Here is a 55839-nt window from a genome sequence, read left to right on the forward strand (position 1 = left end):
GGAATACTCCAAAAAAGAAGAAGAATTTAGCTATCCTGTTTAACTCTATAGATCAAACCGCCAAATTTATAAAAGGTTTAACTTGAGAAGGAGCGGCAGCGGCGGGAATTTTTTAATTCTCTTTGTAGATTGTGGTAAAAAGATATGAACCATAATGAAGAGTATGAGCTGCGGGAGCAACTGGCCGGGCTGTTGTGGGGTGGTTTTGCACCAAATATTATTCTTTTAAGAGAATTCGACCACAGAAAAGCTGGAGTTATTCTTGACGGGCTGCATTTTTCTGCCTGGATCCTGCTGGGGCATATTCGCGCCAGGCACAAAACCTTTCTTCAATTTATGAAACATCCCGAAAAGGAGATAGATCTGTGGCCCAAGGCTCAGTGGCCGGAAAATCATCAGCCAGGCAAAGAGGAATGGAATAAGGCTATTGATGAATATGAAGCCGAATTAAACGAGATGATCGCACTTGTAAAGGATCCGGAAATCCCCCTTTTTGAGAGGCAGTCGAATGGACGGAATTTTTCCTGGGCTGCAATGACAGTACTACATCATACAGGATACCATATTGGTCAGCTTAAAACCATTGGTCGGCAGCTGGGGGTGTGGTAGAAGGCCTTTGTAAATGTTATGAAAAAAGAATTTCCTGGGAAGCGATGATCTCCTTTTTCAGTTTTTCGGCATCTTCGGATGAAAAGCTGCGCCTAAAATTGAATTTTTCCTCCATATTTTCCCTGCCATATCCAAGGTAGTCGAGTAAAGGGCCTGTGATTGTTTCAGCTTTTTCCTTCTGCCCGGCGGTTAAACCTTCGGTCCATTGCCCGTGAGACCCTTTTTTTAAATGCTTCGGATTTTTTTTCTGAAGATGAGAAAAGGAAACCGCTTCTTCTAATTTTGTTCTTTCTTCAAAATTCAGCTCCAGCTGAAGGTAATCCAAAAGCAGGTCAAATTCACGCTGAAAATCGTTCAGAAAACCTTCAAAATAGCAGATGTGAATGTTGCTTTTTTTCTGAAGCCGAAGGTGATCCCAAACATGCCACACCCACTGCTGGAGCAGTTCTTTAAAATTCTTTTCCAGGAATGCCTGCGGCTCGGTTTCTTCCTGCGGAAAATATTTCAGCATATAATCTGAACAAAAATATCTGGATGCAGAAAGCAGCACGTCACGCGGATCTCTGATGATATAGACTTTCCTGTCAAATAAGGAGAAAATGCCTTCAGTTCTTTTACAAACCGGGGAATGCGTCCACACATGATTTGTCTTTTGAAGGTATGTTTCCCAGTTCTCCACTGGCATTTTAAAAATGCTGCTTATGCGGTAGGTGGTTTGAAGATCGGTAATGTCGATGACATCGATATCGGCCTGATTGGGAAAATTCAGCTCCCAGGTTTTAGCCAAAGAGTGTACAGGATGTTGCTGAATGAAACTTTTGGTATTATGGCCGATGGTTTCCAGGAGTTGCTGCAGAATTCGATAAAGCCAGAAATTGCCCGATTTTGGATAACCTATCTGTAGTATCTTCATAGAATAAAATTAAAGCCTCAAAAGGAAAAGGAATTGCTGCATTTTTTTCAGGGTTAAATGATCTCCTTCTGCTTTACGAAGCTTCCTTCCCGAGAAATTACGAAAAAATCCCATTTTTGAATACCTGCTGCTGGGGTTTAGGAAATCTTTAATTTTTTCGCCCTAAACAAGACGTCGGAGTTTGAATCAAGGAATTTATGTTTCAAACGCTACATGTTCATTGTATTGAATATTTACAATCTTCAGCCTTAACCAGGTCCAGTCTTCTTTTTCAAGTTTCCAGGTGGCAGTCATTTCTGAGGGGACTTTAATGCCTTCAAAAGTTTGGTAATCCAGCACTTTCAGAATCCATGGATAACGTAAAGCACCTTCAGTATTATCCTTGAAACGCAAGGCAGAGAATTTTATAAAGTCTCCGGCTTCATTGAAATAGAAGGTCCCTGTGCCTGTTGTCCCTTTATAATTCATTGTTGCCCTTGCAGAAATTTTATCTATAGCTTCCCAACTTATAAATTCGCTAAGGGCAAGGGAAGGGAACCATACCATTTCACCCAGGTAACGCTGCATGCTGCCTTCATCCAGCTTTTCCCCTTTAGCATTAACCAGCTTAAAGAGAGAGTTCAATTTAATCTTCATTTCACCCTTTCCATTCATGAATTTATCTCTTCCGCGGAAGCTTAGAAACCTGTTCATTCTCATATTCACCGTCCAGATAAAGGCCGGCAGGTCCATGCGGGAATATTGGATGGCCTTTGCATTCAGCCATTTTTTCTGCCTGGGTTTCATTCTCATTGCTGCCTCTTGTGTGATCTTCCCCACCTGCAGAAAAGGTTTGCCTACCATTCCGGAATGCAGAAGCCATTTTTGAACGGGGAGAGGCAACCCCTGTAGTGCTTCTGCAGAAACTTTTTTATCTGAAAGAGATGGAATATGGATTGATAATGCTGATATCTCCTGCTGAATAAGTCGGTCGAAATTATAGGATCCCAAAGAGAGAAAAGAAATTCCAAATATGAAGAGATTGGGAATTAATCCAAACTTTGCATCCTCCCAAAAACAGATGATAAGAATGACAGAAACTGATCCTGCCAAAAAGCCAATGAGCCATAAATAGCGGCTTTTTTGATAATAAAACACCACGAATGTGAGGATGAGAATCCCGGCCAGCAACCAAACTATGCCTGTAGTTCTGCTTATGGACAGGCTCAATTCTTTAAATTCCATTAAAGAAAATGCTTCAAGAAAACCTGCAAAGTGGATCAATCCATGGAGAAACAGGAGAGTGCCAATGAAATATTTCATAAGTGCTCTTTTAGAGAAGTACTATAAATTTAAGCTTAAGTGTCGAAATGACCGCGCTTAAAAGAGCTTATAAATTGATTTTTTTAATAGGGGGAAGTACCATGTATTTTTAGTAATTTAAAGAGCAAAATCTCAGGTATGGAACAGCGATGGCCACAACTTTCGTATCCGCAAGGCAAAGCGACTTATGAAACTCTGCACATGTGGACACAGATACTCGGGAAGATAAAACTGGAGAGATTGCCGTGGATGAATCACTCCTGGCATGTGGCATTAAAACTAACTCCTACCGGGCTTACAACCTCTACCTTACCTTATAAAAATCAATTTTTCCAGATCAACCTGGACTTGACCGTACATAAACTGGAAATACTGACCAGCCATGGAAAAAGCAGGGAATTTGGATTATCGGGCCTATCTGTCGCCGGATTTTATCACAAGCTTTTTGATTTGCTTAGGGAGCTGGACATTGAACTAAAGATTTATACTAAACCGGTGGAATTGGAAAATCCCATCAGGTTTGAAAATGACCATGTCCATCATACATATGATCCCGAGCAGGCGCTTTATTTACAGGAGGCGTTGCTGCTCATACAGGAAGTTTTCTACGATTTCAGGTGCAGATTCAAAGGTAAAAGCAGTGATATACATTTTTTTTGGGGCAGTTTTGATCTTGCCGTTTCTTTTTTCTCAGGACGTAAAGCACCAAAACATCCGGGAGGAATTCCTAATCTGCCCAACTGGGTTGCCGAGGAAGCCTATTCTCATGAAGTGATGAGCTTTGGCTTCTGGCCTGGCAACGAAGCTTTTCCCGAGGCCGCTTTTTACTCCTATCATTATCCTGAACCTGATGGGTATAAAGAAGCAGTACTGCAACCGGAGGCTGCCTATTACCATCCCGAACTTCACGAATTTCTGCTTCCTTACAAGGCACTTCTGGAAGAAAAGGACCCGGGACAAAAGTTGAGGGAATTTCTGGACTCCGCTTTTAACGCAGGAACCACGCTTGGAAACTGGGAGCAAACCGGATCACTTTAAATAAAAAAAACCTTTAAAGCCAAAAAATACTCTTCCGCCTGGGTCTCACCCATGAAAAAAAATCCATTAAATTTATGCACGGCATCGGCATACAAATGATCTGCTGAAAAGCCTCAAGAAAATTCCATTTTTAAAACTGCAGCAATGTTTGAATTTCTACATCAAAAGGTAAATGAGACTATCAACATCACCGATGAGGAATTTGAGTATGCAAAAACCCTTTTCATTCCAAAGAAGCTGCGTAAGAAACGTTTTCTATTGGAGGAGGGGGAACCCTGTATCTATACAACTTTCGTAGAAAAAGGCCTTTTGCGAAGTTTTACCATAGATGAAAAAGGCAATGAACATATCCTGCAATTTGGGATGGAAGGTTGGTGGGTAGCCGATCTTTACAGTTTTCTTACCGGCGAACCTTCAGAATATAATATAGAAGCCCTGGAGGATTGCGAGCTTTTGCTTATCACCAAATCTTCCTGGGACCTGCTCCTTGATGAAGTCCCTGCTTTTGAACGCTATTTCAGAATTCTTATTCAGAATAATCTCATTGCCACCCAAAGGCGGCTCATGGGTACCATAAGTACAACAGCCGAAGAGCGCTATACCAAATTACTTCATGATTTCCCCCGCATTAGTCAAAGGGTGCCACAGCATATGATCGCTTCATATATTGGGGTCACCCGTGAAACTCTCAGCCGACTTCGTAGTCAGATGACCTCCGGGTAGCCCGGTTAACTTTGACATAATTGATTCAAAACTCCCTGATAATTGCTGCCTGATAATTGCTAATTGTTGAAATCTCCTTGTGCTCTTCCCTTTAAACTTAGTGAGCTCTGCGTGAAATTTTCATAATGAATTTGATGCTGAGCAATTCGTACTTCTACCTTCTACCTTCTGTCATCTTCAAATTAAAAAAAAACCCTGGCTCTTGGTGCTTGTTTCAAGAAGCGCAGCGATCTAAAAAACGTGACATAGATCACATCCATTTCTTATCATAAGTCATTGGCGAGGACGCGGTATGCCTGTAAATTTGCAGAGTAACATTAAGTAATAACTAAATAAAACTTTATACTATGGCAACTACAAAATGGAATATCGATCCTACTCACAGCGAGGTAACTTTTAAAGTAAAGCATTTGATGATCTCCACTGTAACCGGAAAATTCAAGGTTTTCGAAGGGCAGGCAGAAACTGAAGCGGAAGATTTTAAAGATGTAAAAAATGTGGAATTTAAGGCAGACGTAAAGTCGATTGATACCAATAACGAGCAAAGAGATGAGCATCTAAGATCCGGGGATTTTTTCGCGGCAGAGGAGCATGCAGATCTTGTTTTTAAAGCAGCAAAGTTTGACGTAAACAGCGACAAGCTGGAAGGAGAACTCACTATAAAGAATACTACCAAACCTGTAACTCTTGATGTAGAATTTGGCGGAGTGGTAGTAGATCCTTACGGACAAACAAAATCGGGAATGACAGTAAGTGGAAAAATAAGCCGTAAAGAATTCGGGTTGACCTGGGATGCAGTTACAGAAGCAGGTAGTGTGGTTGTTAGTGACCAGGTAAGGCTTAGTGCAGAGGTGCAATTTGTAAAACAAGCATAATCTTTTTGCCGGGGAAAAGAAGACTTTCTTTTTCCCGGCAATTGAATGAAAAAGGTGATGAAGAAAACAATAGCAATCTTAGGAGATAAGAAGGGATCTTTTTCTGAAATGATAAAAGTTCTGACAAAGCAGGACCTTCGGTTGCTCTTTGTTTCTGAAGATGAGGAAACAAAAATCGGGATTAGCAGGCAACTGAAATTTCAGGATGCTACAGCCGAAATAGAATTTTTGAGCTGTGAAAGGGACGGATGCTGGGAAGCCGATATGATCGTGCTGGTGAATCCCGATACCTCTTTGGTTGCACATGTAAAAAAGATTAAAGAAGTGGCCACTCAAAAGATCGTTCTGGTCCCTTCTGAAGGAAAAAAAATTAAGGATGAACCGGATCTTCGGGAATTACTTCCCTGGTCAAAAGTGGTGGAGATCAATTTCGATAGTATCGAAAAAAAGATCTCCTTCTGCAGTAAAGATGCCCAGGCAAAGGCAGAAGTAGAACGACTTTTTGAAGGATCGGGTCATGTACTAAAATAAAATATTAATGGAAATAAAGATTTGGTCAGACGTAAGATGTCCTTTCTGCTATATAGGGAAGAAAAAATTTGAAAAAGCACTTGAAAAGTTTCCGCAAAAGGATAAAGTAAATATAACCTGGAAGAGCTTTCAGCTTGACCCAAACCTAAAGACAGATGCGGCCGGGAGTACTCTTGATTACTTTGTAAAGGCAAAAGGGGTGAGTGCTGACCAGGCCAGGCAAATGTTTAGCGGTGCCACCAAAATGGCCAGAGAAACAGGCCTGGAATTCAATCTTGAAGAAAGCGTTCCTGCAAATTCATTCATGGCGCACCGGCTTATTCAGCTGGCAAATTCGAAAGGCCTGGGAAATGAGATCGAAGAAGCACTTTTTAAGGCACATTTTACAGAAGCAAAAAATATTGACGATGTGGAAGTCCTTATAGAAACAGCGGGTTCAATAGGTATGGATGCAGAAGAAGTGAGAACAACGTTAGAGTCTGATGCTTTTGCCTATGAAGTAAAGCAGGATGAACTGGAGGCCCGAAATATTGGAGTAAGAGGAGTTCCCTTCTTCGTCTTCAATGATAAATATGCCGTTTCCGGAGCACAATCTTCAGAAGCCTTTTTAGAGGTCCTGGAAAAAGCTTGGCAGGAATTTCAGCCAAAGCCGGACCTGGAAATTTCTGAAGGCGAATCCTGTACGACTGACGGACAATGTAATTAAAAAAAAACGAGATGAAAATAGCCATTATAGGCGCCACAGGGTTCGTGGGTTCCGAAGTCTTGAAGGAGGCTTTAGACCGCGGCCATGAGGTGACCGCCATCGCGAGAAACACAGAAAAAATCACTGCCAAAAATGAGCTTTTAAAGACCATAGCGGTAGATGTAAATGAAACTGCGGGGTTAGCCCGGGCTCTTAAAGGAAATGAAGTGGTGATTAGCACTTTTAATCCCGGCTGGACCAATCCTAATATCTATGAGGATTATCTGAAAGGAGCACAAGCGATACAGGAGGCTGTAAAGACTGCCGGTGTAAAAAGATTGATCGTTGTTGGTGGCGCAGGAAGTTTATTTCTGAATGAACGCACCCGCGTAATTGATGATCCGCGGTTTCCGGAAGAAATCAAGCCGGGAGCTACTGCAGCCTGTGAATACCTGGAGATCCTTAAAACTGAACAAGACCTGGATTGGACATTTTTTAGTCCGGCGATTGAAATGGCACCCGGGAAACTTCAGGAAAAAAAGAACACCTATAGAAAAGGCTTTGATAAACCCGTTTTTGACGAGCATGGAAAAAGTGACCTTTCTGTACAGGATACCGCTGTGGTCCTGGTAGATGAAGCCGAAAACGCCGCGCACATAAGGCAGCGCTTTACTGCGGCCTACTAATAAACATATAAATCAAACCTTAATAATTAAATCTAAAAATGAAGTTTATGAAACAAGTATTTTCCCTTTTAATGATCGCTTTTTTAAGCACCACGACTTTTGCCCAAACCACATGGAAAGTGGATCCTGCCCATACCCAGGTCTCTTTTGGAATTACCCATATGGGAATTTCTGAAGTGGAAGGAAGGTTCAACAAATTTGATGGGAGCATTGTAGCTTCAAAAGATGACTTTAGCGATGCACAGTATCAATTGACTATTGAAGTGCCTTCTATTGATACCGGAGTTGAAATGCGCGACAACCACCTTAGAAATGCCGATTTCTTTGATGCTGAAAACCATCCAAAAATGACATTTAAGAGCACCTCTTCCAAAAAGGTTAGTGAGAACAAATATAAAGTGACCGGAGATCTTACTTTCCATGGAATTACAAAACCTGTTACTCTTGACGTATGGTACCGCGGAACTGTAGAAAATCCTCAAAACGGTGATGTGATCTCAGGATTCGCCATTTCCGGGGAGGTAAAAAGATCTGACTATAACCTGGGCCCGGATTTTCCTGAAGCCGTATTGAGCGACAGCGTTGTGGTAGACGTGGACGGAGAGTTCAAAAAACAATAATCCCCCTTTTTTCAGGAAGCCGATGATCTTTTGATAGTTGATTATTAGATCGCCCTACCGGCTTCCTCTTTTTACAAACAGTTCTTTAACAATGACTTCAGTAAAAATAGGATAACATAAGAAAAATGAAAACATTCACAAATACAAACTTTACGACATCCCAGGTAGACCTGGTACTCATCATTTTAAGAATTGGAGTAGGAGTATTGATGCTTACTCACGGACTGCCTAAATTACAAATGTTGTTTGCGGGCGGAGAAATCCAGTTTCCCGGCGTATTGGGATTAAGCCCCGCAGTTTCACTGGCTCTGGCTGTTCTAACTGAGGTGGTAGGTTCCATCCTTATCATCATTGGTTTGGGAACCCGCTGGGTGGCTATACCCCTAATCGCAACCATGCTGGTGGCGGTATTCGTATTCCATATTAATGATCCCTTTGCCAATAAAGAATTAGGGCTGCTTTACCTGGTCCTTTATTTTCCTTTATTGATCCTTGGAAGCGGAAAATATTCTGTAGACCAGGTAATTAATTCCGTGCAAAGTCCTGTGACTGTGGAAGAATAATTGATGTGAGATGAAATTTAAAAATTCCGGTTTTTCGGGCAGGATTTTTATTTTAATTTACTGCAAATGAGGTAGTAACAGGGAGTTTAAATCGAAGGTCATGGAAATAGTGAGAAGAAGAAAGCTGAAAAAGGATACTACCCTGGGACCCGGAAATATTCTGATTCCCGACATAAGCGGATTTACAAATTTCGTCAATAACATTGATCTTATTTCGGGAAAGGAAATTAACCAAAGGCTCATAATATCGCTGTTGAAAGAGGACATCCTGGATTTGGAGCTTTCAGAAATTGAAGGAGATGCTGCCCTGCTGTATAAGTTCGGGAAAAAGCTGAAACCCAATGCGATTTTAAGACAGTATGAGGCCATGCTTTCCAGTTTTTATAAGGAGCAGGAGAAGATCAACAGGGAATTTGGGCTGGATTTACAGCTTTCCCTGAAGCTAATAGCTCATTACGGGGAATTTGGGCAGTACGAGCTTGGAAACTTTAAAAAATTGTTTGGCGCTCCCGTGATTGAGGCTCACCGGCTACTTAAGAATACGGTAAAGAGTCCCATGTACGTACTTATTACAGATGATTTGCTGGAAGGAAAACCTACTACCTCTGCAATTATGGATCCCAGGTTCTTACGAGGTAGTAAGAGATGTCAGTCCTATAATGATATCAGGAATATAGGCTACACGGTTTTTGATTACGAATCCAAATGTTCCCTGGCTGAAATTCTTGAGAGTAGCCTGGAAGAGGAAAGGTAAGCGTTATATCAAAGTTTTTCTCAGCTTTTCAAAAATGACCTTTTTCTCCTTTATTCTATTTTCTCTATTTTTGGAGTAGTTGAAAATAGTTTATGATCTCCAAATCCTGCAAATATGCCATACGCGCAGCCGTCTTTATTGCTTCTAAAGCAAGTGAGGACGTGAAGCTGGGTGTAAAAGAGATCGCGCGGGAAATTGAAGCTCCTACCGCTTTTACAGCTAAGCTTCTGCAAACCCTTAATAAGCATAAGATCGTCACCTCTCTAAAAGGGCCTTATGGAGGCTTCTTCTGTGAGAAATATCAATTGAATTTACCAGTGCTGGATGTGGTAAATGCTATTGACGGCCTCGCCATTTTTAAGGAATGTGTAATGGGTTTGCATCAATGTTCAGACGTGCATCCCTGTCCCATGCATCATAGGTATGCCAGTACCAGGGATGAATTCCTTAAGACTTTTAGCGATACTACCCTGTTAGGCCTGGCAAACGACATTTCTGCCGGGGCTACTTTTCTTACCAATCCGGACTAAACTCCTTTAGAATAATTCCTTTTATAAAGTTTGAAGTAATATAAAAGACAAGTTTGTCCTCTATGGATTTTTTTGCTTATCTTTGTTTAATAATTTAAAATTTCAGGCTATGAAAAAAGACGTGAGAAATGAAAGATGGAGGAGAATGTTCTTTATGGCTGCTCTTGCATTTGTTTTATGGATGCTCCCGCAGCAGGCTTCGGCACACTGCGACTCCTATGACGGTCCTGTTATTAAAGATGCAATGGCAGCACTGGAGGCAAAGGATGTGACCCCGGTTCTAAAATGGATCGAACCTCAACATGAAGAGGAAATTACCAGCTTATTCAAGAAAACTGTAAAATTTAAAAATGCTGACCCGGAGATCTATGAACTCCTGGAAAAGCACTTTTTTGAAACGCTTGTGCGTCTCCATAGAGAAGGGGAGGGAGCACCCTACACCGGACTCAAGCCTGCGGGTTCCACCTCAAAGATCATTCAGATGACCGATGCCGCTTTACACGAAGAAGAACCGGAACCTCTCATTTCCGCTCTCAAATCCCATCTGGAGAAGGTGGTAAGAGAAAAATATGAGAAAGTGGAGCGGCTCAAAAATGATAAAGATGCGTCCCCCGCGGCAGGCCGCAAATTTGTTACAGCCTATGTGGATTATACCCATACCATAGAAGCATTGCACGAGCTAATGACCCATAGCGACGATCCACATCCAGCCCATAAGTAAGAACTATTAAATTTTAATTTTTATAATCATGAATATGCATTTTTTAAGCCTAACAATCGCTTTTTTACTGGCATTGACCGGAATCAATCATAATCCCGGTATTGCCGCCATGAATAATACCAACGAAAACTTTCAGCCCGTGAAGACGATCGTTATCAATTCAAATGATCAGATGCGTTTTGATACGAATGAGATTCGCGTGAAAGCAGGGGAAAAGATCAAGCTGACTCTGAACCATACCGGAAAGCTTCCCAAAAATGCCATGGGGCACAACTTTGTGCTGCTTGAAGCCGGTACCGATGTTGCTAAATTCTCCCAGGCAGCTATGAATGCAAAAGCTACCGAATACATTCCTTCAAAAGGAGTTATAGCTCATACCAAACTCATTGGAGGGGGAGAATCCACAACTATCGAATTTACTGCCCCCAAAAAAGGGACCTACGAATTCATCTGTAGTTTTCCCGGCCATTACGCTATGATGAAGGGTAAATTTATTGTGGAATAACCTGTTTTTTTCTGAAAGTGCACGGGCCGGAAGATATTCTTTTGGCCCGTGTTTTTTTGAGCCTGTCATTTCCGGTTTCCGCTGAAGGAATTCTTATTTTTGCAGGGCTATGAAAAAATCCCTGAGTTACCTGTGGCCTCTTACCAAAAGCTACGAATCCCACTATAATGGCAAACTGGAAGTCACCTGGATCAACGGGCGAAAAGTGCTGGATAGTCAACATGCGAATTACTCCTATGGCCCCCTGCAGGAAGTGCTTGATCTCGGCCTTGCTGAAATTCGGGCAGATCGCGCTGCCCCTATCCTTCTCCTAGGCCTTGGCGGCGGAAGCGCAATTCCCCTGCTGCGGAAGAAATACAATTACTACGGAAAGATCACCGCGGTAGAACTTGATGCTTCCATTATAGAGATTGCAAAAACCGAATTCTCAATAGAGGAGCATCAACCTCTCGAAATAATTTGTGCAGATGCTGAAGATTTTGTGAACACGACCTCCGGTAAATTCGGATTAATTATCATCGACTTATTCCTGGACCTGCGGGTGCCCGAAAAATTCTTTTCCCAACTTTTTTGGCAAAACATTTCCCGCCTTTTGAGGCCGGAAGGCAAGGTTTTATTCAACGCCGGTATAAATTCTGCTCATGAGGTTCAAATCGACAATCTTCTGGAAAATGCCGGTTTTGATCTAAATTTCAGAAAGAAAGAAGAGGTGTATGGTAGTAACACCTTGTTATTTGCAGAACGTAATTAATCGGGAAATCCAAACTGCGACCTAATTTTTCTTTTCTAATTCACACTCATGCCTTAAATGCACATAGAATGATGTAATCTTTCACTTTTCTACTGCATTCTTATCTTTTCCAGCATCTTTTTCCTGTTTTCACTGTCAGGATTCATTAGAGTGGATCTGTCGTAATTGCTAATTGCTTTTTCTTTTAGTCCGTCCACCATATAGGCTTCTCCGGAAGAAGTCAGAGAATATTGTAAAAGCGCAGTAATACAAGTAGAACACCAATCAGGAAAATAGTAGTAAAAATGATCTTGTTGTACTTCGCCAGCCAGTTAGGTAAAAAGATATCAAAATTTTCCTTTTTTGAATCCGAATATTTTCTGGCAATTAAAGTAATTGGACAAAACATTTTGAAAAGAATCAGGATCAAACCTTCTCCCACAACTAATCCTATAGAGATCCAGGTAAAAGGAGTGATCTTACCGGATATTCCCGAATAGACGACGTAGAAAATAATAAAAACAAAAAATGACCACACCGCAGTGTGCAGCAATTTTATAAAGAGAAGTGCATTTTCTCTGCCCATCGCCCTGGTTTTTTTTCCGGAGGAAGGAATTATACCTAAAGTTAATCAAAAGCTGTTCAGGCTAAATAAGAAAAGATCGGGAATTCGAAGTTCAGAAATAGCAGCAAATACTACATGCTACCCATTAATATCAGGAAGAATATCATGGCAATAGCTATAGAAATAAGAGTGGGTTTCACCCAACTCTTCTTTTTAAAGGGAAAGTCACTGCCAATATACTTGTTCCAGAAGAACTCATTCAAAATGGCGGCTCCAATGACATTGGCGACAATTGTAAGGCTGGGAGAAAGGGAGAAAGCCTGCATGGCCACGGCAGTGGCGATCACAAAAAGAAATGCAAACAAACCTACTAAAAGCGTGGGTTTATTCTTTCCCAGGCTTCGCAGGTTTACCATGAGCAATGCGGCAGCAAAGATCGTTGAGAAAAGAATGGCGAACATGAGGATAAGCGTTTTGGAATAGAGTCCCGCTAATTCTTTTTCAAAGTTATCTTCCTGTTCGATCATAGGTAAAATCTGGTTTTGCGGTGGCAAATTTACGGGTTTTTGCCTGATAAATTTGCAGCAGGAACAAGCGATTTCCGGGGAAATTATCTGGTTGACTGACACTCATCATAAATCTGTTCGCCTGTATATTTTTATTTTGCCTTTTCAACCAATATGATGAACTTCCCGGCTGTATGAAAAAAACTAAGAACAGGTGGCTTATAGCCGCATCTGCGGTAGGGATCCACCTATCCATTGGTTCTGTCTATGCCTGGAGTGTATATACGACTCCCCTGACGCAACAGTTGGGGTGGGACCTAAAGGAGACCCAATTCACTTTTAGTCTGGCGATCTTCTTTTTAGGCATATCCGCAGCTTTTTTAGGTCATTTCCTGGAAAAGAAGGGACCCCAAAGATCGGGTATTTTGACGGCCATCCTTTTTGGAGTGGGTATTGCCGGTTCGGGTATTGCTATTGAATTGGAGTCGGTTTACCTCCTCTATCTTTTCTACGGTCTTTTGGGGGGAATAGGTCTTGGGCTCGGTTATATTACCCCTGTCTCGACCCTCATTAAATGGTTTCCCGATAAACCCGGGTTGGCGACAGGAATGGCGGTAATGGGTTTTGGTTTTGCAGCGCTCATCAGCAGTCCTCTAATAGTTTATCTAATAGGGTTTGTAGGGATTGCAAATACTTTTTACCTCATGGGAAGCATATATTTTATAGTTATACTTCTGTCTTCGCTGTATCTTGCTTCACCCCCGGCCGAATGGGCTCCGGTTAATGCCGGAAAGGTGACAAAGAAAGTGGAGCAGGCATCTGTGCAGCTCACGGCTGGAGAGGCGGTAAAGACCCGACGCTTCTGGCTGCTATGGCTTATGTTCTTTATCAATATCTCCTGCGGAATCGCTATAATTTCAGCCGCATCCCCCATGGCACAGGAATTTGCAGGATTGACCGTTGTGGCTGCAGCTACAATGGTGGGAGTGATGGGCTTGTTTAACGGCCTTGGCCGCCTAGGTTGGGCTTCCCTTTCAGATGCTATTGGCAGACCTAATGTCTTTAGTGCTTTTTTCATCATTCAGATGTTGGCATTCCTGGGGCTTCCGCAAGTGGAGGATCCTTTATTGTTCCAGCTATTCATCTTTGTGATCATCTCCTGTTACGGCGGCGGATTTGCCACCATGCCTGCTTTTCTGAAAGACCTTTTTGGCACCAAACAATTAGGAATTATCCTTGGCTATATGCTCACAGCCTGGGCGACGGCTGGCATGGCCGGTCCTTTATTGGCGGCTTGGGCGCGCTCCGTGTCCAACAGCTATAATTCGACCCTGTATATATTTTCGGGGTTTTTATTCGTCGCTCTCCTGCTTTCGTTGCTTATCCGGAAGGATATTCAGGGCCTTGAATCAACAACCCGGGAAGAAGAAAAGAAAATTAGATCTGTTGATGCTGCTGTGCACTCTTCGGAAGTATAAACATCTTCAGTTTTTTGATCAACCGTCAAAAGATCTGCCGGAGGTGACCATCTACTGATGCTTAACGTGCAGCTTTTCAAACATTTTGAAAATTATCCTGTTGGGAGGTAAGGAGATAACTAATATCTTTATTCTCTAAACCAATTCATGAAAAGATTTTTCACCTTTTTAATTATTTTGTCGCTCCTGGCAGTGGGAATAGTCATTTACATTTACTACCCCCGTCTCAATCTCATTACAGGTTTTGCAGCAAAGAACATGTGTTCCTGCGTTTTTGAAGCAGGAAGGGACCCCGAAACTGTAACCGCACAGGACAATAATTTTGATCCCGTTAATCTTGCTGAAACCGAGGTGGATCATGAAAATCTTTCGGCTTCTTCCACAGTCTTTGGTTTAAAGAAGCGTACGGCAGTTTATAATCAGGGGTTTGGATGTACCCTGTTACCGGAAGATTCCAAAAATAAAGATCTATTCAAATCCCGGCCAAAAAGGACATTTTTAGAAAGTAGTACTCCTTACCCCTTCGGAAATGAAAAACCCATAGACACCACTTTTGCTGAAGTTGATTATTCACAACTGGGTACAGCTCTTGAAAACGCCTTTTTTGAAGCCAATAAAACCAGGGCAGTTGTGGTGCTGTATAAAGACCACCTGATAGCTGAAAAATATGCTCCCGGTTTTACCGAAGAGACCAAATTGCTGGGCTGGTCTATGACAAAAAGTATAACCAGTGCAGTTTTGGGGGTGCTGGAAAAGAAGGGACAGGTAAATTTAAAAGAAGATGATCTTTTTCCGGAATGGGAAAAGGACGCAAGGGTAGAGATCACTTTGGATGATCTGCTTCAAATGAATAGCGGCCTGGCCTGGGAGGAGGATTATACCAAAATATCAGATGTCACAAAAATGCTGTTTTTAGCCGAAGATATGACCCGGGTTCAATTGCATAAGAAACTGGTAGGGGAGCCGGGAAGCGTTTGGAATTATTCTTCGGGGACAACTAATTTAATCTCGGGATTTATTCGGGATCAATTTGGTAGTCATGAAGCTTATCTCGATTTCTGGTATACCCAATTGATAGATAAGATAGGAATGCATTCCATGACCCTGGAGCCGGATCTTGCAGGGAATTATGTTGGCTCTTCCTATTCCTGGGCTACGGCACGCGATTGGGCCAAATTCGGGCTGCTTTACCTGCATAAAGGAAACTGGAATGGAGAACAGGTATTAAACGAATCCTGGGTAAATTATACCGTGCAACCTGTGGTAGGATCAGACGGACAGTACGGTGCGCATTTTTGGCTTAATGCCGGCGGAATTTATCCCGATGTTCCCCGCGATCTTTTTTCTGCCAATGGTTTCCAGGGACAACATGTTTTCATTATTCCTTCTGAAGATCTTGTAGTAGTAAGATTCGGCTTGGTGGAACATCCCGATTTCGACATCAATCTTTTTCTGAAACAAGTTATTGAGGCAGTAAATTCTAAAATTAATGGAGTTGTCCCTCAGCAAAAGCAAACTGTTTCAGAAGTTAAAATCTGATCAGTAAAACCTGAACCTCTTACTTAAATTGTAACCATTTTCTTTCCATTCTTAAAGTTCTGCTAAATCTGTAGCCATTTTAAAATTTGCTCTGCCCAAAGCCGTTTTTAAACAGAATAACCATTCAAAATTTTTAACAATGAAAAAGATCAAATTTTTAAGTTTAGCCTTTGTTGCTTTATTGAGCCTTAATTCCTGTTCAAGTGACGATGATGGAGATACCGGAACAGACGTAGATCTAAATCTCATTGCAGATAGTTCAGATCATCATGTCAATTCGGCCGCCCTTCCGCAGCCGGTTCTAACTTATATCAGTACCAACTATCCAGATAACACCATTCACGAAGCGGAAGTTGAAGACAATGGCCAATTTGAGGTGGAACTCAACAACGGAATCGAACTTGTTTTCGACGCACAGGGAAACTTTCTCGGAATTGACGACGATGGCGAGGACGATTTTGGGGATGAAGATATTGCCGCTGCAAATTTGCCGGAGAAGATCAGAAATTTTATTAGTACCCATTTTGCCGGAGCAAGCATTGAAGAAGCAGAATTGGAAAATAACGGGAATTATGAAATCGAACTTTCAACAGATGTAAAGCTCGTTTTTAATGCCAATGGAGATTTCCTTGGCCGGGTAGATGATGATGACAATGATGACAAAGATGATGAAGACATTGCCGTAGCCGATCTGCCCCAGTCAATTCGGGATTATATTGCTGAAAATTATCCCGACAATTCCATTATAGAAGCCGAAAAAGAAGATGATGGCACTTTTGAGGTTACTTTAAACAACGGGATGGAACTAAAGTTTGATGCAGAGGGAAATTTTGTGAGCGTCGATGATCATAATGGAGATGATGACGACGATGACGATGATAACGGGGAGGATTAAATTTTAGTTGTTTAAAATAAAAAGGGCTTCAAGTTTTTTGAAGCCTTTTTTATTCCCTTAAGACTGCTTTTATTCGCAGCTTATTTTTGTGTCTAAATCTAAAAATTGTGCGGCAGCAGTGAATTCTTTTTGCATGATGTGCCCGGTCCATTGATCGAGAAGCGCATCCATTTCCAGGCCGGTGGCATCTGAAGAAGCAGAGAGGCCCTCTTCCCAAATTAGCCGGAAGGATCTTACTCCATATTTTTCCATTACATATTTTACAAAGCTTCCCGCCTGCAGGTGAGCAGCAGCGCTTGAGAAATCAAGATCCTGTTCCAAAAGGGAAAAATCCTGAAGCTTATTTTCTGAAGTGAGTTTTGCCGCCCAGGCGTGCAGGTCTTCACCTCTACAATCGCCGGCTGCATAGACAGCCACACCTTCGCTAAGCCAGTAACCTGCAGGAGGACCCCAACTGCGCCAGGAATAAAGATGTCCCAATTCATGCCGCAAAGGGGGATTTACCGCGTCGTTCATGGTAAAAAAAGCTCCGTTTTCCTCAACCACGGTTCTTCCGCCGGCAGCAATGCCGGTAAATTCTTGCATCTCTTCTCTGCTTTCAAGGAAAAGGAGTGAAGGTGCAGCCTCTTGTTTTACTACCTGCAGGCGTTCCATAACCTGTTGTCGCGCCGTTTCTGCCTGAATCTTTAATTCTGCCAAATTTTCGGCTGCATAGGAATCTTCAGGAGCATACAAAATCAGATTTTGAGTTTTTTCGGAAATCCAATCAATTTCCGAAGAAGAAAGAGCAGAAGAGATGAGGCCGTCTCCTGATTTTCCGCAGCTTTGAAGAAGCAAAAGCAAAATAAGGAGCTTCAAAAATGCCTTTTTTGGCACTTTAGTTTTTATGATCATAGCTGAGCACCCTTTTTAATTTCCATTCCCCTTCAACAAGCAGCCACAGGTGAGTGAAAAGTGCAGTACTGGTTTGATACAGCTCTTTATCCGGTTCCTTAATGAAGAATTCATGCTGCCCTTTTTGAATGGCACCGTAAAGTTCCCCATTCCGGTACAGCGGAAAAACCTGAAGGCTCCCCGGGACCAGCTTTCGGATAGGCTTTTTATCCGGCGAAGAACAAATATTGTTGCGAACGTTGTTCAGGAAATCCTCTTTATTGGTGGTCAAACCACCCTTATCATGATAGAATTCCAGATCTTCACTTATAAGGTGTTCAAATGCTTCAATCCTGCAATGGTTAAAGCCTTCCGCGAAAAGCAGACTGTCGTTCTTTTTTAAGGTGAGGTAAAGTTCAGAATCTATGGTTTCCTGAGAAAAACCCGGGAAGGAGATCAGTGCCATTAGAAATATTAGAAAAAGTGCTTTAAGATTCATTTTTTGAAGGTTTAAAAGAAAGAATATTTTGAAGTTCTTCAGGTCTTTGTGTTCCAAGGCAGAACTTTTTGCCATCCTTAAGTTCAATAGCTAAACCTTTGCTCCCCTTTACATTATAGACAGTGCCATAGGAGGTGTAGAGCCTAATGCCCCAGCCGCCTACAAAGCCATAATCAACTACTCTGGCAGAGGAGATCTCACTCCACATAAATTCCTTTTTTACAAAAGGGAAGAATTTAAAACTAATTCCCCGGGCGTCGACTCTGGTGTCCAGCCTCATAAATAAAAAGAGCAGGCTCACCGTAATAAGGATGATAGGGCCCAGATTGCTCTGCACATAAAAAAGAAACATGCCAATCCCCAGAAGAAAGATCCATATCCACCACTGGGTAAATTTTTGAGACTCTACAAAAGTATATTCGCTCATCTTTTAAAGCTAAGAAAACTTTTCTTCTTACTTCAAATGAAAAGTTTTAGCTTGAAAAACTTTGGCCCTGTTAATATCGTTTTCTATTAGCGTAGTTGACCAGGGACAACATTACCGGCACTTCTACTAAAACGCCCACCACACAGACCAAAGCCGCCGGACTTTGTAACCCGAAAAGCCCAATCGCTACAGCTACTGAAAGTTCGAAAAAATTACTTGCTCCAATCATTGCTGCAGGCGCACAAACCTGGTGCTGCAGTTTTAACCTCTTACCGGAAAACCAGGTGATAAAAAAGATAAAGTAAGTCTGAATGATCAGTGGGACAGCAATGAGCAGAATAATAAAAGGATTGTTCAATATGTTTTCTCCCTGGAATGCGAACAGCAGAATTAAAGTAAGCAGGAGAGCAATAATACTTACCGGCTTGAACTTTGGAAGGAATTTGCCTGTGAACCACTCCCTGCCTTTTGAACCGATGAGTAATTTACTTGTCACTATTCCCGCGACCAGAGGGATCACTACATAAATTAGGATACTTAAAATAAGAGTTTCATAAGGCACCACAACATCTGTTATGCCAACAAGGAATCCAACAATAGGAACAAAGGCAAAGAGAATAATAAGGTCGTTGACAGAAACCTGCATGAGCGTATAGTTCGGATCTCCGTCGGTAAGATAAGACCATACGAACACCATGGCGGTACAGGGTGCGGCTCCCAAAATTATGGCTCCTGCGATATATTCCCCGGCCATTGAAGGATCGATAAAGGCTGCAAATATTTTGGTGAAAAAGATCCAGGCAAAAAAGGCCATAGTAAAAGGCTTCACCAGCCAATTCATCACCACGGTGAGCACAATTCCCTTAGGTTTACGACCTATTTTCTTTATGCTGGTAAAATCGATTTGGAGCATCATTGGGTAGATCATCATCCAGATAAGGATGGCAATGGGAATATTTACCCTGTAGATCTCCCAGCCGCTCACCACCTGCATCACATCGCCGGCAACATTTCCAATAAGGATTCCCGCACCTATACACAGGGCAACCCAGAGACTTAAATATTTTTCGAAAAAGGCGATTTGTTTTTCCTGGGGCATGAGATTGGGTTTTGCTGAAAATTATTTTCCTGTTCTTAAATTCTCTGCATAAGTATTGGGAAGTTTGCTGTTTTCCACAGCCTTTGCTGCTTTTTCCACCGGGTAATCAAATCTTATGAACTGTGGTTTAATACTTTCTTTTTTTGAAACTGAAGCACTTTCATTTATTTCCAGCAATACGTAGCAGCCACGGGGATCTCCATCTTTAGGCTTGCCTATGGATCCAAGATTGATCGCGTGCCGGTAGTATGGGTTTTGATCGTCACCGGAATTCAATATGCGGTGATAGGGCTTGTGGGTATGACCAAAGCACATGATATCTGCTTCAGCGTCTTCCATGATACGCAGCAGGCTTTTCTCTGCCCGGTCTTCAAAGAGGTATTCATTGATCTTTCGGGGGCTTCCGTGTACCAGCAGCAAGTTGAGCTTTTCCTCCTTCAGCTGATATTCCACCCGTATATGCGCCGGAAGATTCTTTAAATAATTCCTGTTCCTGTCTGAAATTAATTCGTTGGTAAGAGAAATGGAAACAGCACCATTGGCTTTTTCCTCTTCAGTTTTATAGGCACAACCACATTCGTTGCTGTTCCTGCCAATTCCGAAGTCATAATTTCCGGCAATAGTGGGTATTCTCCTGTTCCGGATCTCTTCAACCACTTCATTTGGCCATACATTATAACCAACGAGGTCTCCAAGACAGTAAACCGCATCTATATCTCTTTTGCCCAGATCCTGAAAAAAAGCCTCAAGGGCAGGAAGGTTGGCATGGATGTCACTAAAAAATGCAATTTTCATCGTAATTTATTTTACTCCTAACAACATTCTGAAGTGGTGGAAATATCACTGTCTAAAAATGAATTCAGCAATTTCTTCATCTCCATCCAGTTCTCTTTATGAATGCAATAACAAACGCTGGTGCCTTCTACATTTCCTTTTATAAGTCCTGCATTTTTTAGCTCCTTAAGATGTTGGGAAATTGTAGGTTGAGCAAGTCCGATCTTGTCTACCAGATCTCCACAGATACAGGAATCGCTTTGAAAAAGGTGCTGCAGGATAGAGATCCTTGCAGGATGCCCCAAGGCCTTTGCCATGTTGGCAATCCTGTTCTGTTCCTCAGTAAAAATTTCTGATTTTGTAATTCCCATAGATAGATTTATTAAATGCAATATTACAATAAAGAAGCAAAAAGCTCTGCTATATTGCTAATTTTTTCTAAGAGTAATTTGGATAAAAGTTAAGATGCTGTAACTTCAGCAGCTTAACTTAACCTTCAGAGTATGGAAATGTTTCTTGAAGTGGACACCTGGGTTGCACTTCTTACGCTTACGTTTATGGAAATCGTTTTGGGGATAGACAATATTATCTTCATTTCTATTGTAGCAGGTAAACTCCCAAAAGAACAACAAAACAAAGCCAGGATTGGAGGGCTCACTCTGGCTCTGCTCATGAGGATAGCGCTTCTTTTTAGTATAACCTGGCTTATTGGTCTTACAGAACCTGTTTTTTCAATGTTCGATTATGACTTTAGTTGGCGCGACATTATTCTGGCTGCAGGAGGGATTTTCTTACTTATAAAATCCATTTTAGAGATACATTCAAAAGTAGAAGGTGATGAACATGAACATGAATTAAAACAAATCACCTCCTTTGGCTATGCGATTTTCCAGATCGTGATGCTGGACATCATCTTTTCCTTTGACTCGATTTTAACCGCCGTGGGACTTACGGATGAGTTGTTGCTAATGATTATTGCCGTTATTGTTTCAATAGTGGTCATGATGATCTTTGCAAAGGCCATTGGAGAATTTGTAAACAAGTATCCCACTATTCAAATCCTGGCCTTATCATTTTTAATATTAATCGGTTTTATGTTGATAATGGAGGCGCTTCAATACCATGTTCCCAAGGGTTACATCTATTTCGCAGTCTTCTTCTCTCTAAGTATTGAGATGCTGAACATCAGGTTTAGAAAGAAGCAGGAGAAGGTAAAGACCTAACAACTCATCGATAAATTTTGGCATTTAATCGAAAGTAGCTTTAAATAGTTTATAAACCTTTGTTAATTGCTCTTTACGGAAAACCGTAATTCATACATTTAAAAAAGAATTACAATTTGCATGAAATTTAAATTAAATAAAACTGTTCTGCTGGCAGTCCTGGTTTTTTTATTGGCTGCCGTAGCTTACCTGAATTATTTAGTTTCAATGGTTTAATTCGATTTTAAGATCTGGTTCAAACATAGAATCCGGAGTTGCCTCCGGATTTTCTATTTTAAGTTCTTAATCGAGGATCTCGTAATGTATAGGTTTAAAGCTGCCGTTATTACTGTCTTCGGCAGAACAGGCGGTAAGTGCAACAATAAGATCCATTTCAGCTTCAAACAGCACATAATCTCCCGCCTTACTTAGAGGAGGATCTACGCTCAACTTCCCTTTTTCGTCAAACTGTACGTTCATAAAAATATTAAAGGCCGTTGGCACATCATCGGGTTCAATTCCAAAAGAAGCCAGGTTGGTATAGAGATTTTCAAAGCAACTGGGATGGTAATCGGGGTTGTTGTACATGATCTTAAATGTCTCCGGGCTGCAAGGGGCAAGGAGAAAATCATTACGCCCGTTGGTGTCTTCCAGGATCTTCATCATTTTATTGCTTCGGTTACTCCACAACCAATCCCCTTTTGTTATAAGGATACTTTCTTCAAAATCCAGGGTCTTTCCCGAAGAGATCTTCTCCCGGGGATCTTCTGCATTGAAAAGTACCATATCGCTCACCTGCTCCCCCTGTGGATCTATCACTTTTAATTTTTGACCTTTTTGGAGCTTAAACGCAGCTCCGGTTTGTTTTTCAATGATCTGTACCATGTTCTTTTTTAATGTTTTTACTTAACTCTGAAGACAGAGCATCCCGGCTATCTTCAAGATGCCTGGAAACGGAATGTATATCCTCTTTTTCAAATCCCTGGTGTAGTTTAGCTATAGCCTGAACTTTAATTGGTTCACACCAGAAGCCGGTGATCAAAGGCAGGTGATCTTCTACCATTTTCCTGGGCAGGTCCTCATAATATATTGGGCACTTTTGCCCTTTTTCAAATCTTTTTATAAGATTTTGCAGGCTTTCTTCCAGCTCAGATCGGGATTGCAGTTTTAGCTTAACATTTACGTGAACTGCAGAATAATCCCATGTGCTTATATCGATGTCCTTATACCAGGAAGAAGATATATAGGCTTGTGGTCCATGAAAAATGACAAGAGCTTCACATCCATCCCTGATGAAATCATATTGTTCATTAGCTTCCGCGATATGCCCGTATAAAGTGAATTTTTCAGGAGTGCCTTTTGTTAAAACGGGAATATGGGTCGCAAGCATGTGATCTCCATTAAGCACGAAGGTGGCAAAGGGATGGGTTTGAATAAAATCGAAAATATATTGAGGATCCTCTTTAAGGTATTTCTTCTGGCGGAACATGTTTATTTTTGATGGTTAAGAAAAGGACATTTCCATTCTTCTCCAACTTTTCTTCCACTATATTGCCTGGCTTCGCTGCGTTCTCCAAAATCTTCCAGCATGGGATTGATACTTCCCTGCAGGGCAATGTCCCTCTCCCTTATCTTATCTCTTACCGTGTGATAAGTATTCATCTCTCTTAATTTTTCAAATTGCCAGTGAAGATTAAATGCGATAACAGGATAAGGTGCCTGCCTCGCTTTGCGGGAACTGTTGGGATGCAGGCCTACAATATAAAAAGCTTTCCCGCCAAGACTAAAGCTGAAATTTTTATTGTCCGGATCCGGACTTACCGCTTCGTCCCAGGCTACGTCATCTACTTCATGCAGGTGTTGCAATTGCTCCCAAAGAGTCCTTTCGAATTCTTCTTCGGAATAATTCTGCTTTCCTTTAAAAGCTGCCAAAAAGGTTAAAAATTCATTCGATTCAAAATCATAGGCAGCTATATATTTCTTAAGGTCCGATAATATAGCTTTTGCGGTTTCCCTGCTTCCGAAGTTATCATACTCATGGAAATCCACTTTATCCATGCTAAAAACCGTTTGGGCCATAAGGCATGGATGATCTTTATCAATAATAAATTCTTCAAATTTTGATTTGGAGGAAGGAGATGAAGAAGCTACTTCCTTTTGATGTTCCTGCGACATATAAAGGTATTTTCGTAAAAATAAAACCAGACACTATTATTTTCAGCAGGTTTAAGATTCCCTTAATTGTGTTTTTAAGTAAGATTAACAGCTTATGGGAAATGAACTAATCTTTCTCCCTATAGCGGTAAATCAAAAAGATCATAAAGCTGTTCAGCATAAAGGCAAGTCCGTTTGTGGCAATGATAGGAATGTCTTTTTGGATCACTCCATAGATCACCCAAAGACAGAGACCGGTGATGAGCACAAAAAACATTCCCGGGGAGACATCATCCACTTCCTTGGTTTTCCATGCTTTCCATATCTGCGGGACCACAGCTGCAGTTGTAAAGACTCCGGCGATAAGTCCCAATATCTGAGTTCCGTCCAACATTAGCGCTTCACATCTTTTAGCAGCCATTCTTCAAGCACCTCATTTTCGTTGTTGCTGTGAAGAACAGAGATGTCGCCGGTAGCTTCAAAGATTACTACTCTCACCTGTGAAAGATTCAAAACATTTGCTTCCCGCAGCTTTGACCGCAGATCTCCTTCGGTGACCCTTGCTTTGTGCAGGTTTTCCTTTAGGATGTTTTTTCCATCCATGAGCATCAAGGGGGAATTGTCTACTACCTTACTTACACCTTCATCCCTACGCAACAAAGCCACGCTGATTTGTAACAGATAAATAAGTGCCAGGCCATATATACCTGTGGCAAGACTAACGTTTTCTGAAAGTACAGTGGACGCGATTATGGACCCAATGGCCACAGTCATTGCAAAGTCGAAGCTGGACATTTTTGAAAAACTCCGTTTACCGGCGAGCCTGGTGAACAAAATGATGGCGGCGTAAATTCCTATTGCATTTATAGCAACTGCAATTAAAGCTTCCCCGCTTATGGTGAACCACTCTTCCATAATAAATTTTAGTTGGTTAAGAGAACAAGTTAAGGATATCAAATAGATCAGGCACCTACCACTTCGCCACCATTCACATGGATCACCTGCCCGGTTATATAACTTGCGTCTTTACATGCCAGGAAAACATACGCGGGTCCCACTTCGCTGGGCTGTCCCGGCCGGCCCATGGGAACTTTTTTCCCAAATTCACTCACATGCTCATCGTCAAAAGATGCAGGAATCAGCGGAGTCCAAATGGGACCGGGCGCCACAGCATTCACCCGAATATTCTTTTCTGCAAGCATTTTTGAAAGGGAACGGGTATATGCAGTTATCGCCCCTTTTGTGCTAGAGTAATCAAGTAAGTGTTCGCTGCCTCTGTATGCTGTAACCGATGTGGTGTTAATGATGCTATCGCCTTCAGAAAGGTGTTTTAGCGCTTCTTTTACTGTGAAGAAATAGGGATAAATATTAGTTTCAAAGGTTTTCCTCACCTGTGCAGAGGTAATATCTTCCGGATTTTCCTTTGGAAATTGCATGGCAGCATTGTTCACCAGGATATTAAGGCTTCCGAATTTTTTTACCGTTTTTTGCACGGTCTCCTTACAGAATTTTTCATCTTTTAGATCCCCTTTTAAAGTAAGGCATTCTGAACCGGCCTTTTCCACCATCTTTTTTGTTTCCCCGGCATCTTCATCTTCAGAAAGGTAGACGATTGCCACTTTTGCACCTTCTTTGGCAAAATGAACAGCAACACTTTGCCCAATTCCGCTATCTCCGCCGGTTATAAGAGCTACTTTACCTTTCAGTTTACCGCTGCCTTTGTAATCTTTTCTAATTATCTCGGGCTCGGGGTGCATTTTTTGCTGCTTTCCGGGTTGTCTTTTCTGCTCCTGCTTCGGAAGGTCTTTGGGCTTGTTCATAAATTCAACTTTTTGAATTTTAAAGTTATAGAACCCCATGGATGGCTGCAGAAGGTTTAAGAAAGATTTAGCGCAGCCTTTAACAAACAATAACGTCTTCTAAAAATGGATACCTTTGGGGCTGAAAAATGACATTTTTGGAACCTCTTTCTTTTGATATTATAATTATTGGTGGCGGGGCTGCCGGATTCTTCACTGCAATCAATGCTGCGGAAATGGCTCCCGAAGCCAGGATCTGTATCCTGGAACGTGGAAAGGATGTCCTGAACAAGGTTCGCATTTCGGGCGGCGGAAGGTGCAATGTGACCCATGCCGAATTCCTTCCGAAGGAACTCACCAAAAATTATCCCCGGGGTGAAAAAGAACTCCGCGGACCGTTTCATAACTTCATGACCGGCGATACCATTGAGTGGTTTGAAAAGAGAGGAGTTCCGCTGAAGATCGAAGAGGACGGAAGAATGTTTCCGGTATCCAATTCTTCAGAAACCATAATAGATCTCTTTCTTGAGGAGTCAAAAAGGCTGAAAATTGAAGTTCTTTTAAAACGAGCCGTACAGGGCCTGCAGCAGAAAAATGAGCTTTGGGAAATAGCTACTTCCCAGGAAACTTTCACTGCCAAAAAATTGCTGGTAGCCACAGGGAGTAATCCAAAAGTTTGGAGTTTGCTTCAGGAGCTGGGGCATACAATTGTACCGGGAGTTCCATCCCTGTTCACATTTAATATTACAGATAGCCGCATCAAGGAATTACCCGGAGTAGCCACAAATGCCCTGGTCAAACTGAAGCGGACCAAACTTGAAACCTTCGGACCTTTACTTATTACTCATTGGGGCATGAGCGGTCCTTCAATCCTAAAGCTTTCTGCCTGGGGTGCAAGAGAATTGAGCGACAAAAAGAATTTTGAGATCGAAGTGAACTGGCTTCCCGAAACCTCTTCAGAAGAGGTGGAAGAAGAACTGATGCGCCTAAAAAAGGAAAATGCAAAACAATCTCCTCACAAGTACGCCCAATTCAATCTTCCAAAAAGGTTATGGCAAAGTTTGGTTTCAGCTTCAGGAATTGAGGTCGAAAGCCGCTGGGCAGATCTTAACAAGCAGCAGCTGGAGGAACTGGAGCAGCAGTTGACGCATGGAATTTTTCAGGTGCATGGGAAAAGCACTTTTAAGGAAGAATTTGTGACCGCCGGGGGCGTGGAACTAAAGGAGGTGAATTTTAAAACCTTTGAAAGTAAAATATGTCCTAACCTTTTCCTTGCAGGAGAGGTGCTGAATATTGACGCCATTACAGGAGGCTTCAACTTCCAGAACGCCTGGACCGGTGGATTCCTTGCAGCCAAAGCAATGACTAACTCTGCTGTTTAAGGAGGATCTTATTGAACCAGGATGTTGGCAGGATCTTTCTCGCGAATAATACGGCGCTCGCACCTTTACCGGTGGGATAGCGTAGTTTGTATTTTCCGTCTGTCGCGGCTTTAAAGACCGTTTCGGCCACTACTTCGGGACCCGGAGCTTTTTCATTCCGCTTTTTCATTCCGCTGAGGATATTTTTCTCCATTTTTTCATAACCTTTGACGGAATCATTTTCAAAGACCTTGAGCGACCTTCCATGAAAATCAGTTTTTATGGCTGCGGGTTCGATCATTTTTACCTTGATGTTGAACTGGCGGAGCTCAAATTCCAGGGCCTCAGTAAACCCTTCAAGCGCCCATTTGCTGGAGCAGTAGAGGCTGTATAATGGAATGGTAAATCGACCCACTACAGAGGAGGTATTGATGATCATACCTTCTCCTTTATTTCTGAAATAAGGAATAAATTCCCTGGTAAGATCCATCACCCCAAAAAGATTCACCCGGAATTGTTGCAGCACCTCCTCTTCCGAAGATTTCTCAAAAGCCCCCACGGCACCATAGCCGGCATTGTTAAAGAGGACATCAATAGAAGAAAAGTCTTTTTCCACTTTAGAGATGATAGATTGCAGATCCTCTTTTTTGGTGACATCCAGCTTGTAGAGCTTGAGGTTATTCAACTCTTTTAGTTCTTTTTCCTCTTCGGGAGAACGCATGGTGGCAGCTACGTTCCATCCATTTTCTGCAAAAAGTTTGGCTGTAGCCCTGCCAATTCCGCTGGAGGCGCCGGTGATGAGAATGGTCTTTGACATAAATCTGGATTTATTTCCTCTCTAAAAATAGCATTTTTGAATGGCTTTGGCTTTAACAGGAAAATCTATATTTGCGTTATGACCGAAAAAGATTTTCTTCCGAAGCCATACCCCGCAGCAGTAGCGCAGGGGGAAGTGACCTGGCAAAGCCCCAGCAACATTGCCCTGGTGAAGTACTGGGGGAAGCTGGATCATCAAATTCCGGCGAATCCTTCCATTAGTTTTACGCTGGATTCCTGCCGTACGACCACTACATTAAAGTACAGCAAGAAGGAAAAGCATTCCGACAATTTTGAATTTGAACTTTATTTTGAAGGGGAGAAAAAAGATTCTTTTCGTCCCAAGATCCAGAAGTTCCTGGAAAGGGTGGAGCCATATTTGCCATTTTTGAAGGATTATAAATTTATCATTGATACTTCCAACTCTTTTCCACACAGCAGCGGGATCGCTTCTTCGGCCAGCGGGATGAGTGCTTTGGCACTTTGTCTTATGAGTATCGAGAAGCAACTGGATCCTGAAATGGATGATAAATATTTCACGCGAAAAAGCTCATTTTTGGCAAGGCTGGGATCGGGAAGCGCCTGCCGCAGTATTGAAGGCGAACTCGTGGTTTGGGGATTTCAAAGGAACATCTACGGCAGCAGCGATCTATATGGAGTGCAATTCAGGGATGAGGTGCATGAGAATTTCCGGAATTACCGCGATACGATCTTGTTGGTAGACAAGGGAGAGAAGCAGGTGAGCAGTACTGTTGGGCATGAGCTCATGAACGGGCATCCTTTTGCGGAACGACGTTTTCAACAGGCACACGAAAATTTAGACCGGCTGAAAAAGATCTTCCGCAGCGGTGATCTTTCAGAATTTATAAAGGTGGTGGAGAGCGAGGCGCTAACGCTTCACGCGATGATGATGACCAGCCAGCCCTACTTCCTGTTGATGAAACCTAATACCCTTGAGATCATAAACAGGATCTTTAAATTTAGGGAAGAGAGCGGACTGCATTTGTGCTTTACCCTGGATGCAGGTGCCAATGTGCACTTATTGTATCCTGAAAAGGAAGAAAAGGAGACCAGCGAATTCATAGAAGCCTCGCTGAAACAGTATTGTCAGAATGGCCAGTTTATTCATGACGGCGTGGGTAGCGGTGCCAGCAAATTGGCTTAATAATTGAGATGTTACTTTCTGAAAATCAGTAGCATTGCACATTTTTGGAAGTAGTGTTATATTTGCAGCTTCCGGGTGTTTAACAGGATTTTATCATAAACTGATCATAATCATGTTGCCGGAAGAGCTTAAAAAGGAGAATGTTAAATTTGTTTTGCTAACTTTGATTTCATTTTAATAGGAAATTCGAAAGATTGGATATCCGGCCCCGAAAAAGAATTGGTATGAAAGGACCTTTATTTTACTCAAAGATCCTCCTTTTTGGAGAGTATGGAATTATAAAAGATTCCAAAGGTTTATCTATTCCCTATAATTTTTACAATGGGGCGTTGAAGGTGGATGAGGATCCTTCTGAAGCTGCTCAAAAATCCAATAGAAGCTTAAAGCGTTTTGCCGATTACCTGGAGAACCTTCAAAAAGAAAAGCCCGAACTGGTGCAATTCGATCTGGAAGATCTTAAAGCAGATATTGAAAAAGGTATGTATTTCGATTCCAGTATTCCGCAGGGATACGGAGTAGGAAGTAGTGGCGCTTTGGTGGCTGCTATCTATGATGAATATGCGATCGACAAGATCACGGTTCTGGAAAATCTTACCCGTGAAAAATTATTAAAGCTAAAGAAGATCTTTGGAGAAATGGAATCTTTCTTCCACGGGAAATCTTCGGGACTTGATCCTCTTAACTCTTATTTGAGCATTCCAATCCTGATAAATTCTCAGGATAATATTGAACCTGCCGGCATTCCATCTCAAACCCAGAACGGGAAAGGTGCTGTGTTCCTTCTAGACAGTGGTTCTGTGGGGGAAACTGCTCCCATGGTGAATATCTTTATGGAGAACATGAAGCAGGAGCCTTTCAGAAAAATGCTGAAAGATCAGTTCGTAAAACATACCGATGCCTGTGTGGATGATTTCCTGAAGGGTGATGTAAAATCCCTTTTTGGGAACATCAAGAAATTATCACATGTTGTGCTGGATAATTTCAAACCAATGATCCCGGCACAATTCCATAAACTATGGAAGAACGGGATCGAAACCAATGATTACTACCTGAAGCTTTGCGGCTCCGGTGGTGGTGGTTATATTCTTGGATTTACAGAAGATATTGAAAAGGCAAGAAAAGCATTGAAGGATTATCGCCTGGAAGTGGTTTACAACTTCTAAGGAGAAATGGCCACTCTCTCTAAAAAGCGGCTTCTGTTAAAGATTCTCAGCTTTATTTCGGTAGTTAGAGGCTACAATATTCTGGTGCTCGTCATCGCGCAGTACCTTACTTCCATCTTTATTCTTGCACCCGATCTGCCAATGAGGAAGGTGCTTTTCGATCTTAATTTATTCTTTATGATCCTTGCTACAGCTTCTATTGTGGCTGCAGGGTACATCATCAATAATTTCTACGACAGTGAAAAGGATCTTATAAACCGGCCTCAAAAAACGATGTTAGACAGGTTTGTGAGTCAGCGAACAAAATTATCGGTGTATTTTCTGCTCAATATGTTCGGGATCTTTTTTGCCAGCTATATCTCCTTTAGGGCGGTTGTTTTTTTCTCACTTTATATTTTCGGGATCTGGTTTTACTCCCACCGGCTTAAGAAGATACTTTTTGTCAATAACCTAATAGCTTCGGTGATTACCATCACCCCATTTTTTGCAGTATTCCTGTACTACAAAAATTTTGATACGGTTATCCTGGTACATGCATCCTTTCTTTACCTTATTATTCTCATGCGGGAAATGGTGAAGGACCTGGAGAATATGAAAGGAGATATTGCACAGGGATACAGGACCATTCCTATTGTTTACGGAGAGAACTTCAGCAAATCTCTCTTAACCATACTTACCTTTGCATCAATGGTTCCTATTCATTTCCTGATTTTTGATTTTGAAATAGGGAAGATGTATTACTTTTTCTATGGTGCCGTATTTGTGTTGCTGATTTTCCTGTTGGTTCTCTATTTTAGTAAGGCCAAATGGCAGTATCTTCTTCTGCACAATTTGCTTAAGTTCATTATCGTCGCGGGAGTTTTCAGTATTCTTTTGATTGACGTTGATGCCTTGTTGAGCAGAGTGTTCTAAATGTATATTGTACAAAGTATGTAATTATTGAAACAGGTTGCGCCGCTATCCCGAAAATAGCATCAACCGGTGCTGATTTGTTTCCCGCGGATCACGCCGATTGCAGAAATAGCCAATTAAAGGGCCGGGTTGTAGGAACTTTATCTTCATCTTCAAACTCTCAAATCCCCAAATTCTCACATCTTCAATTCTTTTCTGAAATTTGGTGCCTTGTGATCGTTGATTTGTTCGAAGGATGTTGCCTCTTCTTTATAGGATTATTTATTGTTAAACAATCTAGTATCTTTGTACCAAATTAAATAGTTATGAGTAGAAATGACAGGTCATCCGGAAGCAGGGGAGACCGCTCTTCCGGTAAATCTTCAGGAAGACAGGGTGGGGGAGAACGATCAAAATCACACGCACGTGGAAATACTCCGGTGAATCGAAATGAAAAGGATCCCAAAACCATGTCCCGGGGCAATGCTCCGGTAAAAAAGAAAACCGGAGAAAAATCTGAGGGCATAAGATTGAACAAATTTGTAGCCAACTCCGGCGTATGTTCAAGGCGGGATGCCGACATATACATTGCGGCCGGAAATGTCACCGTAAACGGCAAGGTAATTACTGAAATGGGCTATAAGGTACTGCTTAAAGATGAAGTTAAATTTGATGGCCGTCGCATCCTTCCCGAGAAACCGGAATACGTACTTTTGAACAAGCCCAAAGGCTTTTTCGTAACCGGGAGTCTTGAAAAAAAGAACCGTACAGTTATGGATTTGATCGCAAACGCTTCCAAGTCAAAGCTGGATCCGGTTGGAAAATTAGATACTCAGGCTACAGGATTAATCTTGTTTACTAACGATGGTGTCCTGGCCAAAAGTCTTGCTAATCCCAAGAATGGGATACGGCAGATCTATCACCTTGAACTGGATAAGGATCTTGCTTATGAGGATCTTCAGAAGATTAAGGAAGGTGTCAATCTGGAAGATGGCACTGCCAGAGTTACAGAGGTAAGTTACGTGGAAAATAAACCGAAACGGGAAGTCGGCTTAGAACTTAGAAGTACGAAACCTCATATCGTACAGCGAATTTTTAAGAGTTTAGGCTATGAGATCCAGAAATTGGACCGTGTTGTATATGGCGGTTTGACCAAAAAAGATTTGGGTCGCGGGCACTGGAGAGTCTTAAATAAGCAGGAGATCATAAATCTTTCGAATCTTTAAACTTTCATTTTCAAGATCAATATTCAGGAAAGTTGTGAATTAGAGAAATCTAAAAAAATCCTGCAACTTTCCTGCTTTTTAATACATTTGCTTTAGCTAAGCTAAAATGATGAAAAAAACACCACGGGTCCTATCCGATTGGTTTTTAGAATATTCCCGCCCCGGCAATTGTAGCCTTAACAAACTTTTATTACCTTATTTTTTCAGCATTGGCTTATAATTTCTACTTTTTAACCTTTAACCCTATTACGTAAAAATTGAATACGAAGTACAGCGATTTAATCGACCAGACTTATTATTTCCCTCAGGAAGAATTTACGGTAGAAGGTAGTGAACTGCATTTCCATGGAATTGATCTAATGGAACTGGTGAAAGAGTATGGAGCTCCTTTAAAGTTTACTTATCTCCCAAAGATCTCAGAAAACATTAATAAAGCTAAAAAATGGTTTGCCGATGCGTTAGAAAAGCATAATTATCCCGGCACCTATAACTATTGCTATTGCACAAAAAGTTCCCATTTTGAACATGTGCTTAATGAAGCTTTGAAGAATGACATTCACATTGAAACTTCTGCTTCCGTAGATATTAATATAGTCGAGAATCTTAAGAAAAAAGGTAAGATTACCAATGACACCTATGTGATCTGTAATGGTTTTAAAAGGAATGGGTACATTACCAATATTGCCAATTTGATCAACGGAGGACAGAAAAACTGTATTCCAATCATAGATAATTATGAGGAGATTGACCTGCTTACTGAAGCAATAGATGATAAATTTAAAATTGGGATAAGGATTGCCTCGGAAGAAGAGCCGAAATTCGAATTTTATACCTCCCGGCTGGGAATTGGTTATAAGAATATAGTTCCTTTCTTCAATAAGCAGATCAAGGATAATGAGCAGGTGGAGCTCAAGATGCTTCACTTCTTCATCAATACAGGGATTCGTGATACTGCCTATTACTGGAACGAATTGCTAAAGTGTTTAAGGGTCTATATCAACCTGAAACGAATTTGTCCGTCTCTTGACAGCCTTAATATTGGCGGCGGGTTTCCTGTAAAAAACTCCCTTCACTTCGAATATGACTATAAGTACATGGTAGAAGAGATTGTCAACCAGATCAAGATCGCTTGTGACGAAGCCGAAGTAGAGCCACCTCATATCTTTACTGAATTTGGTTCTTTTACTGTAGGTGAAAGCGGCGGTGCGATCTACGAGATCCTTTACCAAAAGCAGCAAAATGACAGGGAGAAGTGGAATATGATCAACTCTTCCTTTATTACCACACTGCCCGATACCTGGGCCATCAGTAAGAAATTTGTGATGCTTGCGGTGAACAGGTGGAACGATGAATATGAAAGAGTTTTGCTAGGTGGGCTTACGTGTGACAGTGATGACTATTATAATTCGGAACAGAACACCAACGCCATCTATCTACCTAAATACAAAAGAGACAAACCTCTTTATATTGGGTTTTTTAATACAGGAGCTTATCAGGATACCATTGGAGGATTCGGCGGACTGCAGCACTGCCTCATTCCGCAGCCTAAACAGATTCTCATTAACAGAGACAAGGAAGGAAATCTGGAGACCAGGTTATTTAGCGAGCAGCAGGAACCTCAGGATTTTCTAAAAATTCTCGGGTATGAGAAATAGTCTGGAATTTTTATATTTTTAATTATATATAATTGAAGCAATTAGAACACAACAATCGCTAATAAAATGAGTAAAAAGAATTACGCCGGCATTCCGGACAAGTATGCACGTTTAGATGACGCAAAAGTAGTTTTGATCCCGGTTCCTTACGATGGAACAAGTACCTGGGGGAAGGGAGCCGATAAGGGTCCAGATGCTTTTTTGGAAGCTTCAGAAAACATGGAGCTTTTCGATATCGAAACCCGTACAGAAGTCTATAAAAAGGGAGTTTATTTGGCTCCGCCGGTGACCGAAAATTCCTCTCCGGAGAAAATGGTGGAAGCGGTGCATAAAACCGTAAAAAATTACATCAAGCAGGAAAAATTCGTTACCATTTTTGGAGGCGAGCATTCTATTTCTATTGGGACCATTCGTGCTTTCAATGAAAGTTTTGAGGATCTAACCGTGGTACAGATCGATGCACATGCCGATTTGCGACCTGAGTACGATGGCACCACATGCAACCATGCCTGCGCAGTACATGAGGCCAGCAAGAAGACCAACCTGATCCAGGTTGGGATCCGTTCTATGGACGTTTCTGAACTTGATCACATGGATGAGAACCAGGTATACTGGGCCCATGACCTTTATGAAGACTGGATGGATGATGCCATTGGACAAATGACGCCAAACGTTTTCATTACGATAGATCTTGATGCTTTTGATCCTTCGATTCTTCCATCTACTGGTACTCCAGAGCCGGGAGGAATGTTCTGGTATGAGACTTTGGAATTCTTAAAGTTGATGTTCAAGAAGAAAAACGTAGTGGGATTTGATATCGTGGAGCTTAATCCAAATGAGAATGAGAGGTCTTCAGACTTCCTGGCGGCTAAGCTTTATTACAAGATGTTGAGCTACAAATTCAAATATTTAAATAATAACGAAGACGAAGACGATGAGTAAAGGCCCGGTTACGGAATTTATAGAAAAACATTTTAAACACTTTAATTCGGCGGCTCTTGTAGATGCCGCCAAAGGATATCAGGAGCAACTTGATAAGGGGAACAAAATGCTTGTTACCCTCGCGGGGGCGATGAGTACTGCCGAGATTGGAAAAAGTTTTGCTGAAATGATCCGTCAGGATAAGGTGCAGTTCATTTCCTGTACAGGTGCGAACCTGGAAGAAGATGTGATGAACCTTGTTGCGCATTCTCATTATGAGCGTGTTCCTCATTATAGGGATCTCACCGCACAGGACGAATGGGACCTGTTGGAAAGAGGCCTTAACCGTGTTACTGATACCTGTATTCCTGAAGAAGAAGCTTTCCGAAGGATTCAGAAACATATTGTGAAGATCTGGAAAGATGCTGAAGCAGCCGGAGAAAGATATTTTCCTCACGAATATATGTATAAGCTGTTGCTGAGCGGAGTGATGGAAGAATACTACGAGATCGACCTGAAAGATTCCTGGATGTATGCCGCAGCCGAAAAAAATCTGCCAATGGTGGTTCCGGGCTGGGAAGACAGTACGATGGGGAATATTTTTGCTTCATACGTAATGAAAGGCGAATTGAAGGCCAGTACAATGAAATCCGGAATTGAATACATGGGCTTCATCGCAGACTGGTACATGAAGAACACCGATAAAGGTGTTGGATTCTTCCAGATTGGAGGAGGAATTGCAGGAGATTTTCCAATTTGCGTGGTGCCAATGCTTTACCAGGATATGGAAATGCATGACATCCCATTCTGGAGCTATTTCTGCCAGATATCAGATTCTACGACCAGCTACGGAAGTTATTCCGGTGCTGTACCTAATGAGAAAATTACCTGGGGGAAACTGGATAAGGATACTCCGAAATTCGTAATAGAAAGTGATGCTACCATTGTGGCACCGCTGGTGTTTGCCTACCTCTTAGGTTGGTAATCTAAAGCTCAGGTATTATTATATTTTAACTCCGGAAGCAGCGATGACTCCGGAGTTTTTTTATTCCCAATGCCGATCTTTATGAATTTTAAGCCCCGGATGCTTTTTGCGGCTTTTGCGAGAAAATTTCCCATCCCATTACTCCTAAGACCACCGCATATTCCAGTGCCACCAGCCATAAATTCTCCCGAACACCGGCTTGAGAATAGGCAAAGTAACTGAGCACTACCATAAGGCTCCACACCTGAACAAATTTGTGCCTGGTGAACACCGAAAGTAACAGTGCTGTTGACAGGTACCACGGGTGAACGGTGGTAGCCAGAAAAAAGTAGATCACAGATGCAAACATCATGCTGGTCAAGAGACCTTTTATTTCTGAATTTCTTCTGAAGGCTGATAAGAGCAGTATTGAAACAAAAACTACAGCCGCCAGGGCAGGACCTGCATAGGAGATGATGTTATAACCTTCTAATTGATAGCCTATCCACCTGATGAGGTAGTAAAAACCCGCATTGAATTCAAATTTTTGAAACCACAGGTTAACGCTGCTGAAGAAGTTTTGGGCAAAGGCGTCTGAAAGAAACGGGAGAAAGAATAGTAACAGCAATACACCCGTAATTGTATAATATAGAACTGCTTTTTTCCATCCCAGCCTTTTTAAAAGCAATGGAAGGAACATCAAAGGAATAAGCTTTACCGCAATGGAACAGGAAAATAAGAGAGCGCTAAAAAGCCATTTTTGACGCTGCAGTAAATACAATGCTGCGACAAGAAAGAACAACATTACCCCTTCAAAATGCAGATTTCCGGTGAGTTCAATGATGATCAGCGGATTCAGCAGATAGAGGAAAATATTACTCTCCGGCAGGTTTAGCCGCCTGAGTAATTTTTTTCCGAAGTAGAAGATTCCAATATCTGCAGCGATTATGAAGATCCGCAGCCAGACTATTGTGGCTATTATGCTTTTACCGCCGAGAAAAGCAGCCAGGGCAAAGAAAATCTGATTGAGCGGGGTATAACTGGTGGGATTTCCCGCGCTTAAAGCACCCATGCCCTCATACAATTGCTGAGCGCCAGGAATGGGAAGAGTCCCGGCTGCAAAATATCCATCCGGGGTCATTAGATATGGATTTATCCCATGCAACAGCAATCTCCCATCCCAGATAAATCTGTAGAAATCCTGCGACAGGTTAGGGATGGCAAATAGAAACAGTAGTCGGAAAATAACGGCAGCAGCTAACAGAATTTTCAGGTTGTAACGCTGCATTTGGAAGAACTTCCAGCTTAGAAAGAAGAGTCCGCCGTAGAGGGTGAAAAGTTTAAAAAAGTCAGTTCTTTCCAGGTCGTACGCGAAAGTATAATAAAAAGCGCAGCAGCTAAGGAAGAAAAGAAGTGGGATCTTGTGAAGGAGCAGGAACTTTTTCATAATTACTTTCTTCACTAGACCTCACAGGTCTTCGAAACCTGTGAGGTCTAATTTAAAATCTTTCTGGCTCTTTGTTACCCTCAGTCTACAAAGGTTTCTTTTATTACCTCCTTGCATTTCTGTATTTCCCGCTTTCCAAGAGAATCAAGAACTTTAATTATCCTTTTTCGATCAATGGTTCTAATCTGATCAATGGCTATCATTCCCTTTTGACCATTCATTTTTACCGGAATCCTGGTAGGATATTTTTTTGGAGTGGTTGTCATTGGTGCTATGACAATTGTTCTCAAAAATTTATTCATTTCGTTAGGTGAAATTATAACGCAAGGCCGCGTCTTTTTAATTTCACTTCCAACTGTCGGATCAAGATTCACCAGTATAACAGAATATTGTTCTAAATCCATTCATCAAAATTTTCATCTTCAAAGACATCGTCAAGAAGAAGTTCATCATCAGCATTTTTGGCCATTTCCTCAAACTTCTTTTCCCAGTCTTTTCTTGGCGAATTGATAGGTCGAATAACAATCTGTCCTTCTTCTAAAACCAAATCTACTTTTTCTTTGATCTGGTATTTGTCTAAAATAGTCTTGCTTAGCCTTAGGCCTTTCGAATTCCCGATCTTGATAATTGGAGTTTCCATAGTTTAAATTTGTATATACAAAGTTATTACTTTTTATTGATAGTGGGATTTTGTTTTTGACAGTTCACAAACTAAGATCGCTATTTTTTTCGTGAAGAAGAACTTCTGCAGTCCTGCGACCTCACAGGTTTTCAAAGCCTTTGAGATCTGTTTTTCTACCTGCTAATATTTCGATATTTAAAGAAGCCAGAACAACATACGAAAATCCGAAGAACATCATGAGGTGAAAGGGCAGAAGGCTATAGGTGCCAATTTTAAATGCAGAAAAAATTCCGAAGGCAAAAAGCAACATCAACAGGATTTCCACGATCAGCTGAAAATTTACTTTCACCGGACTATTTAATTTTAGGTGGGGCCGGCTTTTAAGATTGAACTTGGGGGTACGAATAAATTCACTCTTTTTTCCGAAGTGTCCTTCCAGGATCGCAATGCTAATATGCAGGGAAAGCCCCATGGCAATTGAAAAGAAGGTGAAGAATAGCCCCACGAACCTGAAGAGTGACAGCCGGTCATTTTGATGTAGTTCTTTATAAGCTGCATAGTAGGTGACAAAAAATATCACCGGACTCAGTATAAAAATTGTCATTCCAGTAAAGATTCCGCTGTAAGCGGGATCGCCCAGTAGAAAAAGTACGGGAATGCTGATGATGCCCATCTGGAGCACCACGAAAAAGAAGCTGCTATTGAGGAGATGGAAGAAGCTGTGGACCCGGGTGCCAAAAGTGAGTTTTTTATCCATTAATAACTTCCGGTAATTCTTCCGAAAATTCTCTGCTGCCCCCTTGTTCCACCTGAACTGTTGTGAACGGGCAGCGGCTATGGTGATGGGCAGTTCTGCAGGGGTTTCAACTTCTCTAAGATATTTGAATTCCCAGCCTTTAAGTTGTGCGCGGTAGCTGAGGTCAAGATCTTCTGTAAGGGTGTCGCCCTCCCAATTTCCAGCGTCTAAAATGCACTTTTTGCGCCAGATTCCCGCGGTGCCGTTGAAGTTGATGAAGTGTTTTCCGAAGTTTCGGCCGGTCTGTTCCAGGATAAAGTGATAGTCCAGCAGAAAAGCCTGCAGCTTTGTGAGCAGGGAATAATTCGCATTAAGATGTCCCCAGCGGGTTTGAACTACGCCGAGTTTTTCATTCCTGAAGTATGGAACTGTTTTCTTTAGCCAATCTGAGTTAGGTACAAAATCGGAATCAAAGATGGCAATGAATTCGCCTTTTGCAGTTTCGAGTCCGGCCTTTAAAGCTCCGGCTTTAAAACCTTCGCGGTGCATTCGGGTGATATGCTGAATGGGAAAACCTGTCGCCTGTAATTCCGAAACAATCCGGGCTGTAAGTGCCGCAGAATCATCTGTAGAATCATCGAGTACCTGTACTTCCAGTTTTTCGGGAGGATAATCCATTTCAGCAATATTCCGAAGCAATCGTTCCACAACAGGTTTGTCATTGTAGAGCGGTAGCTGAATGGTCACAAAGGGGATTTGGGAAGGATCTGAAAAATCCCATTTTTGAGAGGTGTCTTTTTGACTCCGGCTTTTTAGGAAGTTGATGAGCAGGTGCAGCAGGGATAGGCTGTAGAGAAAAACTACAAACATCAAAAATCCAAAAGTGAAGAGGATTGCCGTTTCCATTATTTAAAGCTGTATTTGAAGATCCAACCCAGGATCTTAACCCCGGCCATAAAAGCGCCTTTTATCGTGCCTGAGACCTTAGAGACTCCAATGCGGTTACGATAGTGCACCGGCACTTCTTCATAGCTGTAATCCTTTTTTAAAGCCTTTAGCTGCATCTCCACCGTCCAGCCGTAGGTTTTGTCATCCATATGAAGTGCCAGCAGCTTTTCATATTTTATCGCCCTAAAAGGCCCAAGATCTGTAAACCGGGCATTAAAGAACAACTTCATGAGGCTGGTGGCCAACCAGTTCCCAAAGATCTGCGGAAAGGTCATTGCTCCTTTTTCCCGCCAGCGCTTGACCCTGGCCCCAATTACCAAATCCACATTCCGCTTTAGAATTGGCTCCACGATCTTTTCCAGTTCCTGCGGATAATCGCTGTAGTCTCCATCTAAAAATACGATTATTTGAGGCTTTTCCGGAAGCTTTGCAATGTATTCCATTCCTTTTAGACAGGCGAAACCATAACCTTTGCGCGTTTCCCGCAGTACCGTAGCTCCTGCCTGGGCCGCATTTTCTTCAGTGGCATCGGTTGAATTGTTGCTCACCACGATCACCTCATCTACAAGTTCAGGAATATCCCGGACTACCAAACCAATGGATTCGGCTTCATTGTATGCCGGGATGATCACTTTAATTAGAGGAAAATGCATTATTCCTTTTTTCTGAAAGGTGAGGAATGTGAATCACGGGTAGCTACTTTTTGCTGACGGATAAGATCCAAAAGATCCACGTCATTACCCAATAGAACTGCATCACTGTTGATCCTACCGTCGAGGGGTCCGTTTTCAAGCTTTAATACCCCACGCGGACAAACCGCACTGCAAATTCCGCAGCCAACGCAGCTGGAGCGAACAATATTTTCCCCTTTTTGGGCATAAGCTCGTACGTCTATTCCCATTTCACAGTAGGTTGAGCAGTTTCCGCAGGAGATGCATTGTCCACCATTGGTGGTGATCCTGAATTTTGAGAATAACCTCTGTTGCATTCCCAGTACCGCAGCCATGGGGCAGCCAAAGCGGCACCAAACCCGGTTTCCGAAAATGGGATAAAAACCAACGCCTATCACGCCTGAAAATGCGGCTCCAATAAGGAAGCCATACCATTGTCTTAGCAGGTAACCGTAGGTCATACCACTAAAGTAGAAGGCAGCAATGATCGCAAGCACAATTCCTAATGAGATCACAGCGCCCTTTTTAGCATCCCGTGCAAGCCTGTGTCTCTTGAAAATAAAAATAAGTCCGAATAACAGCACAAGAAATGCAGCCGATCCCAAAAGAAAAACATTCTTGTCCAACCAAAACTGATCCGGATTTTCATTGAGAAATGAATAAACAACTGCAATGGTCATGACCACGACAAGAACCAGGACCGTATGAATGATATACCTTTCAAATTTCCATGCTGCACGGCTTTTATCCGAAAGGTGCCTATAGGGATCCCCGGCAGTTTCCGCGAGTCCGCCACAACCGCAGACCCAGGAACAATACCATCTTTTTCCGTAGAAATAGGTGAGGATAGGAGTGATCACGAAAATGGAAGCAATCCCAAAGAAGAGCATGAGGAGTCCGATATTTCCGGCAGAAAAGAACTCTGATAATTTGTACCCCGCAAAAAGGTCATAATTGAGCGGCCAGAGATTAACCGGATTAAAATAGGGCTGATTAAGTCTCATGAGGATCTCCGGGATCAAAAAAGCAAATCCCAGCTGGAAGAACATGACTGAATAAGTTCTTAGGACTTCATATTTGTTATGACGGTATTTCAGAAGGAATTTATACCCAAATGCTAAGATGGCGAGGGTGTAAAGAGTTCCATAAACGAACCACTGACTCGCCGGCTGCCCACTGATGAACCTGCTTAGTGGATCAAAGAGAGCCACCAGGCCGTTGTTTGGACCGTCGGGATTATATCCGAGATATTGAGGAAACCAATAAAGTACGATATAGAAAAGAGTAAGAATAATTCCCGTTCCCCAGGCCAGTATTCCGCGAGCGGTCATGGACCTGAACCAAATGCCGTCGTTTTTGATGCCTTGAGATCTTCCAAGGTAGAGGTCATTTGCAAACAAGATCACGCCAACGGTAATAAGTATAATGGCCGACCAAAGGAAAATGGAGGGGAGTTGCAGGTTGAATAAAGCCAGAACGAGAATAAAAAGACCGGTCCAGCCAATCCCTGTCGCGACCTTTTGAGTGGTGGAGAGCTTTGCGGGTGGTTCTCCCGTAAGGGACATGTTGTTGTGGGCTGTGGACATACTGTTAGGTCTGGAAAACGTTCTTTTTAAAACTACTAAATATCTCTTTCTCGTGACGGTCGGAAAATTCCGGATCAAAATTGGCTTTTCCCAGGTGCTTCAGGACAAATTCCAGATCCCTTTCTTCTGTTAGCCACTTATCAAATACCTCATGACACATTCTTATTCCAAAGGAATTAATACCCAGGAACTTGAAAGATTCCCGGTCAAAAGCAATAGTCAAAGCTTTATCACCTTTTTTATTTTCCCAGTGAAAATGATCTTCGCTCTTTCCGGGATTGGCACTTACCAATCCGTAGGTCTGGTATTCTATGTCAAAGAATTTCGCGCTGTTGAACCAGTGCCCCGGCTTATACTTAAAAGGATTTCCGCAGATGGTCTGCGCCACAGTTTCTCCCATCATTCTGGCGGTATACCATACGGCTTCAATAGCTTTACGGCCGGTCACCGGCTCGCGGTGTTGTGCGCAATCGCCAATTGCATAGACATCGGGTATATTTGTCTTTAAATATGGATCTACAAGGATTCCCCGGTCGGTTTCTATCCCGGAACCTTCTAAGAAACGGATATTTGGTTTGACTCCCACTGAAATCCCCAGCACATCACATTCGATCTTTTCTCCGGATGAAGTTTCAACAGAATTCACACGTCCATTGCTGCCATTGATCTTTTTCAGCTCGGTCTCATGTTTTAGAACAATTCCGTGGCTTTGGATATGCCGGGAAACAAATTCTGCATCTTTTAAGGGCAAAGCATTCTGCCAAAAAGCTTTTTCCCTGATGAGCATGCTTACCGGGATCTTACGGGTATGCAGCATTTCTGCCAGTTCCACTCCGATGAGTCCGCCGCCGACGATTACTGCCCCTCTGCAGTTGCGGGTGTTCTCCTCCAGCAATTCCAGGTCCTGTTTTGAAACCAGTCCCTGCACTCCCTTTAGATCCTCTCCTTCCAAACCGAGGAATTGGGGGACAGAGCCTGTGGCAAGAATAAGCTGGTCGTAATTCAGCGTTTCCTCACCTTTCAAAAAGAGCATTTTTGAAGAGGTCTCTATTTTTTCTACATAAACCTTTTTCAGCTCAATGCTGTTCTCCTCCCAAAACCAATCCTCGTAAGGCTTGAGGTGTTCCCATTTCATGTGGCCCATGTAAACGTACATCAAAGCGGTTCGGGAAAAGAAGTAGTCACTTTCCGCAGAAATGACCGTGATCTTCTTATCCGAAATTCTTCGGATGTGACGCGCAGCTGTGATCCCGGCTACGCCGTTTCCTATGATCACCACATGTTGAGAGGAGGACATTATTCTGCAGGCTTAAGTTCTATTCGCTTTATTAATTCTCTGAACAGCGTGATCATTTGCGGTTCAGCTTTGCCGGCGGTTTCTATGATATCCTGAATATCCACCGGTTTTAGATCATCGGGGTTTCCTTCATCGGTCAAAACAGAAACTGCCGCAATAGGGATCTTTAAGTGATTGGCTACGATAACTTCGGGCACGGTACTCATTCCCACGGCATCGGCACCTATGGTTCGTAAAAAGCGATATTCTGCCCGCGTTTCCAGTTGAGGTCCTACTACAGCTACATACACTCCTTTATGTAAGGGAAACCCATTTTCTTTGGCGATCTCCTGCATGATGCGACCACTCTGTTGATCGTATGGTGCGCTCATATCTGTAAATCTTGTTCCTAACTGCTCCACGCCTCTAAAGGCCAGTGGGGAACCACCCTGGAGGTTAATATGATCATCAATAAGCATGATCTCTCCTTTTTTGAATTTAGGGTTAAGTGAGCCTGCAGCATTGGAGATAAGGAGTTTTTTGATACCAAGACGCTTCATTACCCGTACAGGAAAAGTAACATCCCACAGGGAATAGCCTTCATAAATGTGAAAACGTCCCTGCATCACCACTACCTTTTTGTCATCCAGTTTTCCAAAAATAAGCTTTCCTCTATGAAACTCCACTGTAGCTGTCGGAAAACCAGGGATGTGGTTGTAGCTTACTTCAGAAATCACTTCTATTTCATCTATCAATTTCCCCAGCCCCGTGCCAAGGATAATTCCTATTTCGGGATTTTCAAATCCCCGTGCCTGCAGGAATTCAGTAGTATCTTGTAATTCTTTGATCATCATTTGCATTAAATTATCTAATGAAAAAGCTCATCCCTACCTTAACAAGGGCGGCCGGTTACAAACTTACGATTATTGAGGGGGAAAGCCGAAATAACCTTTAACTGCATTTTTAATTGTAATCAAAAACGCAACCTATTGGATTTGAATTGCTAATTGCTTCTGGTTTGAAAGGCTTAAGTGCTGAAAATGTGCTTCACAGAGAATCAATCTTCTTTAGCAGCAAAAAATTCCTTTTTTTAAAGAAAATTAACTTTTTATCCCTATTTTACGCATTGGCTAATTCAAACAAACTAACTTATGAATATTAAAAATTACCTGTTTTTGGGATTATTTTTAATCTCAACAATTGTCCTTGCTCAGGAAAAAGAAATTTCCGGAGCTGTGGTAGGAGAAAATGGCTTGCCACTCATTGGGGTGAACATCATTATTGAGGGCACCACACGCGGAACCCAAACAGATTTTGACGGAAACTACAGTATCAATGCAAACCCGGGAGATATTCTGGTTTATTCCTTTGTAGGGTTTGGAACTGAAAAAAGAACGGTGGGCGCAGAGGAGGTTATCAATGTTCAAATGACTGCCGATAACAGCCTTGAAGAAGTGGTTGTAGTAGGTTACGGTACTCAGTCTAAAAGAAAGGTTACCGATAATATTGCCTCCATATCTGAAGATGAGATCAATAATATTCCCATCCCAAGCTTACAGGGAGCTCTTACCGGAAAAGCGGCAGGGGTACAGATCACGCAGATCAACGGAAAGGTTGAAGGAGGCGTAAAAATGAGGATTAGAGGGATCTCGAGTATTTCATCTTCACAGGAACCTCTCTATGTAATAGATGGAATGCCTTTGATCAATGATGATGAATCTGTTTCCCAGGCTCCTATTAACCCGCTTATCTCTTTGAACCCAAACGATATCGCTTCTATTGAGATCCTAAAGGATGCATCATCTGCAGCGATTTATGGAGCAAGAGGTACAAACGGGGTGGTATTGATTACCACAAAATCTGGTAAATCGGGAAAAACAAAGATATCTATGAACACCTCCATGGGCTGGAGTGAACCTACCAACACCTTAGATTGGTTAAATGCAGAGCAGTACGTGGAATTATTTACAGAAGCTTCTGCAAATAGCTACGGAGCTGAAGATACCTGGCTTACTGAAGAAGGAGGTTATTTTGACTGGATGGCCAACGGACTTGACTGGAGAAACGGAGAAGTGGATACAGATTGGCAATCACTTGCTCTTGTTGATGGTTCTGTTCAGGATCACACCATTTCTATTTCAGGAGGTAGTGAAAAAACGACCTTTTTCCTTTCCGGCGGATACAACAGAACTGAAGCCATTGTAAGAGGAAACGACCTTGAGCGCTACTCGGTAAGAACCAACGTAGATCACAAGGCAAGCGACCGCCTTAACGTGGGCGTAAATGTAGGTATTAGTAAAACCCATATTTCCAGAATTGGGACAGATAACTCATTTTCCACGCCTCTACAGGCTATAGCACAATCTCCTCTTTCTCCTGCTTTTCTTGAGAATGGAATTCCTAATAATGAAAGTACCATTTACTACAACTTTTTGATGCAGGAGTATAATGGAGACTGGGATTCAGATATTTTCAGAGTGTTATTCAACACCTATGCTGAATATTATCTTATGGAAGAATTGAGCTTCCGTTCTGAATTTGGTTATGATAATAATAACCAGACAGAAGAATATTTCGCAGGTAGCCTTACAGAATCTGCTTCAACTAATGGATATGCTGATGCAAACGCGGTACAGTCGGATCGATATAGCTTAAGCAACTATTTCACGTATAACACCACCTTTGTTGAGGATTATGACCTTGAAGTAGTTCTGGGGATGAGCTTTGAAGAAAGCGCCCGCAAAAGACAATTCGTAGCCGGTACCGGATTCGCATCAGACGATCTTCAAACAGTTGACAGTGCATCTGAAATTATCGACGGTTTCTCTACAAGAACAAAATACAATTTCCTTTCTTACTTCAGTAGGGCCACTTTTTCTTTGTTCGACAAGTACCTATTAAAAGCCAGTTTACGCTATGACGGGTCTTCACGTTTTGGTGCCGAGAACAGGTATGGTTGGTTCCCTGCAGCATCTGCCGGATGGATCATTTCAGAAGAGGATTTCTTCGATAATTCCGAAACTATTTCTCTTCTTAAACTTAGAGGAAGCTGGGGTGTAACCGGAAACGCGGGAATTGGAAATTTTGCCAGCCTGGGCTTGTTTACCGGAGGTGCATATAATAAAATTGCTACCCTGTACCCAAGTCAGCTTGGAAATCCTGACCTTAAATGGGAAAGAACAGACCAGGTAGATATAGGGCTTGACTTCGGATTTTTTAATAACAGACTTTCTGGGGAAGTAGATTATTATGTGAAAAAAACCAATGATCTTTTACTCAATCAACCCGTTCCAGGAACTTCAGGATTCCCGAGTATTACAAGAAACGTAGGTTCTATGGCGAACAGAGGGTTTGAATTTGTTTTAAACACCAAGAACTTTACTTCCGAAGATTTCAAATGGGATACATCCTTTAATTTATCGACACTTGATAATGAAGTGACAGATCTTCCGGGAGGAGATATAGTTTCAGGAGTAAATATTGTGAGAGAAGGTGAAACGATTTCTTCTTTTTACCTGGTGGAATACGCAGGTGTTGATCCTGCAAACGGGGATGCCTTGTTCTATAAAAATACTTTGTTAGCAGATGGATCACGCGACAGGACAACAACGGCAAGTTATAATGAAGCTTCAAGGGTAGTTCTTGGTAGCCCTTATCCGGATCTTATGATGGGGTTAACCAACACCATGTACTTCCATAATTTTGACCTTTCGTTTACCTTCCAGGGAGAATGGGGATCATCTTTGTATAATTCAGGAGGTAAATTCCAGTCCGGTAACGCACGTTATGAGGATAACCAGACTGTTGATCAGCTTGACAGGTGGCAGCAGCCCGGGGACATTACAGATGTACCACAAGCCAGGATGTACAGTACCAATGGACAGCAGGATTCCTCCAGATATCTTGAAGAGTCTGATTTCATAAGATTACGTAATCTTGCCTTTGGATATACTTTCCCATTTGAATGGACTCAACGATTCTCTGTTGATCGTTTGAGAGTTTATTTTACAGGAGTGAATCTGCTTACATTTACAGATTACAGCGGTTATGATCCTGAATCTACCTATGATAACAATGGGAACTTCAATATAAATGTGGGAGAAACTTTTTATTCTGCACCTCCCGCAAAAACTTACACAATTGGATTAAACATCGATATTTAAAAATTATCACTATGAAAAAATCTAAAGTCTATACAATTTTATTGTCATTATTCGTACTGGGGTTTACCGCATGCGATGACAATCTGGATGTCGAGCCCGAACAAGATCTCTCTCCGGAAGTTGCAACCGCAACTCCGGCCAACATTCAGAATATTCTTGTGGGGATGTATACCGAAGCAAGGGAAAATGATAGCTATGGCGGGCATATTGCCTTGGCATCAGAATTACTTGCCGATGATGACCATCTTTCCTGGAACGGAACCTATGTACAACCGGCCGAATTTGATGAAAAGGCCATTCTTGCCGATAACAGTTACGTTAGAGATATCTGGATGAATGGTTATGAAATAATTAATCAGGCCAACATCGTGCTTGCAAATCTGGATGTTTTTGAAGATGAGGATGCACGGGCTCAGGTAGAAGGAGAAGCTAAGTTCCTTCGCGGGCTTGCTTATTTTGACCTGGTAAGGTTGTTCTCAATGCCTTATGAAATGGGAGCAAATGGTGGGGAGTTAGGAGTTCCCATTGTTTTGGAACCTGTCCTTGATGCCTCTGCCATTGTTTATCCTGCCAGAAATACTATTGAAGAAGGATATTCCCAGGTGCTCAATGATCTTACAGATGCCTATGCTTTATTACCTGAAGACAATGGATATTATGCCAGCAAATATAGCGCACAAGGTCTTCTTGCGAGGGTTTATCTTCAGAGAGGGGACTATGAGCAGGCAAGAGATGCTGCAGATGATGTTATTGAGAACAGCGGCTTTGAGTTGGTTTCCGATTTTAGTGAAGCATTCAATAATGATGAAAATTCTAATGAAGACATTTTAGCCTTTCAAGTGACAAGTCAGGATGCCAGCTGGAATGCTTTTAATGAATTTTGGGGAGGTTATGATTATGGAGGCCGCTCGGGTGATCCCGATCTTTCTATTACGGAAGAGCATTTTGATATTTATGACGATCCAAATGACGATAGGGCGATGTTCTTTTATGAAACAGATAGGGGAATTGCAACTTTAAAGTGGCAAAGCCAATATGCAAACATTCCTTTTATTCGTCTTGCAGAAATGTACCTGATTCGTGCCGAAGCCAATGAGCGCTTGGGAACAGAAGTTGGAGCTACGCCACTTGAAGACATTAATACCCTGAGAGCACGTGCTAATGCAAGCTTGCTTGATTCTGTAGATTTGGAGGAGATCTTAATGGAAAGAAGACGTGAATTAGCCTTCGAAGGTTTTGCCCTTTTTGATGCCAAAAGGTTGAAGCGTGATATAGGAGATATTCCTTATAATGCCAATAACCTTGTTCTTCCCATTCCTTTAAGAGAAATGGATGCCAACGAGGAGTTAGTACAAAATCCCGGGTACTAAAAAATCTGATTTAATTAAGGAGCTGTAGAAATACAGCTCCTTTTTTTATGCTCAATTTTATAGATCGAATTTATCGCCGTCCAGGTAAATATCCAACACCACGCCCCTGGCTGCGAGCTTGCCTTTAGAAGTGCTTTTTGAGGCCTTAGGATTAGAAAAAACAATGACCTGAGATTCACCAACTACTTCAGCTTTTCCATTCTTCACAAGAATAGCTGTAGACTCATCAATTCCAATACCCTTAATTTCCGGATTTTCTATGATGGCAGTTAACAGCCTGTTGTACCGGCTTCTTTTTACAAAATGCTGATCAATAATTACATTATTCAGCATTCCCAGACCTTGCTTTAATTCCAGGTTCTGCTCCTCCAGATTTCTGAAGGTAGAATGATATTCAGGATGTTTAAGTTCTGTTCCTGTGATCATTTCCCGGCTCATCACCGCTGCCCCGGCACTGGTACCCGCAATCATTCCGCCGTTCTTATAATTTTCCTTAAGTGCGTCTGCAGCAGGAGTGCCGGCTATAGCCTTCATAAACCTATCCTGGTCTCCACCGGGAATATAGATCAGCCGGGCATTCCTTAGAGAGTCTAGTTTCTGGCTGTTTGTAATTACTGTGCTATCATAAACCTGCTTAAAAATATTTTTTAATCCCAGCTCCGCAAATTGCTTATTGGCGTAATAGAATGAAGAATCGGGTTCGGCACTAGCCATAGGGAGAATGATAGCATAACCTCCCTCATGGATTTGGGATTCCTTTATAATTCGCTCCACCATTGAGGCAGGGCGGGTACCTCCGCCAATTATAAAAAGGGAACCGGTATTTTTAAATTCCTGTGCTGTCGCAGGGAAGGAGAAGAGGCAAAGAAATATGAGAACCAGTAAATTTTTAGTAATTGAGAAGCCTCCTCTTTTGCGATTAAAGTTATTGTTCTTCATTTTTTGTGGATATTAAACCTAGGAGTCCGGGATATTTTTCCAGGTCTTCAAACCTGTCAATATCATTCCGCGGCTCCAGGTGAATTAGTTGATGATTTTTAAGGTCCTGTAGTGTTGCCTGTAAAACGGTGTTGCTACCCCAGGTCTTATTTTTAAAGACTTGTGAAGGTATGGATTTAAGTCCTAATAAATAATATCCGCCATCTGTTGCGGGACCAATAACAGCTTCGGAATGCTGCAGTGTCAAAAATGCCTTTTTCAGGTCCTCTTCTCCAAGATCGTAAAGATCACTGCCGATGATTATGATATTGCTGAAACCTGCTTCAAATCCGCTGCGGAAGGCATTTTCCATCCGCTCCCCCAGATCTTTTCCCTGCTGAAGTTTTTTGCTGAAAATATTTATATCCCAGATATCTTTTTCCGGAATTTCTTCGGAATAAAAGATCCATTTATCCACCTGAAGATTCCTGGTGATCTTCATTGTATGCTGAAGCAGATGATTATAAATTTTTAATGCTGCTTCCTCACCTATTGAGGCTGCAAGTCGTTTTTTTACTTTTCCGGGTACGGGATTCCGGGCAAAAATGAGCAGTAAATTCCTTTTGAAAAAGTCCTTTTTCATCTTTAATTAGGTTACGCTGCCCTGGCAACTACTTCCGGCCCCGGCAGTACAGCCGTAGCAATGTTGGGAAATGCAGACATTTCTGTCCTTAAGTAATTCCGGTTCAAAATCCCTTAAATGCTGCACTTTTGAGGCTACTTTTAAACCCAGCATCTGGTTAAAATCACAATCGTATAACCAACCATCCCAGCTCACCGAAAGTGTATTCGTGCACATGACACTCTGCACAGCCGCCGGATTAAAGGCATCCACTAAAGCCGTCATGTAGTCTTCATAGTTTTCAGAAGCTATCAGATATTCCAGAAAACGGCTTATTGGCAAATTAGTAATGCAAAAAAGTTCATCAAAGTCAATGTCAAAATCTGCTTTTAAAGCTTTTTTAAAATCGCGCTCCAGCGCCTGTTGATTGGCGGGTAAGAAAGCTCCGGCGGGATTATAGACCAGGTCGAGTTTGAGGCCGCTGCCTTCCCGGCCATATCCTGCAGCATTTAGCAATTTTAAAGCCTGTATGGATTTATCAAAGACTCCGCTGCCGCGCTGCCTGTCTGTCTTTTCCTTCTTGTAAAAGGGTAGGGAAGAAACAACATGTACATGGTGCTTTTTAAAGAACTCAGGAAGGTCGTAATATTTTTTGTTTGCTACTATGATCGTCAGATTGGACCGTACTATAAAATCCTGAATTCCGGCTTTTGAAGCTTCTTCCACGAACCACCGGAAGTTCGGATTCATCTCGGGCGCACCTCCTGTAAGATCTAAAGTATGAGCGCCGGATTTCCTGATGACCTCCAGGCAGAGCTGCATGGTTTCCCGGGTCATGATCTCTTTTCGGTCTGGCCCTGCATCCACATGGCAATGTGAACAAACCTGATTGCACATATACCCCAGGTTAAGCTGAAGGATTTCCAGCTTTTTCGGCTTCAAAGGGTAAGAACCTCCTGTTGCAATCTTTTCTTTAAAAAGCGGCAACTTCCCATTGCCAAAGATCCCGTTGCTAAGATATTTTAGCTGTTCCTGGGGATCGGAGAGGAGGTTTTTACGGGCTTGTAGGGATTTTGTTGGCATGTGTTATTGTCTTTATTATCGACCTTCTGAGCCGTTGCATGCAACGGCTTTACCTATAGATCCCGCTTAGCAGCGGGATGAGCGACTCCTACGTCAGCACTTCGTGCTTCCTGGGATCTGCTCACATCGATAGCTTGTTGTACTTGTTCATCATCTGGACACCGTGGACCAGGGTTGCACCACCTTTTATTGCAGCTCCCACATGTACGGCCTCCATCATTTCTTCCTTTTCTATTCCCCGCTCAAGGCCATCCTTGGTATAGGCATCAATACAGTAGGGGCATTGCACAACATGGGAAACTGCAAGGGCGATTAAAGATTTTTCCCGGGCTGTTAAGGCGCCTTCTTCAAAGACACTATTGTAGTACTCAAAGAACTTGCTTCCCAGTTCTTCATCCCATTCAGAAATGCTTCCGAATTTCTTAAGGTCGGCGGGGTCATAATATGTTTTGGACATAGGTCAAAAATTTGAGCCTCTAAGATAAGAAGTGCAAAAGGAAGAAAAAGGCTTCTGAAGTAAAAGCTTTAAAAAGGGTATTTTAAAGCTCCTCTTCCATGCCTGAATTTTCCTGCTGTTTTGTTAGCAGCATCCTAAAGTTGACATGCTGCGCATAAAGTATAGTTAAATACTTTTATCCGGAACCTGCTTTCTTTAAATTTAAACATCAGGTAATCAACAGGATGCCTTTCCTTTTGTTCCTGAAAATGCTTTGTAAAAGAAAAATTTAAAAGATATGCTAGCAATGAATTTCCGCGGCCCATTCCGGGTACGCGCTGACAGAGACCGGCCCTTTCCAGAAATCGAACATCCCGAAGATGCTATTGTAAAAGTGATAAGATCCTGTATTTGCGGGTCTGATCTACATTTATATCACGGCCTTGTGCCCGATACCCGCGTTGGATCAACATTTGGACATGAATTTATTGGAGAAATTGTGGAAGTTGGGTCTTCTGTAGAAAAAGTCAAGGTGGGAGACCGGGTGATGGTTCCTTTTAATATTGCCTGCGGAAAATGTGCTTTTTGTAAGCAGGAACTCTATGGCCAATGTCATGAGGCAAATCCACAATCCACGGCGGCCGGCGGAATATTTGGTTATTCCCATACTGCCGGGGGCTATAATGGAGGACAGGCCGAATATGTACGTGTGCCTTATGCCGATGTTGGACCAACTGTAATCCCCGATTGGATGGACCCGGACGATGCTGTACTGCTCACAGATGTGGTGCCAACAGGTTACCAGGCTGCCGAAATGGGTGGTATCCAGGAAGGAGATACCGTAGTAGTTTTTGGAGCCGGTCCAATTGGGATCATGGCTGCAAAATCTGCCTGGCTGTTTGGAGCGGGAAGAGTCATTGTAATTGATCAGCTGGACTACAGGCTGGAATTTGTCAAGGAATTTGCCCAATGTGAGGTCTATAACTTTAAACATCTTGAAGATCCTGTTGTTTTTATTAAAAAGATCACCGATTCCCTTGGTGCCGATGTGTGTATAGACGCAGTAGGTTGTGAAGCAGCCGGAGATACCATGAATACCATGCTGGGAAGGAAATTACTCATGCAGGGAGGTTCCACAACCGCTCTCCATTGGGCAATTAATTCAGTCAAGAAAGGAGGGATCGTTTCTATAGTTGGCGTTTACGGACCTATTGATGCCCTGGTGCCAATAGGAAATGTGGTGAATAAAGGAATTACCATTCGGGCAAGTCAGGCTTCAGTAAAGAGATTGCTGCCAAAGATGATAGAGCACGTCAAAAATGGTATTATCGATCCTAAGGCCATGATCACGCATCGCATTCCGCTGGAAGAGGTTGGAGAAGGTTATCACATATTCAGCAAAAAATTGGATAACTGTATTAAAACAGTACTCATTCCGCCTTCAGCCTAAGGAAAGAGCCAGAATAAAAATTTTAAAACTTAAAAAGAAAAATATGATCGGAGATGAAACTAAACCCAAAGATTTCAGAAATGAAAGGGGCGGCGATCACAGCCATATAAAGGGATGGGGCATAGACAGAGATCCAAAGAATGATCCTACCTACCCTATGAAACATAGAACAGATGAGGAAATTGAAGGCTACACCTGGGAGCGTCCCGAACAACAGCCTGTAACGGTCGAGGTTCTAAAATCTGTAGAACGACCTAATATTCCCGCAGTGTTTGGAAATACCGTTCCTCCGTCGGGTCTAAGTGGGGCATTGCGCAGGCTGGCCTTTAAATACAGTGAATCCAGCTATGGAAGATGGTTGCCGTTGGTAATGGCAGACAGAATTGGAGAGGTTGAAGGCATTTTTGAAGATCTTGGCAACGGCCACATTCCCAATCTTTTTGCGGAACATGGTTTAAAATCTGAATGGAAATATAACCGAAAGAATTTTGTACTTAAATCTGCAGTTACTGCAGCTGCAATAGCCGGAGCCATTCTATTGTTCACCAGGAAAAAAAGGGATTAAAAACTCAATTTTAAAAGCGGATTATTTTTACGTTCCCTATAAGAAGCTCCCAAAGCATCTGCATTAGCAGGTGCTTTTTGTTTTGGGGCAAGCCAGCTTTTTACTCTGTTATAGTCCAGATAGTAACTAAGGCGTAAAGAAAGACTGTTAAGCTGTTGCTGCTCGAACAGGTATTGAAAATTATCTCCAAAATTCACATGAGACTGATCCTGAAAACCGGTAATAGCGTTTCGGTAAAGAAGTGTAAGCTGGCTACCTGGTGCAAACCACCAGGAAAATCTTAGATCAAGATTCCAACTGTTATAGGTAGTATCGTAATCTTCATTTCCGTTAGCATAAAAATCCAATTCCCCATTTGGCTGCAGCGTATAGTATTCTGTATAAAAAACTTCGGAATAGTAGTGGCGAAAGGCCAGGTTTAATGACGTTCTATTATTGAAAATATAGGTTGAGCCAAGGGAATTTGTAAGGGTATTGCGATCTCTCTGTCCAAATAAAATATCATCCTGGAGCAAGTCGACAAAACCTTCTTCCTGGTCATTAAGCCTTATGTTGGTGAACCAGTTTACTGTAAATTTATCTGAAAAACGATATCTGGGGCCAAAATCAATAATAAGGTCACCCCTTCCTTTTTCGTCGTATTTGTACCAGTCTATTACGCCTTCTATAGCAAATTTCTTCCGGAAATCTGTGTTCAACCAAACCCAAACATCATAATAAGAAGGAATGTCAAAGTGTCTTCCCTCCACGCGGGGTTCATAGATATCCTGGGTTCCAAAGGGAGTGGTTTCAAATCCTCCGCCAAAATTCAGGAAATCTTTAGTAGTAAAACTGGAGTTAAAATTAAGAACAAACCTGCTGAATAAATCCGTTTCCAGTCTTCTCATGTGCTGCAGGTTTAAATTGAGGAACATGTTGTTTAAAATCCCTTTTGGCTGTAAAAGCCGGCGATTGTAGCCTGCAAAATAGGAGACATAATTGGTAGAACTGGAATAGCCAAGGTCATTGATGTTATAATCTTTTGTTCTTAGTTCTACCCCGGTTTGAAACCTGTTTTTCCCATTATTTTTAGTTATTCTCGCAGTTAGTTCTGCACCAAATTCTGTGTCCTCCCGGACTACCCAACTTCCTTCGGCACCAGCTGAATAGTTAAAGGTATTGGCTTTATTGGTAAGGTCCATATAGACTCCTGCTGCATTTGCATCTCTAAAATGGCCTTCTCTTGTGGTGTTAGTATTAATGAATGAAATGGAGGAGTTATCCCCAAAACGTTGATCAAGCACCACTATGTTATAATTGGTAAGAGGTTCTACCAATTGGTTCCGTTGGTCATCGGTTTCAGTATTCCGGATTTTTGCATATGTTCTTTCAGTAATCGCATTGAAAAAGCCTATTCCCAAACCGTCGGCAGTTCTTCCCGAGATCTTTACGGCATTGATAAGATCTACTGTAGAAGGATATTCCTCTAATATCTCATCTTCTGAAAGTGTTACGCGCCCTGATGGTGCCCCGCCTACCCTTCGGGAATAGAAGAGATTACCTTTCGTGAACAACTCTGTGCCTTCAGTAAAAAAAGCCCGGTTCTCTTCATACTGTACTTCGAATGCCGACAAATTGAGCACTTCTTCATCAAATTTTGTTTGTCCAAAGTCCGGGATCAGGATCATATCAAGGGTAAACGCATCGTTGATCCCGTATTTAAGATCAAGCCCACCGTTGAAATTCATTTCCGTATCTCCCGCATAATTGGTAAGGTAAGAGGAAATATAAGGCTGGAAGGAAAGCCGTACCTGGGTCTCAATATTTTTGATCCCATGGATCTCCCCATCATAGAGAGAAAAGGATCCTTTTTTGTTGTTCACATGGCTCCAGCTATAACGGGTGCCGGTCCTTCTAAATTCCCGTTCCATCTGCAGGCCCCACTCCTGAAGGTTTTTCTCAGGAAAGCGCAACTCTGAATAAGGAATAAAAATTTCTGCTATCCAACCTTCTTCGGTTATGCCGGCTTCGCTGTACCAGACAGCATTCCAGGAAGAATCTTCATTGCCATTGGTCATTTTTGCGTCATACTGCACTCCGGCAGAAGTAACGATAAACTGCATGCTCTGCTGGCGGTCATTATAGCCGTTGAGTAGAATAAAAAAGAAGTCTGAAGCCCCAATATTATCACGCTCCGAAAGTTCTGTCAT

At 42.1% G+C, this 55839-nt stretch carries 61 protein-coding genes (2 of these 61 cut by a window edge); 31 read left to right on the forward strand and 30 right to left on the reverse strand.

Annotated elements, in window-relative coordinates; translation table 11 throughout:
• A protein-coding gene (locus tag CRO16_RS07155; RefSeq protein WP_097055604.1) for a hypothetical protein crosses the window boundary here: on the forward strand, positions 1 to 43 show its end. Its footprint begins 833 nt before the window's first position; 43 of the gene's 876 nt are visible here — the last part of the coding sequence; its start codon lies off the left edge, out of view; it ends in the stop codon at positions 41 to 43.
• A gap of 101 nt (positions 44 to 144) precedes the next feature.
• Positions 145 to 609 (forward strand): DinB family protein, encoded by a 465-nt coding sequence (locus tag CRO16_RS07160; protein ID WP_097055605.1) that lies wholly within the window; start codon positions 145 to 147, stop codon positions 607 to 609.
• 16 nt (positions 610 to 625) lie between these two features.
• Here the strand turns inward: CRO16_RS07160 and CRO16_RS07165 are convergent, their stop codons facing one another.
• Both CRO16_RS07165 and CRO16_RS07170 read right to left on the reverse strand, forming a co-directional pair.
• A complete protein-coding gene (locus tag CRO16_RS07165) occupies positions 626 to 1522 on the reverse strand; it encodes a sulfotransferase domain-containing protein (RefSeq protein WP_097055606.1) in 897 nt (298 codons plus the stop codon).
• A gap of 195 nt (positions 1523 to 1717) precedes the next feature.
• Positions 1718 to 2824, reverse strand: coding sequence for a DUF6544 family protein (locus CRO16_RS07170; protein ID WP_097055607.1), 1107 nt, complete (start codon positions 2822 to 2824; stop codon positions 1718 to 1720).
• Between the two features lie 138 nt (positions 2825 to 2962).
• Here CRO16_RS07170 and CRO16_RS07175 point away from each other — a divergent pair, with 138 nt between their 5' ends.
• The 13 genes from CRO16_RS07175 to CRO16_RS07235 all read left to right on the forward strand — a co-directional run bounded on the left by CRO16_RS07175 (position 2963) and on the right by CRO16_RS07235 (position 11806).
• A complete protein-coding gene (locus CRO16_RS07175) occupies positions 2963 to 3862 on the forward strand; it encodes a DUF5996 family protein (RefSeq protein WP_097055608.1) in 900 nt (299 codons plus the stop codon).
• Positions 3863 to 4006: 144 nt separating this feature from the next.
• Positions 4007 to 4585 carry a Crp/Fnr family transcriptional regulator gene (locus CRO16_RS07180; RefSeq protein WP_097055609.1) on the forward strand — a complete coding sequence of 193 codons (579 nt, stop codon included), beginning with the start codon at positions 4007 to 4009 and terminating at the stop codon, positions 4583 to 4585.
• 347 nt (positions 4586 to 4932) lie between these two features.
• Entirely contained in the window at positions 4933 to 5460 is a 528-nt protein-coding gene (locus tag CRO16_RS07185; protein ID WP_097055610.1) for a YceI family protein, read from the forward strand.
• 57 nt (positions 5461 to 5517) lie between these two features.
• Positions 5518 to 5991, forward strand: a complete 474-nt coding sequence (locus tag CRO16_RS07190) for a hypothetical protein (RefSeq protein WP_143544462.1) — start codon at positions 5518 to 5520, stop codon at positions 5989 to 5991.
• A gap of 7 nt (positions 5992 to 5998) precedes the next feature.
• Positions 5999 to 6697, forward strand: a complete 699-nt coding sequence (locus CRO16_RS07195) for a DsbA family oxidoreductase (protein ID WP_097055612.1) — start codon at positions 5999 to 6001, stop codon at positions 6695 to 6697.
• An 11-nt stretch (positions 6698 to 6708) separates the two neighbouring features.
• Entirely contained in the window at positions 6709 to 7362 is a 654-nt protein-coding gene (locus CRO16_RS07200) for an NAD(P)-dependent oxidoreductase (protein WP_097055613.1), read from the forward strand.
• Between the two features lie 47 nt (positions 7363 to 7409).
• Positions 7410 to 7982, forward strand: coding sequence for a YceI family protein (locus tag CRO16_RS07205; protein WP_097055818.1), 573 nt, complete (start codon positions 7410 to 7412; stop codon positions 7980 to 7982).
• Between the two features lie 125 nt (positions 7983 to 8107).
• Positions 8108 to 8545, forward strand: coding sequence for a DoxX family protein (locus CRO16_RS07210; protein ID WP_097055614.1), 438 nt, complete (start codon positions 8108 to 8110; stop codon positions 8543 to 8545).
• A 100-nt stretch (positions 8546 to 8645) separates the two neighbouring features.
• The gene (locus CRO16_RS07215) at positions 8646 to 9299 is read left to right on the forward strand and encodes a DUF2652 domain-containing protein (protein ID WP_097055615.1); all 654 of its coding nucleotides are present in this window, start codon (positions 8646 to 8648) and stop codon (positions 9297 to 9299) included.
• Positions 9300 to 9391: 92 nt separating this feature from the next.
• On the forward strand, positions 9392 to 9829 hold the full coding sequence (locus CRO16_RS07220; protein WP_097055616.1) for an RrF2 family transcriptional regulator: 438 nt from the start codon (positions 9392 to 9394) through the stop codon (positions 9827 to 9829).
• Positions 9830 to 9938: 109 nt separating this feature from the next.
• Positions 9939 to 10550, forward strand: a complete 612-nt coding sequence (locus CRO16_RS07225; RefSeq protein ID WP_245858900.1) for a DUF6448 family protein — start codon at positions 9939 to 9941, stop codon at positions 10548 to 10550.
• A 34-nt stretch (positions 10551 to 10584) separates the two neighbouring features.
• Positions 10585 to 11055: an azurin gene (gene azu / locus CRO16_RS07230; protein WP_218839728.1), complete on the forward strand. Its 471-nt coding sequence runs from the start codon at positions 10585 to 10587 to the stop codon at positions 11053 to 11055.
• A gap of 109 nt (positions 11056 to 11164) precedes the next feature.
• A complete protein-coding gene (locus tag CRO16_RS07235) occupies positions 11165 to 11806 on the forward strand; it encodes a spermidine synthase (RefSeq protein WP_097055618.1) in 642 nt (213 codons plus the stop codon).
• 220 nt (positions 11807 to 12026) lie between these two features.
• Here CRO16_RS07235 and CRO16_RS07240 read toward each other — a convergent pair whose 3' ends face one another.
• The gene (locus CRO16_RS07240; RefSeq protein WP_097055619.1) at positions 12027 to 12371 is read right to left on the reverse strand and encodes a hypothetical protein; all 345 of its coding nucleotides are present in this window, start codon (positions 12369 to 12371) and stop codon (positions 12027 to 12029) included.
• A 110-nt stretch (positions 12372 to 12481) separates the two neighbouring features.
• A complete protein-coding gene (locus tag CRO16_RS07245; protein WP_097055620.1) occupies positions 12482 to 12877 on the reverse strand; it encodes a hypothetical protein in 396 nt (131 codons plus the stop codon).
• A 173-nt stretch (positions 12878 to 13050) separates the two neighbouring features.
• Between CRO16_RS07245 and CRO16_RS07250 the strand changes: the two genes are divergently transcribed.
• The 3 genes from CRO16_RS07250 (at position 13051) to CRO16_RS07260 (ending at position 16768) form a co-directional block, all read left to right on the forward strand.
• Positions 13051 to 14334, forward strand: a complete 1284-nt coding sequence (locus tag CRO16_RS07250; RefSeq protein ID WP_097055621.1) for an L-lactate MFS transporter — start codon at positions 13051 to 13053, stop codon at positions 14332 to 14334.
• 147 nt (positions 14335 to 14481) lie between these two features.
• Complete coding sequence (locus CRO16_RS07255) at positions 14482 to 15873, forward strand: serine hydrolase domain-containing protein (RefSeq protein ID WP_097055622.1); 1392 nt, start codon at positions 14482 to 14484, stop codon at positions 15871 to 15873.
• A 139-nt stretch (positions 15874 to 16012) separates the two neighbouring features.
• Positions 16013 to 16768, forward strand: a complete 756-nt coding sequence (locus CRO16_RS07260) for a PepSY-like domain-containing protein (RefSeq protein ID WP_097055623.1) — start codon at positions 16013 to 16015, stop codon at positions 16766 to 16768.
• A 69-nt stretch (positions 16769 to 16837) separates the two neighbouring features.
• On the opposite strand, the gene CRO16_RS07265 is transcribed toward CRO16_RS07260, so the two are convergent.
• The 6 genes from CRO16_RS07265 to CRO16_RS07290 all read right to left on the reverse strand — a co-directional run bounded on the left by CRO16_RS07265 (position 16838) and on the right by CRO16_RS07290 (position 20811).
• The gene (locus CRO16_RS07265) at positions 16838 to 17662 is read right to left on the reverse strand and encodes a gluzincin family metallopeptidase (protein ID WP_097055624.1); all 825 of its coding nucleotides are present in this window, start codon (positions 17660 to 17662) and stop codon (positions 16838 to 16840) included.
• Positions 17646 to 18140 (reverse strand): nuclear transport factor 2 family protein, encoded by a 495-nt coding sequence (locus tag CRO16_RS07270; protein WP_097055625.1) that lies wholly within the window; start codon positions 18138 to 18140, stop codon positions 17646 to 17648. Before CRO16_RS07270 ends, CRO16_RS07265 begins: the two co-directional genes overlap by 17 nt.
• Entirely contained in the window at positions 18130 to 18567 is a 438-nt protein-coding gene (locus CRO16_RS07275; RefSeq protein ID WP_097055626.1) for a hypothetical protein, read from the reverse strand. Before CRO16_RS07275 ends, CRO16_RS07270 begins: the two co-directional genes overlap by 11 nt.
• A gap of 70 nt (positions 18568 to 18637) precedes the next feature.
• Complete coding sequence (gene arsB / locus CRO16_RS07280) at positions 18638 to 19666, reverse strand: ACR3 family arsenite efflux transporter (RefSeq protein WP_097055627.1); 1029 nt, start codon at positions 19664 to 19666, stop codon at positions 18638 to 18640.
• 21 nt (positions 19667 to 19687) lie between these two features.
• A complete protein-coding gene (locus tag CRO16_RS07285) occupies positions 19688 to 20461 on the reverse strand; it encodes a metallophosphoesterase family protein (RefSeq protein WP_097055628.1) in 774 nt (257 codons plus the stop codon).
• Between the two features lie 17 nt (positions 20462 to 20478).
• Positions 20479 to 20811, reverse strand: a complete 333-nt coding sequence (locus CRO16_RS07290; protein WP_097055629.1) for an ArsR/SmtB family transcription factor — start codon at positions 20809 to 20811, stop codon at positions 20479 to 20481.
• A 132-nt stretch (positions 20812 to 20943) separates the two neighbouring features.
• On the opposite strand from CRO16_RS07290, the gene CRO16_RS07295 reads away from it, so the two are divergent.
• Positions 20944 to 21663: a TerC family protein gene (locus CRO16_RS07295; RefSeq protein WP_097055630.1), complete on the forward strand. Its 720-nt coding sequence runs from the start codon at positions 20944 to 20946 to the stop codon at positions 21661 to 21663.
• Between the two features lie 282 nt (positions 21664 to 21945).
• On the opposite strand, the gene CRO16_RS07300 is transcribed toward CRO16_RS07295, so the two are convergent.
• From CRO16_RS07300 to CRO16_RS07325, 6 genes are all read right to left on the reverse strand, one after another.
• Positions 21946 to 22527 carry a DUF1989 domain-containing protein gene (locus CRO16_RS07300; protein ID WP_097055631.1) on the reverse strand — a complete coding sequence of 194 codons (582 nt, stop codon included), beginning with the start codon at positions 22525 to 22527 and terminating at the stop codon, positions 21946 to 21948.
• The gene (locus CRO16_RS07305) at positions 22511 to 23131 is read right to left on the reverse strand and encodes an FMN-binding negative transcriptional regulator (protein ID WP_097055632.1); all 621 of its coding nucleotides are present in this window, start codon (positions 23129 to 23131) and stop codon (positions 22511 to 22513) included. Before CRO16_RS07305 ends, CRO16_RS07300 begins: the two co-directional genes overlap by 17 nt.
• 2 nt (positions 23132 to 23133) lie before the next feature.
• Positions 23134 to 23817, reverse strand: a complete 684-nt coding sequence (gene gntA, locus CRO16_RS07310; protein WP_097055633.1) for a guanitoxin biosynthesis heme-dependent pre-guanitoxin N-hydroxylase GntA — start codon at positions 23815 to 23817, stop codon at positions 23134 to 23136.
• 106 nt (positions 23818 to 23923) lie between these two features.
• The gene (locus CRO16_RS07315) at positions 23924 to 24190 is read right to left on the reverse strand and encodes a SemiSWEET family sugar transporter (protein WP_245858901.1); all 267 of its coding nucleotides are present in this window, start codon (positions 24188 to 24190) and stop codon (positions 23924 to 23926) included.
• Positions 24190 to 24711 (reverse strand): DUF421 domain-containing protein, encoded by a 522-nt coding sequence (locus CRO16_RS07320; RefSeq protein ID WP_097055634.1) that lies wholly within the window; start codon positions 24709 to 24711, stop codon positions 24190 to 24192. The genes CRO16_RS07315 and CRO16_RS07320 overlap by 1 nt, the downstream gene beginning before the upstream one ends.
• Before the next feature lie 47 nt (positions 24712 to 24758).
• The gene (locus CRO16_RS07325; RefSeq protein WP_097055821.1) at positions 24759 to 25616 is read right to left on the reverse strand and encodes an SDR family oxidoreductase; all 858 of its coding nucleotides are present in this window, start codon (positions 25614 to 25616) and stop codon (positions 24759 to 24761) included.
• 128 nt (positions 25617 to 25744) lie between these two features.
• Between CRO16_RS07325 and CRO16_RS07330 the strand changes: the two genes are divergently transcribed.
• On the forward strand, positions 25745 to 26977 hold the full coding sequence (locus tag CRO16_RS07330) for a BaiN/RdsA family NAD(P)/FAD-dependent oxidoreductase (protein WP_097055635.1): 1233 nt from the start codon (positions 25745 to 25747) through the stop codon (positions 26975 to 26977).
• Here the strand turns inward: CRO16_RS07330 and CRO16_RS07335 are convergent.
• Positions 26961 to 27773, reverse strand: coding sequence for an SDR family oxidoreductase (locus CRO16_RS07335; protein ID WP_097055636.1), 813 nt, complete (start codon positions 27771 to 27773; stop codon positions 26961 to 26963). The genes CRO16_RS07330 and CRO16_RS07335 overlap by 17 nt on opposite strands.
• Positions 27774 to 27851: 78 nt before the next feature.
• Between CRO16_RS07335 and CRO16_RS07340 the strand changes: the two genes are divergently transcribed.
• The 7 genes from CRO16_RS07340 (at position 27852) to CRO16_RS07370 (ending at position 35778) form a co-directional block, all read left to right on the forward strand.
• Positions 27852 to 28937 carry a diphosphomevalonate/mevalonate 3,5-bisphosphate decarboxylase family protein gene (locus CRO16_RS07340; RefSeq protein WP_097055637.1) on the forward strand — a complete coding sequence of 362 codons (1086 nt, stop codon included), beginning with the start codon at positions 27852 to 27854 and terminating at the stop codon, positions 28935 to 28937.
• 224 nt (positions 28938 to 29161) lie between these two features.
• On the forward strand, positions 29162 to 30100 hold the full coding sequence (locus tag CRO16_RS07345) for a mevalonate kinase family protein (RefSeq protein ID WP_097055822.1): 939 nt from the start codon (positions 29162 to 29164) through the stop codon (positions 30098 to 30100).
• Between the two features lie 6 nt (positions 30101 to 30106).
• Positions 30107 to 31012: a geranylgeranylglycerol-phosphate geranylgeranyltransferase gene (locus CRO16_RS07350; RefSeq protein WP_097055638.1), complete on the forward strand. Its 906-nt coding sequence runs from the start codon at positions 30107 to 30109 to the stop codon at positions 31010 to 31012.
• Positions 31013 to 31317: 305 nt separating this feature from the next.
• The gene (locus tag CRO16_RS07355; protein ID WP_097055639.1) at positions 31318 to 32217 is read left to right on the forward strand and encodes a pseudouridine synthase; all 900 of its coding nucleotides are present in this window, start codon (positions 31318 to 31320) and stop codon (positions 32215 to 32217) included.
• 257 nt (positions 32218 to 32474) lie between these two features.
• On the forward strand, positions 32475 to 33872 hold the full coding sequence (locus CRO16_RS07360) for an arginine decarboxylase (protein ID WP_097055640.1): 1398 nt from the start codon (positions 32475 to 32477) through the stop codon (positions 33870 to 33872).
• Positions 33873 to 33938: 66 nt separating this feature from the next.
• A complete protein-coding gene (speB, locus tag CRO16_RS07365; protein WP_097055641.1) occupies positions 33939 to 34814 on the forward strand; it encodes an agmatinase in 876 nt (291 codons plus the stop codon).
• A complete protein-coding gene (locus CRO16_RS07370) occupies positions 34807 to 35778 on the forward strand; it encodes a deoxyhypusine synthase family protein (protein ID WP_097055642.1) in 972 nt (323 codons plus the stop codon). Before speB ends, CRO16_RS07370 begins: the two co-directional genes overlap by 8 nt.
• Positions 35779 to 35866: 88 nt before the next feature.
• Here the strand turns inward: CRO16_RS07370 and mptB are convergent, their stop codons facing one another.
• The 8 genes from mptB to CRO16_RS07410 all read right to left on the reverse strand — a co-directional run bounded on the left by mptB (position 35867) and on the right by CRO16_RS07410 (position 43894).
• Positions 35867 to 37204, reverse strand: coding sequence for a polyprenol phosphomannose-dependent alpha 1,6 mannosyltransferase MptB (mptB, locus tag CRO16_RS07375; RefSeq protein WP_097055643.1), 1338 nt, complete (start codon positions 37202 to 37204; stop codon positions 35867 to 35869).
• A gap of 80 nt (positions 37205 to 37284) precedes the next feature.
• Positions 37285 to 37608 carry a type II toxin-antitoxin system PemK/MazF family toxin gene (locus CRO16_RS07380; RefSeq protein WP_097055644.1) on the reverse strand — a complete coding sequence of 108 codons (324 nt, stop codon included), beginning with the start codon at positions 37606 to 37608 and terminating at the stop codon, positions 37285 to 37287.
• Complete coding sequence (locus CRO16_RS07385) at positions 37599 to 37844, reverse strand: AbrB/MazE/SpoVT family DNA-binding domain-containing protein (protein WP_097055645.1); 246 nt, start codon at positions 37842 to 37844, stop codon at positions 37599 to 37601. The genes CRO16_RS07380 and CRO16_RS07385 overlap by 10 nt, the downstream gene beginning before the upstream one ends.
• A gap of 121 nt (positions 37845 to 37965) precedes the next feature.
• On the reverse strand, positions 37966 to 39468 hold the full coding sequence (locus CRO16_RS07390; protein WP_097055646.1) for a cellulose synthase family protein: 1503 nt from the start codon (positions 39466 to 39468) through the stop codon (positions 37966 to 37968).
• Positions 39468 to 40163, reverse strand: a complete 696-nt coding sequence (locus tag CRO16_RS07395) for a glycosyltransferase family 2 protein (protein WP_097055647.1) — start codon at positions 40161 to 40163, stop codon at positions 39468 to 39470. The genes CRO16_RS07390 and CRO16_RS07395 overlap by 1 nt, the downstream gene beginning before the upstream one ends.
• Entirely contained in the window at positions 40163 to 41767 is a 1605-nt protein-coding gene (locus CRO16_RS07400; RefSeq protein WP_097055648.1) for a 4Fe-4S binding protein, read from the reverse strand. Before CRO16_RS07400 ends, CRO16_RS07395 begins: the two co-directional genes overlap by 1 nt.
• Before the next feature lie 4 nt (positions 41768 to 41771).
• Positions 41772 to 43064 (reverse strand): NAD(P)/FAD-dependent oxidoreductase, encoded by a 1293-nt coding sequence (locus CRO16_RS07405; RefSeq protein ID WP_097055649.1) that lies wholly within the window; start codon positions 43062 to 43064, stop codon positions 41772 to 41774.
• The gene (locus CRO16_RS07410; protein WP_097055823.1) at positions 43064 to 43894 is read right to left on the reverse strand and encodes a purine-nucleoside phosphorylase; all 831 of its coding nucleotides are present in this window, start codon (positions 43892 to 43894) and stop codon (positions 43064 to 43066) included. Before CRO16_RS07410 ends, CRO16_RS07405 begins: the two co-directional genes overlap by 1 nt.
• Before the next feature lie 300 nt (positions 43895 to 44194).
• Here CRO16_RS07410 and CRO16_RS07415 point away from each other — a divergent pair, with 300 nt between their 5' ends.
• Complete coding sequence (locus CRO16_RS07415) at positions 44195 to 47206, forward strand: SusC/RagA family TonB-linked outer membrane protein (RefSeq protein ID WP_097055650.1); 3012 nt, start codon at positions 44195 to 44197, stop codon at positions 47204 to 47206.
• Positions 47207 to 47217: 11 nt separating this feature from the next.
• Complete coding sequence (locus tag CRO16_RS07420; RefSeq protein WP_097055651.1) at positions 47218 to 48576, forward strand: RagB/SusD family nutrient uptake outer membrane protein; 1359 nt, start codon at positions 47218 to 47220, stop codon at positions 48574 to 48576.
• 57 nt (positions 48577 to 48633) lie between these two features.
• On the opposite strand, the gene CRO16_RS07425 is transcribed toward CRO16_RS07420, so the two are convergent.
• The 4 genes from CRO16_RS07425 to CRO16_RS07440 form a co-directional block, all read right to left on the reverse strand.
• Entirely contained in the window at positions 48634 to 49515 is an 882-nt protein-coding gene (locus CRO16_RS07425; RefSeq protein ID WP_097055652.1) for a cyanophycinase, read from the reverse strand.
• Positions 49502 to 50137: a TIGR04282 family arsenosugar biosynthesis glycosyltransferase gene (locus tag CRO16_RS07430; protein WP_097055653.1), complete on the reverse strand. Its 636-nt coding sequence runs from the start codon at positions 50135 to 50137 to the stop codon at positions 49502 to 49504. The genes CRO16_RS07425 and CRO16_RS07430 overlap by 14 nt, the downstream gene beginning before the upstream one ends.
• Positions 50138 to 50143: 6 nt before the next feature.
• Positions 50144 to 51199 (reverse strand): arsenosugar biosynthesis radical SAM (seleno)protein ArsS, encoded by a 1056-nt coding sequence (gene arsS / locus CRO16_RS07435; RefSeq protein ID WP_097055654.1) that lies wholly within the window; start codon positions 51197 to 51199, stop codon positions 50144 to 50146.
• A gap of 121 nt (positions 51200 to 51320) precedes the next feature.
• On the reverse strand, positions 51321 to 51656 hold the full coding sequence (locus CRO16_RS07440) for an arsenosugar biosynthesis-associated peroxidase-like protein (protein WP_097055655.1): 336 nt from the start codon (positions 51654 to 51656) through the stop codon (positions 51321 to 51323).
• A gap of 277 nt (positions 51657 to 51933) precedes the next feature.
• Here CRO16_RS07440 and CRO16_RS07445 point away from each other — a divergent pair, with 277 nt between their 5' ends.
• Together CRO16_RS07445 and CRO16_RS07450 are read left to right on the forward strand one after the other, a co-directional pair.
• Positions 51934 to 53085: a zinc-dependent alcohol dehydrogenase gene (locus CRO16_RS07445; RefSeq protein ID WP_097055656.1), complete on the forward strand. Its 1152-nt coding sequence runs from the start codon at positions 51934 to 51936 to the stop codon at positions 53083 to 53085.
• Between the two features lie 43 nt (positions 53086 to 53128).
• Positions 53129 to 53650, forward strand: coding sequence for a hypothetical protein (locus CRO16_RS07450; protein WP_097055657.1), 522 nt, complete (start codon positions 53129 to 53131; stop codon positions 53648 to 53650).
• On the opposite strand, the gene CRO16_RS07455 is transcribed toward CRO16_RS07450, so the two are convergent.
• Positions 53647 to 55839, reverse strand: partial view of a DUF5916 domain-containing protein gene (locus CRO16_RS07455; protein WP_143544464.1) — the 3' portion only. Its footprint extends 300 nt past the window's final position; only the last 2193 of its 2493 coding nucleotides appear in the window; its start codon lies beyond the right edge, outside the window; its stop codon occupies positions 53647 to 53649. The genes CRO16_RS07450 and CRO16_RS07455 overlap by 4 nt on opposite strands.

The organism is Salinimicrobium sediminis, from assembly GCF_900215295.1.
In the GTDB taxonomy this organism is placed as follows: Bacteria; Bacteroidota; Bacteroidia; order Flavobacteriales; family Flavobacteriaceae; genus Salinimicrobium; species Salinimicrobium sediminis.

Bases quoted from the DNA above. Each gene is read 5' to 3' on its own strand.
- CRO16_RS07160 (WP_097055605.1), top strand. From the start codon at position 145: ATGAACCATAATGAAGAGTATGAGCTGCGGGAGCAACTGGCCGGGCTG.
- CRO16_RS07165 (WP_097055606.1), bottom strand. From the start codon at position 1,522: ATGAAGATACTACAGATAGGTTATCCAAAATCGGGCAATTTCTGGCTT.
- CRO16_RS07170 (WP_097055607.1), bottom strand. From the start codon at position 2,824: ATGAAATATTTCATTGGCACTCTCCTGTTTCTCCATGGATTGATCCAC.
- CRO16_RS07175 (WP_097055608.1), top strand. From the start codon at position 2,963: ATGGAACAGCGATGGCCACAACTTTCGTATCCGCAAGGCAAAGCGACT.
- CRO16_RS07180 (WP_097055609.1), top strand. From the start codon at position 4,007: ATGTTTGAATTTCTACATCAAAAGGTAAATGAGACTATCAACATCACC.
- CRO16_RS07185 (WP_097055610.1), top strand. From the start codon at position 4,933: ATGGCAACTACAAAATGGAATATCGATCCTACTCACAGCGAGGTAACT.
- CRO16_RS07190 (WP_143544462.1), top strand. From the start codon at position 5,518: ATGAAGAAAACAATAGCAATCTTAGGAGATAAGAAGGGATCTTTTTCT.
- CRO16_RS07195 (WP_097055612.1), top strand. From the start codon at position 5,999: ATGGAAATAAAGATTTGGTCAGACGTAAGATGTCCTTTCTGCTATATA.
- CRO16_RS07200 (WP_097055613.1), top strand. From the start codon at position 6,709: ATGAAAATAGCCATTATAGGCGCCACAGGGTTCGTGGGTTCCGAAGTC.
- CRO16_RS07205 (WP_097055818.1), top strand. From the start codon at position 7,410: ATGAAACAAGTATTTTCCCTTTTAATGATCGCTTTTTTAAGCACCACG.
- CRO16_RS07210 (WP_097055614.1), top strand. From the start codon at position 8,108: ATGAAAACATTCACAAATACAAACTTTACGACATCCCAGGTAGACCTG.
- CRO16_RS07215 (WP_097055615.1), top strand. From the start codon at position 8,646: ATGGAAATAGTGAGAAGAAGAAAGCTGAAAAAGGATACTACCCTGGGA.
- CRO16_RS07220 (WP_097055616.1), top strand. From the start codon at position 9,392: ATGATCTCCAAATCCTGCAAATATGCCATACGCGCAGCCGTCTTTATT.
- CRO16_RS07225 (WP_245858900.1), top strand. From the start codon at position 9,939: ATGAAAAAAGACGTGAGAAATGAAAGATGGAGGAGAATGTTCTTTATG.
- azu (WP_218839728.1), top strand. From the start codon at position 10,585: ATGCATTTTTTAAGCCTAACAATCGCTTTTTTACTGGCATTGACCGGA.
- CRO16_RS07235 (WP_097055618.1), top strand. From the start codon at position 11,165: ATGAAAAAATCCCTGAGTTACCTGTGGCCTCTTACCAAAAGCTACGAA.
- CRO16_RS07240 (WP_097055619.1), bottom strand. From the start codon at position 12,371: ATGGGCAGAGAAAATGCACTTCTCTTTATAAAATTGCTGCACACTGCG.
- CRO16_RS07245 (WP_097055620.1), bottom strand. From the start codon at position 12,877: ATGATCGAACAGGAAGATAACTTTGAAAAAGAATTAGCGGGACTCTAT.
- CRO16_RS07250 (WP_097055621.1), top strand. From the start codon at position 13,051: ATGAAAAAAACTAAGAACAGGTGGCTTATAGCCGCATCTGCGGTAGGG.
- CRO16_RS07255 (WP_097055622.1), top strand. From the start codon at position 14,482: ATGAAAAGATTTTTCACCTTTTTAATTATTTTGTCGCTCCTGGCAGTG.
- CRO16_RS07260 (WP_097055623.1), top strand. From the start codon at position 16,013: ATGAAAAAGATCAAATTTTTAAGTTTAGCCTTTGTTGCTTTATTGAGC.
- CRO16_RS07265 (WP_097055624.1), bottom strand. From the start codon at position 17,662: ATGATCATAAAAACTAAAGTGCCAAAAAAGGCATTTTTGAAGCTCCTT.
- CRO16_RS07270 (WP_097055625.1), bottom strand. From the start codon at position 18,140: ATGAATCTTAAAGCACTTTTTCTAATATTTCTAATGGCACTGATCTCC.
- CRO16_RS07275 (WP_097055626.1), bottom strand. From the start codon at position 18,567: ATGAGCGAATATACTTTTGTAGAGTCTCAAAAATTTACCCAGTGGTGG.
- arsB (WP_097055627.1), bottom strand. From the start codon at position 19,666: ATGCCCCAGGAAAAACAAATCGCCTTTTTCGAAAAATATTTAAGTCTC.
- CRO16_RS07285 (WP_097055628.1), bottom strand. From the start codon at position 20,461: ATGAAAATTGCATTTTTTAGTGACATCCATGCCAACCTTCCTGCCCTT.
- CRO16_RS07290 (WP_097055629.1), bottom strand. From the start codon at position 20,811: ATGGGAATTACAAAATCAGAAATTTTTACTGAGGAACAGAACAGGATT.
- CRO16_RS07295 (WP_097055630.1), top strand. From the start codon at position 20,944: ATGGAAATGTTTCTTGAAGTGGACACCTGGGTTGCACTTCTTACGCTT.
- CRO16_RS07300 (WP_097055631.1), bottom strand. From the start codon at position 22,527: ATGGTACAGATCATTGAAAAACAAACCGGAGCTGCGTTTAAGCTCCAA.
- CRO16_RS07305 (WP_097055632.1), bottom strand. From the start codon at position 23,131: ATGTTCCGCCAGAAGAAATACCTTAAAGAGGATCCTCAATATATTTTC.
- gntA (WP_097055633.1), bottom strand. From the start codon at position 23,817: ATGTCGCAGGAACATCAAAAGGAAGTAGCTTCTTCATCTCCTTCCTCC.
- CRO16_RS07315 (WP_245858901.1), bottom strand. From the start codon at position 24,190: ATGTTGGACGGAACTCAGATATTGGGACTTATCGCCGGAGTCTTTACA.
- CRO16_RS07320 (WP_097055634.1), bottom strand. From the start codon at position 24,711: ATGGAAGAGTGGTTCACCATAAGCGGGGAAGCTTTAATTGCAGTTGCT.
- CRO16_RS07325 (WP_097055821.1), bottom strand. From the start codon at position 25,616: ATGAACAAGCCCAAAGACCTTCCGAAGCAGGAGCAGAAAAGACAACCC.
- CRO16_RS07330 (WP_097055635.1), top strand. From the start codon at position 25,745: ATGACATTTTTGGAACCTCTTTCTTTTGATATTATAATTATTGGTGGC.
- CRO16_RS07335 (WP_097055636.1), bottom strand. From the start codon at position 27,773: ATGTCAAAGACCATTCTCATCACCGGCGCCTCCAGCGGAATTGGCAGG.
- CRO16_RS07340 (WP_097055637.1), top strand. From the start codon at position 27,852: ATGACCGAAAAAGATTTTCTTCCGAAGCCATACCCCGCAGCAGTAGCG.
- CRO16_RS07345 (WP_097055822.1), top strand. From the start codon at position 29,162: ATGAAAGGACCTTTATTTTACTCAAAGATCCTCCTTTTTGGAGAGTAT.
- CRO16_RS07350 (WP_097055638.1), top strand. From the start codon at position 30,107: ATGGCCACTCTCTCTAAAAAGCGGCTTCTGTTAAAGATTCTCAGCTTT.
- CRO16_RS07355 (WP_097055639.1), top strand. From the start codon at position 31,318: ATGAGTAGAAATGACAGGTCATCCGGAAGCAGGGGAGACCGCTCTTCC.
- speB (WP_097055641.1), top strand. From the start codon at position 33,939: ATGAGTAAAAAGAATTACGCCGGCATTCCGGACAAGTATGCACGTTTA.
- CRO16_RS07370 (WP_097055642.1), top strand. From the start codon at position 34,807: ATGAGTAAAGGCCCGGTTACGGAATTTATAGAAAAACATTTTAAACAC.
- mptB (WP_097055643.1), bottom strand. From the start codon at position 37,204: ATGAAAAAGTTCCTGCTCCTTCACAAGATCCCACTTCTTTTCTTCCTT.
- CRO16_RS07380 (WP_097055644.1), bottom strand. From the start codon at position 37,608: ATGGATTTAGAACAATATTCTGTTATACTGGTGAATCTTGATCCGACA.
- CRO16_RS07385 (WP_097055645.1), bottom strand. From the start codon at position 37,844: ATGGAAACTCCAATTATCAAGATCGGGAATTCGAAAGGCCTAAGGCTA.
- CRO16_RS07390 (WP_097055646.1), bottom strand. From the start codon at position 39,468: ATGGAAACGGCAATCCTCTTCACTTTTGGATTTTTGATGTTTGTAGTT.
- CRO16_RS07395 (WP_097055647.1), bottom strand. From the start codon at position 40,163: ATGCATTTTCCTCTAATTAAAGTGATCATCCCGGCATACAATGAAGCC.
- CRO16_RS07400 (WP_097055648.1), bottom strand. From the start codon at position 41,767: ATGTCCACAGCCCACAACAACATGTCCCTTACGGGAGAACCACCCGCA.
- CRO16_RS07405 (WP_097055649.1), bottom strand. From the start codon at position 43,064: ATGTCCTCCTCTCAACATGTGGTGATCATAGGAAACGGCGTAGCCGGG.
- CRO16_RS07410 (WP_097055823.1), bottom strand. From the start codon at position 43,894: ATGATCAAAGAATTACAAGATACTACTGAATTCCTGCAGGCACGGGGA.
- CRO16_RS07415 (WP_097055650.1), top strand. From the start codon at position 44,195: ATGAATATTAAAAATTACCTGTTTTTGGGATTATTTTTAATCTCAACA.
- CRO16_RS07420 (WP_097055651.1), top strand. From the start codon at position 47,218: ATGAAAAAATCTAAAGTCTATACAATTTTATTGTCATTATTCGTACTG.
- CRO16_RS07425 (WP_097055652.1), bottom strand. From the start codon at position 49,515: ATGAAGAACAATAACTTTAATCGCAAAAGAGGAGGCTTCTCAATTACT.
- CRO16_RS07430 (WP_097055653.1), bottom strand. From the start codon at position 50,137: ATGAAAAAGGACTTTTTCAAAAGGAATTTACTGCTCATTTTTGCCCGG.
- arsS (WP_097055654.1), bottom strand. From the start codon at position 51,199: ATGCCAACAAAATCCCTACAAGCCCGTAAAAACCTCCTCTCCGATCCC.
- CRO16_RS07440 (WP_097055655.1), bottom strand. From the start codon at position 51,656: ATGTCCAAAACATATTATGACCCCGCCGACCTTAAGAAATTCGGAAGC.
- CRO16_RS07445 (WP_097055656.1), top strand. From the start codon at position 51,934: ATGCTAGCAATGAATTTCCGCGGCCCATTCCGGGTACGCGCTGACAGA.
- CRO16_RS07450 (WP_097055657.1), top strand. From the start codon at position 53,129: ATGATCGGAGATGAAACTAAACCCAAAGATTTCAGAAATGAAAGGGGC.